The sequence below is a fragment of the Antarctobacter heliothermus genome, assembly GCF_900188425.1.
In the GTDB taxonomy this organism is placed as follows: Bacteria; Pseudomonadota; Alphaproteobacteria; order Rhodobacterales; family Rhodobacteraceae; genus Antarctobacter; species Antarctobacter heliothermus.
On sequence record NZ_FZON01000001.1, the window covers coordinates 1 to 54817 of the forward strand.

58 protein-coding genes, 2 tRNA genes and 1 pseudogene (1 of these 61 cut by a window edge) are annotated in these 54817 nt (G+C 63.7%); 22 read left to right on the plus strand and 39 right to left on the minus strand.

Going from position 1 to position 54817, the window contains the following annotated elements; all coding sequences use genetic code 11:
- The 14 genes and pseudogenes from CHB90_RS00005 to iscR form a co-directional block, all read right to left on the minus strand.
- Window positions 1–232: pseudogene (locus CHB90_RS00005) on the minus strand (IS21 family transposase); the annotation flags it as partial.
- A gap of 382 nt (window positions 233–614) precedes the next feature.
- A complete protein-coding gene (locus tag CHB90_RS00010; protein ID WP_141135776.1) occupies window positions 615–1067 on the minus strand; it encodes a hypothetical protein in 453 nt (150 codons plus the stop codon).
- A gap of 218 nt (window positions 1068–1285) precedes the next feature.
- Window positions 1286–1362: transfer RNA gene (locus CHB90_RS00015), tRNA-Arg, on the minus strand.
- 140 nt (window positions 1363–1502) lie between these two features.
- Window positions 1503–2513 carry a methyltransferase gene (locus CHB90_RS00020; RefSeq protein WP_089275769.1) on the minus strand — a complete coding sequence of 337 codons (1011 nt, stop codon included), beginning with the start codon at window positions 2511–2513 and terminating at the stop codon, window positions 1503–1505.
- Between the two features lie 115 nt (window positions 2514–2628).
- On the minus strand, window positions 2629–3849 hold the full coding sequence (locus CHB90_RS00025; protein ID WP_089275770.1) for a cysteine desulfurase: 1221 nt from the start codon (window positions 3847–3849) through the stop codon (window positions 2629–2631).
- A complete protein-coding gene (locus CHB90_RS00030) occupies window positions 3842–4426 on the minus strand; it encodes a YIP1 family protein (RefSeq protein WP_089275771.1) in 585 nt (194 codons plus the stop codon). The genes CHB90_RS00025 and CHB90_RS00030 overlap by 8 nt, the downstream gene beginning before the upstream one ends.
- Window positions 4423–4932 carry a YIP1 family protein gene (locus CHB90_RS00035; RefSeq protein WP_089275772.1) on the minus strand — a complete coding sequence of 170 codons (510 nt, stop codon included), beginning with the start codon at window positions 4930–4932 and terminating at the stop codon, window positions 4423–4425. The genes CHB90_RS00030 and CHB90_RS00035 overlap by 4 nt, the downstream gene beginning before the upstream one ends.
- A 3-nt stretch (window positions 4933–4935) precedes the next feature.
- Complete coding sequence (gene sufD / locus CHB90_RS00040; protein ID WP_089275773.1) at window positions 4936–6216, minus strand: Fe-S cluster assembly protein SufD; 1281 nt, start codon at window positions 6214–6216, stop codon at window positions 4936–4938.
- Complete coding sequence (gene sufC, locus CHB90_RS00045; RefSeq protein ID WP_089275774.1) at window positions 6216–6971, minus strand: Fe-S cluster assembly ATPase SufC; 756 nt, start codon at window positions 6969–6971, stop codon at window positions 6216–6218. The genes sufD and sufC overlap by 1 nt, the downstream gene beginning before the upstream one ends.
- 83 nt (window positions 6972–7054) lie before the next feature.
- On the minus strand, window positions 7055–7366 hold the full coding sequence (locus CHB90_RS00050; protein ID WP_089275775.1) for a heavy metal-binding domain-containing protein: 312 nt from the start codon (window positions 7364–7366) through the stop codon (window positions 7055–7057).
- 73 nt (window positions 7367–7439) lie between these two features.
- Window positions 7440–7661 carry a hypothetical protein gene (locus CHB90_RS00055; protein WP_089275776.1) on the minus strand — a complete coding sequence of 74 codons (222 nt, stop codon included), beginning with the start codon at window positions 7659–7661 and terminating at the stop codon, window positions 7440–7442.
- Window positions 7661–9193: a Fe-S cluster assembly protein SufB gene (gene sufB / locus CHB90_RS00060; protein WP_089275777.1), complete on the minus strand. Its 1533-nt coding sequence runs from the start codon at window positions 9191–9193 to the stop codon at window positions 7661–7663. The genes CHB90_RS00055 and sufB overlap by 1 nt, the downstream gene beginning before the upstream one ends.
- Before the next feature lie 15 nt (window positions 9194–9208).
- The gene (locus tag CHB90_RS00065; protein ID WP_089275778.1) at window positions 9209–10312 is read right to left on the minus strand and encodes a cysteine desulfurase family protein; all 1104 of its coding nucleotides are present in this window, start codon (window positions 10310–10312) and stop codon (window positions 9209–9211) included.
- 3 nt (window positions 10313–10315) lie between these two features.
- Window positions 10316–10783, minus strand: coding sequence for a Fe-S cluster assembly transcriptional regulator IscR (iscR, locus tag CHB90_RS00070; protein ID WP_089275993.1), 468 nt, complete (start codon window positions 10781–10783; stop codon window positions 10316–10318).
- A gap of 187 nt (window positions 10784–10970) precedes the next feature.
- Here iscR and CHB90_RS00075 point away from each other — a divergent pair, with 187 nt between their 5' ends.
- Together CHB90_RS00075 and CHB90_RS00080 are read left to right on the plus strand one after the other, a co-directional pair.
- Window positions 10971–11624, plus strand: a complete 654-nt coding sequence (locus tag CHB90_RS00075; protein ID WP_089275779.1) for an alpha/beta hydrolase — start codon at window positions 10971–10973, stop codon at window positions 11622–11624.
- Window positions 11625–11633: 9 nt separating this feature from the next.
- On the plus strand, window positions 11634–11915 hold the full coding sequence (locus tag CHB90_RS00080; RefSeq protein WP_089275780.1) for a hypothetical protein: 282 nt from the start codon (window positions 11634–11636) through the stop codon (window positions 11913–11915).
- 88 nt (window positions 11916–12003) lie between these two features.
- Here the strand turns inward: CHB90_RS00080 and CHB90_RS00085 are convergent, their stop codons facing one another.
- From CHB90_RS00085 to CHB90_RS00110, 6 genes are all read right to left on the minus strand, one after another.
- A complete protein-coding gene (locus CHB90_RS00085) occupies window positions 12004–12432 on the minus strand; it encodes a DUF1801 domain-containing protein (protein ID WP_089275781.1) in 429 nt (142 codons plus the stop codon).
- 45 nt (window positions 12433–12477) lie between these two features.
- The gene (lpdA, locus tag CHB90_RS00090) at window positions 12478–13872 is read right to left on the minus strand and encodes a dihydrolipoyl dehydrogenase (RefSeq protein WP_089275782.1); all 1395 of its coding nucleotides are present in this window, start codon (window positions 13870–13872) and stop codon (window positions 12478–12480) included.
- Window positions 13873–13962: 90 nt separating this feature from the next.
- Window positions 13963–14544, minus strand: coding sequence for a DUF924 family protein (locus tag CHB90_RS00095; RefSeq protein WP_089275783.1), 582 nt, complete (start codon window positions 14542–14544; stop codon window positions 13963–13965).
- Window positions 14545–14643: 99 nt separating this feature from the next.
- Entirely contained in the window at window positions 14644–15906 is a 1263-nt protein-coding gene (locus CHB90_RS00100; protein WP_089275784.1) for an MFS transporter, read from the minus strand.
- Window positions 15907–16080: 174 nt separating this feature from the next.
- The gene (queA, locus tag CHB90_RS00105) at window positions 16081–17139 is read right to left on the minus strand and encodes a tRNA preQ1(34) S-adenosylmethionine ribosyltransferase-isomerase QueA (RefSeq protein ID WP_089275785.1); all 1059 of its coding nucleotides are present in this window, start codon (window positions 17137–17139) and stop codon (window positions 16081–16083) included.
- 17 nt (window positions 17140–17156) lie between these two features.
- Window positions 17157–20441, minus strand: a complete 3285-nt coding sequence (locus tag CHB90_RS00110; protein ID WP_089275786.1) for a YhdP family protein — start codon at window positions 20439–20441, stop codon at window positions 17157–17159.
- Window positions 20442–20523: 82 nt separating this feature from the next.
- Here CHB90_RS00110 and CHB90_RS00115 point away from each other — a divergent pair, with 82 nt between their 5' ends.
- The 4 genes from CHB90_RS00115 (at window position 20524) to CHB90_RS00130 (ending at window position 23891) form a co-directional block, all read left to right on the plus strand.
- Window positions 20524–20985, plus strand: a complete 462-nt coding sequence (locus CHB90_RS00115) for a peroxiredoxin (protein ID WP_089275787.1) — start codon at window positions 20524–20526, stop codon at window positions 20983–20985.
- Between the two features lie 93 nt (window positions 20986–21078).
- A complete protein-coding gene (locus CHB90_RS00120) occupies window positions 21079–21906 on the plus strand; it encodes a ferritin-like domain-containing protein (protein WP_089275788.1) in 828 nt (275 codons plus the stop codon).
- Between the two features lie 163 nt (window positions 21907–22069).
- The gene (locus tag CHB90_RS00125; protein ID WP_089275789.1) at window positions 22070–23380 is read left to right on the plus strand and encodes a M23 family metallopeptidase; all 1311 of its coding nucleotides are present in this window, start codon (window positions 22070–22072) and stop codon (window positions 23378–23380) included.
- A complete protein-coding gene (locus CHB90_RS00130) occupies window positions 23370–23891 on the plus strand; it encodes a bactofilin family protein (RefSeq protein ID WP_089275790.1) in 522 nt (173 codons plus the stop codon). Before CHB90_RS00125 ends, CHB90_RS00130 begins: the two co-directional genes overlap by 11 nt.
- 95 nt (window positions 23892–23986) lie before the next feature.
- Here the strand turns inward: CHB90_RS00130 and CHB90_RS00135 are convergent, their stop codons facing one another.
- Window positions 23987–24271, minus strand: a complete 285-nt coding sequence (locus tag CHB90_RS00135; RefSeq protein WP_089275791.1) for a hypothetical protein — start codon at window positions 24269–24271, stop codon at window positions 23987–23989.
- Window positions 24272–24475: 204 nt separating this feature from the next.
- Between CHB90_RS00135 and CHB90_RS00140 the strand changes: the two genes are divergently transcribed.
- Window positions 24476–25858: a COG3904 family protein gene (locus tag CHB90_RS00140; protein ID WP_089275792.1), complete on the plus strand. Its 1383-nt coding sequence runs from the start codon at window positions 24476–24478 to the stop codon at window positions 25856–25858.
- Between the two features lie 108 nt (window positions 25859–25966).
- On the opposite strand, the gene CHB90_RS00145 is transcribed toward CHB90_RS00140, so the two are convergent.
- The 6 genes from CHB90_RS00145 to CHB90_RS00170 form a co-directional block, all read right to left on the minus strand.
- Window positions 25967–26551 carry an HNH endonuclease gene (locus tag CHB90_RS00145; protein ID WP_089275995.1) on the minus strand — a complete coding sequence of 195 codons (585 nt, stop codon included), beginning with the start codon at window positions 26549–26551 and terminating at the stop codon, window positions 25967–25969.
- A gap of 197 nt (window positions 26552–26748) precedes the next feature.
- Complete coding sequence (locus CHB90_RS00150; RefSeq protein WP_089275793.1) at window positions 26749–27045, minus strand: putative quinol monooxygenase; 297 nt, start codon at window positions 27043–27045, stop codon at window positions 26749–26751.
- A 94-nt stretch (window positions 27046–27139) separates the two neighbouring features.
- Window positions 27140–28693, minus strand: coding sequence for a trypsin-like peptidase domain-containing protein (locus CHB90_RS00155; protein WP_089275794.1), 1554 nt, complete (start codon window positions 28691–28693; stop codon window positions 27140–27142).
- A 166-nt stretch (window positions 28694–28859) separates the two neighbouring features.
- Entirely contained in the window at window positions 28860–29525 is a 666-nt protein-coding gene (locus tag CHB90_RS00160) for an alpha/beta hydrolase (RefSeq protein WP_089275795.1), read from the minus strand.
- A complete protein-coding gene (locus CHB90_RS00165; protein ID WP_089275796.1) occupies window positions 29522–30169 on the minus strand; it encodes a DNA-3-methyladenine glycosylase family protein in 648 nt (215 codons plus the stop codon). Before CHB90_RS00165 ends, CHB90_RS00160 begins: the two co-directional genes overlap by 4 nt.
- Window positions 30145–30852, minus strand: coding sequence for a precorrin-6A/cobalt-precorrin-6A reductase (locus CHB90_RS00170; protein WP_089275797.1), 708 nt, complete (start codon window positions 30850–30852; stop codon window positions 30145–30147). Before CHB90_RS00170 ends, CHB90_RS00165 begins: the two co-directional genes overlap by 25 nt.
- 328 nt (window positions 30853–31180) lie before the next feature.
- On the opposite strand from CHB90_RS00170, the gene CHB90_RS00175 reads away from it, so the two are divergent.
- Window positions 31181–32398, plus strand: coding sequence for an MFS transporter (locus CHB90_RS00175; RefSeq protein ID WP_089275798.1), 1218 nt, complete (start codon window positions 31181–31183; stop codon window positions 32396–32398).
- On the opposite strand, the gene CHB90_RS00180 is transcribed toward CHB90_RS00175, so the two are convergent.
- From CHB90_RS00180 to CHB90_RS00200, 5 genes are all read right to left on the minus strand, one after another.
- Window positions 32387–33151 (minus strand): squalene/phytoene synthase family protein, encoded by a 765-nt coding sequence (locus CHB90_RS00180; RefSeq protein WP_089275997.1) that lies wholly within the window; start codon window positions 33149–33151, stop codon window positions 32387–32389. The two genes, CHB90_RS00175 and CHB90_RS00180, sit on opposite strands and share 12 nt — an antisense overlap.
- A 2-nt stretch (window positions 33152–33153) precedes the next feature.
- Window positions 33154–33879: a class I SAM-dependent methyltransferase gene (locus tag CHB90_RS00185; RefSeq protein WP_089275799.1), complete on the minus strand. Its 726-nt coding sequence runs from the start codon at window positions 33877–33879 to the stop codon at window positions 33154–33156.
- Window positions 33879–35504, minus strand: coding sequence for a citramalate synthase (gene cimA / locus CHB90_RS00190; protein ID WP_089275800.1), 1626 nt, complete (start codon window positions 35502–35504; stop codon window positions 33879–33881). The genes CHB90_RS00185 and cimA overlap by 1 nt, the downstream gene beginning before the upstream one ends.
- Window positions 35505–35595: 91 nt before the next feature.
- Window positions 35596–36984, minus strand: coding sequence for a cysteine--tRNA ligase (cysS, locus tag CHB90_RS00195; RefSeq protein WP_089275801.1), 1389 nt, complete (start codon window positions 36982–36984; stop codon window positions 35596–35598).
- A 215-nt stretch (window positions 36985–37199) separates the two neighbouring features.
- Entirely contained in the window at window positions 37200–37577 is a 378-nt protein-coding gene (locus CHB90_RS00200; RefSeq protein WP_089275802.1) for a VOC family protein, read from the minus strand.
- Window positions 37578–37669: 92 nt separating this feature from the next.
- Here CHB90_RS00200 and soxR point away from each other — a divergent pair, with 92 nt between their 5' ends.
- Together soxR and CHB90_RS00210 are read left to right on the plus strand one after the other, a co-directional pair.
- Window positions 37670–38125, plus strand: a complete 456-nt coding sequence (gene soxR, locus CHB90_RS00205; protein WP_089275803.1) for a redox-sensitive transcriptional activator SoxR — start codon at window positions 37670–37672, stop codon at window positions 38123–38125.
- A 24-nt stretch (window positions 38126–38149) separates the two neighbouring features.
- A complete protein-coding gene (locus CHB90_RS00210; RefSeq protein ID WP_089275804.1) occupies window positions 38150–38494 on the plus strand; it encodes an MmcQ/YjbR family DNA-binding protein in 345 nt (114 codons plus the stop codon).
- A gap of 168 nt (window positions 38495–38662) precedes the next feature.
- Here CHB90_RS00210 and mltG read toward each other — a convergent pair whose 3' ends face one another.
- Together mltG and fabF are read right to left on the minus strand one after the other, a co-directional pair.
- Complete coding sequence (gene mltG / locus CHB90_RS00215) at window positions 38663–39820, minus strand: endolytic transglycosylase MltG (RefSeq protein WP_089275805.1); 1158 nt, start codon at window positions 39818–39820, stop codon at window positions 38663–38665.
- 6 nt (window positions 39821–39826) lie between these two features.
- Window positions 39827–41089 (minus strand): beta-ketoacyl-ACP synthase II, encoded by a 1263-nt coding sequence (gene fabF, locus CHB90_RS00220; RefSeq protein ID WP_089275806.1) that lies wholly within the window; start codon window positions 41087–41089, stop codon window positions 39827–39829.
- Window positions 41090–41275: 186 nt separating this feature from the next.
- On the opposite strand from fabF, the gene CHB90_RS00225 reads away from it, so the two are divergent.
- Window positions 41276–42148 (plus strand): hypothetical protein, encoded by an 873-nt coding sequence (locus CHB90_RS00225; RefSeq protein ID WP_089275807.1) that lies wholly within the window; start codon window positions 41276–41278, stop codon window positions 42146–42148.
- Window positions 42149–42182: 34 nt separating this feature from the next.
- Here the strand turns inward: CHB90_RS00225 and CHB90_RS00230 are convergent, their stop codons facing one another.
- Window positions 42183–42980, minus strand: a complete 798-nt coding sequence (locus tag CHB90_RS00230) for a glycosyl transferase (protein WP_089275808.1) — start codon at window positions 42978–42980, stop codon at window positions 42183–42185.
- Between the two features lie 249 nt (window positions 42981–43229).
- Between CHB90_RS00230 and rsgA the strand changes: the two genes are divergently transcribed.
- Window positions 43230–44270, plus strand: coding sequence for a ribosome small subunit-dependent GTPase A (gene rsgA, locus CHB90_RS00235; RefSeq protein WP_089275809.1), 1041 nt, complete (start codon window positions 43230–43232; stop codon window positions 44268–44270).
- A gap of 275 nt (window positions 44271–44545) precedes the next feature.
- On the opposite strand, the gene CHB90_RS00240 is transcribed toward rsgA, so the two are convergent.
- Window positions 44546–44631, minus strand: a tRNA-Leu gene (locus CHB90_RS00240).
- A 229-nt stretch (window positions 44632–44860) separates the two neighbouring features.
- On the opposite strand from CHB90_RS00240, the gene CHB90_RS00245 reads away from it, so the two are divergent.
- The 6 genes from CHB90_RS00245 (at window position 44861) to CHB90_RS26440 (ending at window position 48120) form a co-directional block, all read left to right on the plus strand.
- A complete protein-coding gene (locus CHB90_RS00245) occupies window positions 44861–45475 on the plus strand; it encodes an exopolysaccharide biosynthesis protein (protein WP_089275810.1) in 615 nt (204 codons plus the stop codon).
- Window positions 45476–45568: 93 nt separating this feature from the next.
- Window positions 45569–46027: a disulfide bond formation protein B gene (locus CHB90_RS00250; RefSeq protein ID WP_089275811.1), complete on the plus strand. Its 459-nt coding sequence runs from the start codon at window positions 45569–45571 to the stop codon at window positions 46025–46027.
- A 124-nt stretch (window positions 46028–46151) separates the two neighbouring features.
- Window positions 46152–46409, plus strand: a complete 258-nt coding sequence (locus tag CHB90_RS00255) for a hypothetical protein (protein ID WP_089275812.1) — start codon at window positions 46152–46154, stop codon at window positions 46407–46409.
- A gap of 95 nt (window positions 46410–46504) precedes the next feature.
- Complete coding sequence (locus tag CHB90_RS00260; RefSeq protein ID WP_089275813.1) at window positions 46505–46648, plus strand: glyceraldehyde-3-phosphate dehydrogenase; 144 nt, start codon at window positions 46505–46507, stop codon at window positions 46646–46648.
- Window positions 46649–46755: 107 nt separating this feature from the next.
- Complete coding sequence (gap, locus tag CHB90_RS00265) at window positions 46756–47757, plus strand: type I glyceraldehyde-3-phosphate dehydrogenase (protein ID WP_089275814.1); 1002 nt, start codon at window positions 46756–46758, stop codon at window positions 47755–47757.
- Between the two features lie 204 nt (window positions 47758–47961).
- Window positions 47962–48120: a hypothetical protein gene (locus CHB90_RS26440; RefSeq protein ID WP_170940945.1), complete on the plus strand. Its 159-nt coding sequence runs from the start codon at window positions 47962–47964 to the stop codon at window positions 48118–48120.
- A gap of 245 nt (window positions 48121–48365) precedes the next feature.
- On the opposite strand, the gene coaD is transcribed toward CHB90_RS26440, so the two are convergent.
- From coaD to CHB90_RS00280, 3 genes are all read right to left on the minus strand, one after another.
- The gene (coaD, locus tag CHB90_RS00270) at window positions 48366–48860 is read right to left on the minus strand and encodes a pantetheine-phosphate adenylyltransferase (RefSeq protein WP_089275815.1); all 495 of its coding nucleotides are present in this window, start codon (window positions 48858–48860) and stop codon (window positions 48366–48368) included.
- Between the two features lie 88 nt (window positions 48861–48948).
- Window positions 48949–49386, minus strand: a complete 438-nt coding sequence (locus CHB90_RS00275; protein ID WP_089275816.1) for a CBS domain-containing protein — start codon at window positions 49384–49386, stop codon at window positions 48949–48951.
- Window positions 49387–49505: 119 nt separating this feature from the next.
- Window positions 49506–50423 (minus strand): LysR family transcriptional regulator, encoded by a 918-nt coding sequence (locus CHB90_RS00280; protein WP_089275817.1) that lies wholly within the window; start codon window positions 50421–50423, stop codon window positions 49506–49508.
- A 99-nt stretch (window positions 50424–50522) separates the two neighbouring features.
- Here CHB90_RS00280 and CHB90_RS00285 point away from each other — a divergent pair, with 99 nt between their 5' ends.
- The 4 genes from CHB90_RS00285 to CHB90_RS00300 all read left to right on the plus strand — a co-directional run.
- Entirely contained in the window at window positions 50523–52022 is a 1500-nt protein-coding gene (locus CHB90_RS00285; protein ID WP_089275818.1) for a CoA-acylating methylmalonate-semialdehyde dehydrogenase, read from the plus strand.
- A 299-nt stretch (window positions 52023–52321) separates the two neighbouring features.
- Entirely contained in the window at window positions 52322–52759 is a 438-nt protein-coding gene (locus CHB90_RS00290; RefSeq protein WP_089275819.1) for a hypothetical protein, read from the plus strand.
- 76 nt (window positions 52760–52835) lie between these two features.
- On the plus strand, window positions 52836–53963 hold the full coding sequence (locus tag CHB90_RS00295; RefSeq protein ID WP_089275820.1) for a carboxylate-amine ligase: 1128 nt from the start codon (window positions 52836–52838) through the stop codon (window positions 53961–53963).
- A gap of 199 nt (window positions 53964–54162) precedes the next feature.
- Window positions 54163–54817, plus strand: partial view of a glycosyltransferase gene (locus CHB90_RS00300; RefSeq protein ID WP_089275821.1) — the 5' portion only. Its footprint extends 482 nt past the window's final position; 655 of the gene's 1137 nt are visible here — the first part of the coding sequence; it begins with the start codon at window positions 54163–54165; the stop codon falls past the right edge of the window.

Below are 54817 nucleotides of genomic sequence, written 5' to 3' on the forward strand. Positions count from 1 at the left end.
GCTTGGGCTTCCGCGCGTTTGTCGCCAGCATCTCGTCGAGTTCGTCCTTCCAAGGACCGATCTTCGGCTGCGGCTGGACGGTCCGCTCGTAGGTGTGCTCGGTCGCACCGGACCGGATCACCTTGCGCACCGTGTTCCGTGAAATCCGCAGTTCCCGGCAGATCTGCTTGATCGGCTTCTTGTCCTGAAAATACGCCCGACGGATCTTCGCAATCGTCTCCACAACCAACATCCCACACTGTGCTCCCCGATAGCCTCGGGAGCATCATCCACATCAGTGTAAGGGGGTCATTGTTGGACGCCGATCACCCCGTTACGGGGTCAAAATTGCATGCCTGTTCACAATCGCGGACAGCGGGCCGTTTCTGCGCCTTGAAATAGCCAGCTGTCGAGATTCCAGCCGCGTCACATGCGGCGCTGATTGTCATGCCGCGACGGATGCGCAGTCCGATCGCCTTACGCAACTTCGCGGAGATCCGGGGGGACGGGGCGGGGAGTGCTGCAAGGTGTGTCATACAGCAGAGTTTACTGCAGGAAGTGGCTCGGCTGCATGCACCCATCTTGGCATCGGTTTCTGCGGCCTTGGCCTCCACGATCCCGGCGGCACAGGAACGCTAGTCCTCAAAATGAAAAAATGAAAAATCCCGTGGGCACAAGTGGACTAGAGGTTTCGCGCGCCCGAATTTTACCCCCGCCCCCTTCGGTTTCCGTGTGTAAGAGATCGAAGGGGGGGTGTTTCCTTTGTCAGGTTTCGGGCGCAGGCCACTCATTCCGGCTGCGGATTGCCATAGCCGCAGAACAAGCCGCAAACCGGGATCGCACATGGCAGCCTCAAACTCCGGCGATCCTTCGGGCATACTCGGCTTGAAGTACTCCCAAGCGACGTGCGCCAATCCTTGCGCATCGTGGAGGGTTTGCGGTCGGCACGCCAGCATGGTTTCCAGCGCCGCCGCCTTACGCCTTTGCGCCGCCTTGGTTTCGGGCAGACCAAAGTCACCGCCGCCGGGCAATTCAATCGAGGCCCGCAGATCACGCCGGGCAGCCCGCCACTTGTCGTAGGCTTCCATGTTCGGCTCTGGGCAAATCGTGTCATGGTTCATCGCGCTGCCTAGCGGCAGGGTTTGTCTCGGTTCGGATGGGTCGCGGGTGTTTGCCTTCGTCATGTCGATTCCTTTCCGATATCGAACTCGGAAGAATGCGCCAGTTTACAGGTCAGCCATCTTCCCTCCGGCTTCCCCATCGCAAAAGCAGTCAACACTTCATACGCGTAAGTTATTGGAATGATTGGCGCACCCAAGAGGATTCGAACCTCTGGCCTCTGCCTTCGGAGGGCAGCGCTCTATCCAGCTGAGCTATGGGTGCGTGCTGGCGGCTGTATAGACCCAAGGGGCCGACCTCTGCAACGCCTTACTGACAGCCTGAAAATCAGAAGCTGACATTTTTGCGCGGCGCGGGCAACCGTGCAGCCTCTCGACACCCTGCCCCTCTGCGCCCGCGCCTTGTCAGGGCTTGTGCGCCTGCGCCAGCATGGTCATTTCCGGGATCAGCGGCGCGACGGTTATTCCGGCGAATCCGGCCCCCGCCAGTGCCCCGTCCAGCCACCCCGCATCCAGCGAGCGGGCCTCGGGCGTGAATGCGGTATGTTGCAACTGCCAGAGCGCGGCCAGGGACGGGCCGGTCCGGTCCTCGTGGACCACAAAATCATGGATCAACACGATCCCGCCCGGATTGAGCACCTCGAACGCCTGCCGGATCAGCCGCGCATGGGTGTCGCCCGGAACGCCCGACAGCAGATAGGACATCATCACCACATCCTGCCCCTGCGGCCAGGGTGTTTCCAGCGCGTTGCCCTCCAGATAGGTGATCCGGTCGGTCAGGCCCGCCTTGTCCACATATGTGCGCCCCAGCGCAGCGACATTGGGAAACTCCAGTATCGTCGAGGTCAGTTCCGGGTTCGCCTTGCACAGGGTGATGTCAAAGGCCGCCGTGCCGCCGCCCAGATCCAGCATCTTGTGCTTGCCGGACAGATCCAGCGCCCTGACCAGTTGCCGCGCCGGGCCCAGTGACCCGGAATGCTGGCTTTCGGAATACAGCCGCGCCTGCTCGGGGTCGGAAAACCAGTCGGCATAGGACGCGGTTGCATCCTCGGCCATGGTACCGGCCAGCGCATCGCCCAGTTGATCCATCAGCGGATACATCTGCCGCCCCACCTGCAGGCGCAGATAGTCGGAAAAATCGTACTTGGCCCCCTGCACCAGAAACGCCTGCGCGGCAGGGGCGTTGGAAAACCGGTCCTCATCAACCGCGACCAACCCCATACCCGCCAGCGCCGTCAGCAAGGTCGTCACCCGGTCTTCATGTATCTTTGACACCTGCGCCAACTCGGTCGCCGTCATCGCCCCCTCTGCCAGATGGGTGAAGATCCCGAGTTCGAGCGCCGCGAACAGCGCCTTCGACCCCATGAATCCAAATGCGATTTGCGAAATTTCGTCAGCGTCGGTCAAAAGCGACATGCGGCTCTCCGTGGCAGTTGCGGTGCCGCCAACCTGCCAAGACGCCGCCCGGAATTGAACCCCCGTTCAGAAAAAGACCTGAACGAGGGCGCACCATGTCTAGAAAACCGGCAGTCTAGCCGAAAAGGTCGTGTGCCAGCTCCAGCGCATCCACCAGCGCGTCCACCTCTGCCGTGGTGTTATAGAGGCCAAAGCTGGCCCGGCAGGTTGCGGTGACGCCCAGGAAATCCATCAGCGGCCCGGCACAGTGATGCCCCGCCCGCACCGCGACCCCCTTTTTGTCGAGGATGGTCGAGATGTCATGCGCATGGCCTGCCCCCTGCATCGTAAAGGAGAAAATCGCCGCCTTGTCAGGCGTCGCCCCCTGCACGCTGAGCCAGTTCAACCCGTCCAGACGGGTCCGCGCGTAGTCGCGCAGCGCAGTCTCATGGGCGGCGATGTTGTCCATCCCCAGCCCCATCATGTACTCCAGCGCGACGCCAAGACCGATCTGCTGGACAATGCCGGGCGTTCCTGCCTCAAACTTCATCGGCGGATCGTTCCAGGTGATCTCATCCTTGTGGACCTCACGGATCATGTCGCCGCCGCCCATGAAGGGGCGCATTTCATCCATCCGGGCGCGACGCATCCAGATCGCGCCAGACGCCGACGGGCCATACAGTTTATGCCCGGTGATGGCGTAGAAATCACAGCCGATGTCCTCGACATTGACCGGCATGTGGACCGTCGCCTGTGAGCCGTCCACCAGCACCGGCACGCCCTTGGCCCGCGCACCGGCGCAGATGGTCTTGACGTCCACCACCGTACCCAGAACGTTGGACAGATGGGTGACGGCCACCAGCTTGGTCTTGGGGCCAATGGCGTCGATGATTTTTTGCGGGTCAAGATAGCCGGTCGAATCCACGTCGACCCATTTGATCACCACCCCCTGCCGTTCGCGCAGGAAATGCCAGGGCACGATATTGGCGTGATGTTCCATCACCGACAGCACGATCTCATCGCCCGGCTGCAGGTTGGGCATCGCCCAGCCATAGGCCACCATGTTGATGCCCATCGTGGTGCCAGTGGTATAGACGATCTCTTCGGGGTCTTTGGCGCCCAGAAAGCGCGCGATGATCTCTCGGACGCCTTCATATTTCTCGGTCGCAAGGTTCGACAGATAGTGCAGGCCCCGGTGGACGTTGGCGTATTCCTCGGCATAGCCGCGTGTCACCGCGTCAATCACCACCTGAGGTTTTTGCGCCGATGCGCCATTGTCCAGATAAACCAGCGGCTTGCCATTCACCTCACGCGAGAGGATCGGAAAATCGGCGCGAACCGTGTCGACGTCATACATAGTCTGTCATCCCTTCGGGTGTGACCCCGGCGAGGGTCAAAAGCAGCGAGATGGCAAAAGCCATTGCAAACATGCCCAATACCAACACGGCCAAGGCGCGCAAGGGGCCGCCCAGCTCATGCGCCTCATCCAGAAAATTCACCGCGATCCAGACGCCAAGCGCCGTGGCCGCCATTGTCACCAGTCCGGCCAACATCAGCGAGATCGGGATAACCAGCAGCAATGCGCCCTGAACCAGAATGCGCAGCCCCTGCATCCAAATCATCAGCAGGGCGATTTCCTCAACCCGCGCCTTGCCTCCGAATAGCCGCCCGGTCCAGGTCAAGGCAAGGATACTGCACGCCAAGGCGCCGCCTTGCAGAACAAGCAGGATCGCCGGGTTGGACAACAGGGTCGGCGCACTGGTCGGGTCCAACAGCAAGGAACCCGAAAAGATCATCGCATTCAGCACGACAACCAGCGCAAACGCCGTCCACAGGGCCTCGCGCCCCGGACGGATCGACAACAGCAAAGCGGCGACCTCACGCGGGTTCGTCACACTTTGCAGCGCCAGTTTCAGGTAGCCGTCCAGGGTCACACCGCGCCCTCTTCGCCACCCGGTCCCGCCAGTCTGCGCGCCTCGCGCAGGCCCGTGGTCCAGAACCAGAGGAACACCCCCAGCCAAGCCGCGCCGACCAGCGTCAAGGCGCCCCCGGCCCCGATGAACCCACCGACCAGCCCATAGAGCAATGCCAGAGGCGCGGCCGCCAGCAGCGCCCAGAACAGCGACAGACGGGTTTCATATCCCCCAATCGGGCGCATCACAGCCGTCGCCACCAATTGGCTGAACCCGGCCACGACATAAAAGATCAACGGCAGAAAGATCACCGTCGCCAGCAGCGCCCCGCCAAGCGCCGGTTCCAGTTCGGTGCCTTGCAGATGCGCCTCCCGCGCCAGCCGGGGCCATTGCGCGACAAACATCACGCCGCAGGCCCCCATCAGATAGGCCAGCGCGCGTGGTTCGCTGACCCCGCGCGCCAGAATCGCGCGCAGGGTCTTGCCCGGCCTGCGATAGGTGGCGGCAATATCACGGGTGACAGGCACCGCTCAGCTGCGCCGACGGGCCAGCCAGGCCGCCACGCGTTCGACCAGTTCTTCTTGCAGGCTCTCGTCTTCGATCTCCTGCACCGCTTCGGCGATAAAGGCGATGGTCAGCAGATCCTCGGCAGTGCCGCGCGGCACGCCACGGGCCCGCAGGTAGAACAGCCCCTCCTCGTCAATCGCGCCAGAGGTCGAGCCATGCGAACAGGCTACGTCATCGGCGTAGATTTCCAATTCGGGCTTGGCAAGGAACTGACTGTCGCCGTCCAGCAACAGCGCCTGGCTGATCTGATAGCCATCGGTCTTCTGCGCGCCCGGTTTGACCAGGATCTTGCCCTGAAACACACCCGTCGCGCCATTGCGCAGCACCTTCTTGAACACCTGACGGCTTTCACAATTCACCGCGTCATGGGTGACAAAGATGGTGTCGTCATGGTGGAACGCGCCGTCCCCCATGCAGGCCCCGGCAACATGCGCCACCGCGTCGTCGCCGGTGATGTCGATCATCACCTCGTTGCGGGTCAGCATGCCGTTCACGGTCAACGTAAAGCTCTTGAACGTGCTTTCCTGCCCCAGACGGGCAAAGATATGCGTAGCGGCGCGGCGTTCATGGTCACGGCCCTGCGCGCGGATATGGTGCAGCGTGGCGCTGTCAGCCACATCGACCTCGATACACTGGTTGAACCGTGCGGCGGCGGGTCCGTTTTCAAGGATCGTCGCCTCGGCTCCGGCGTCCAGCTTGATCACATGATGCAGGATCGCGTCCGAGGTTGAATCCTCATGGCGATAAATCAGGTTGATCGGCTTTGAGACCTTGCCGGTGACGTGGATCAGCACGCCGTCGCTGGCAAAGGCAGTGTTCAACGCCGCCAGCGGACGGGCCACCGGTGTTTGACCCTGCGCCTCAAGAACGCCGTACAAGTCCTTGGCCCAATGGATATCCTTGGCCTCGGCCAGACGGTCGACAGACACGCCCTCAAGGCTCAGATCGTCGGAGTCGGCGGCGGAAAACACGCCGTCCACAAAGACGATCTTCAACCGGTCGCGCGCGGCAAACAGCGGCGTCTCATCGTCCTGATCCAGAACGGCAGCGGCAGGCGCATCCGCCGTGACCAGCGTATCAGGCCGGGTGTATTTCCAGTATTCATCGCGCGCGGTGGGCAGACCCATGGCGCGCAGACGCGCCAGCGCGTCCTGCCGCGCCGGATCGCTCCAGCCGCCTTCCGGCAGGGCCAGCGCGGACAGCCGCGCCTCGGTTGCGTCCAGTTTTGCTTGTGGCAGTGCCATTACGCGACCTCCGCAAGAATGTCGGCATAGCCGTTCTTTTCGACCTCAAGCGCCAGTTCGGGCCCGCCGGTCTTGATGATGCGGCCATCGGCCATGATGTGCACAACGTCCGGTTTGATGTGGTCCAGCAGGCGCTGGTAGTGCGTGATGACTAGAAACCCGCGCCCGGAGTCGCGCAGCGCGTTCACTCCGTCCGCCACCAGCTTCATCGCGTCCACGTCAAGACCCGAGTCGGTCTCATCCAGGATGCACATCCGGGGTTCCAGCATCGCCATCTGCAGGATCTCGTTGCGCTTTTTCTCACCGCCCGAAAAGCCGACATTGACCGGGCGCTTGAGCATCTCGGCGTCGATCTTCAGCGACTTGGCCTTTTCGCGGATCACCTTGAGGAACTCGGCAGAGGACATTTCTTCCTCACCGCGCGCCTTGCGCTGTGCGTTCACAGCCGTGCGCAGGAAGGTCATGTTGCCGACGCCGGGGATCTCGACCGGGTACTGGAACGCCAGGAACAGACCGGCGGCGGCGCGTTCTTCGACGTCCATGTCCAGCAGGTCTTTGCCTTCCAGCGCGGCAGATCCCTCAGTGACCTCATAGCCATCCTTGCCGGACAGGACATAGGACAGGGTCGATTTGCCAGAGCCGTTCGGCCCCATGATCGCATGCACCTTGCCCGCCTCGACGGTCAGGTCGACGCCCTTGAGGATCTGCTTGTCCTCTTCTTCAAGTTTGACGTGCAGGTTCTTGATTTCCAGCATTTTTTGTCCTTCTCAAGTCAGGTCCGTCGCGCACCTTTGCCAATGGGCGGGCGCGATCGTGTTCCATGGGTTGGGGTGGTGGATCAGTCGATCACCACCGCTGTGCCGCTGGCAGAAACCATCAGCATGTTGTTGATCACTTCATAATCTAGGTCGACGCCCACCACGGCCGTGCCACCAAGGGCGGCGGCCCGGTCTTCCAACTCGCGAAGTGCGGTTTCGCGGGCTTCTTGCAGGCTGGCCTCATAGGCACCCGACCGGCCACCGATGATGTCGGTGATCCCGGCAAAGATATCGCGGAACACGTTTGCCCCAAGAATGGCCTCACCCACCACAATGCCCTTGTAGGCGGTGATGCGGCGGCCTTCTATGGCTGGGGTCGTGGTGACAATCATCTTTCAACTCCAAGATCTTGCGACGCGCTTCTCAGGCAAGAGATACCGGTCAAAAGGCCCATCCGCGCTGTCGCTACAGCGGCCGCCAATGGCCCCAAAGATTGCAGTGCCGCGTGGCAAACAGGCTGGGTTCACAGTCACGGACCTGCATGGCCATTTCCACGTCAATGCCGTGAATCAAGGTCGGGTCGTACAGCGGACCGGCGGCCAGCGCCGGTTCCTGCAAGCCAACGCCGCCGACCAGCATCATGATGCCCGCCAGCGCAAGCAGCCCCATACCCAGCCCGCGCCGCATCAGCCCACGGACCCTTCAAGCGAGATTGCCACCAGTTGCTGCGCCTCCATGGCGAATTCCATCGGCAGCGCCTGCAACACGTCGCGGCAGAACCCGTTGACCACAAGGGCCACGGCCTCTTCCTCGTCCATGCCGCGCTGGCGGCAATAGAACAACTGGTCGTCGTCCACCTTGGAGGTGGTCGCCTCATGCTCGACCCGCGAAGAGTTGTTCTTGACCTCGATGTACGGCACCGTGTGCGCCCCGCATTTGTCGCCGATCAGCAAAGAGTCGCACTGGGTATAGTTGCGCGAATTTTTCGCCTTGGGGTGCATCGACACCAGACCGCGATAGGTGTTCTGCGCCACGCCCGCGCTGATGCCCTTGGACACGATGCGTGACCGGGTATCCTTGCCCAGATGGATCATCTTGGTGCCGGTATCGGCCTGCTGGTGGTTGTTGGTGATGGCGATGGAATAGAACTCACCCTGGCTTTCGTTGCCGCGCAGGATGCAGGACGGGTATTTCCACGTCACCGCAGAGCCGGTTTCCACCTGTGTCCACATCACCTTGGCCCGGTCGCCCCGGCAATCGGCGCGCTTGGTGACAAAGTTGTAGATGCCGCCCTTGCCCTCTTCGTTGCCGGGATACCAGTTCTGCACCGTGGAGTATTTCACCTCGGCGTCTTCCTCGACGATGATTTCCACCACAGCTGCGTGCAGCTGGGCCACGTCGCGCTGCGGCGCGGTACACCCTTCGAGGTAGGACACATAGCTGCCCTTGTCGGCAATGATCAGCGTGCGCTCGAACTGGCCGGTGTTTTCCGCGTTGATGCGGAAATAGGTCGACAGCTCCATCGGGCAGCGCACACCCGGCGGCACGTAAACAAACGACCCGTCAGAAAAGACGGCCGAGTTCAGCGTGGCGTAAAAGTTGTCCGACACCGGCACGACCGAGCCAAGGTATTTCTTGACCAGTTCGGGATGCTCGCGGATCGCCTCTGAGATCGAGCAAAAGATCACGCCCGCCTTTTTCAGTTCCGCCTGAAAGGTGGTGCCAACGGACACGGAATCGAACACCGCATCCACCGCCACGCGGCGCTCGCCTTCCTTGGCCTCGGCCGGGGTAGCCTCCGCGCCCTCGACGCCCGCAAGGATCATCTGCTCTTTCAGCGGAATGCCCAGTTTCGCGTAGGTTTCCAACAGCTTGGGGTCGACCTCATCCAGCGACTTGGGCTTTTCGGTCATCGACTTGGGCCGGGCGTAGTAATACTGGTTCTGAAAGTCGATTTCCGGGTATTCAACCATCGCCCAGTCCGGCTCTTTCTTCTGCAACCAGCGCTCATAGGCTTGCAGTCGCCAGTCAGTCATCCACTGGGGTTCTTCGTTCTTTTCCGAGATCAGACGCACGATGTCCGGCGTCAGCCCCTTGGGGGCGTATTCCATCTCGATGTCGGTTTCCCAGCCGTGTTTGTAGGTGCTGACCGATTTGACGGCATCGACCGTCTCCTGGTCGACACCTTCCTTGACTGTCACTTCATCGAAAGCCGCCATCGGGTTTCCTCTCTTTCATGCGGCCCGCGCGCGGTGCCGCTGGTATTTGCTGATCCAGGCGTCGCAAAAGCGCGCCACGTCGTCTTCTGTTGTCTCCAGACCCAGGCTCACCCGGATGGCGCTGCCCGAAATCTGGTCGTCGTATCCCATCGCCTCCAGCACGCGGCTCCGGCGGACCTTGCCGCTGGAACAGGCGGACCCGGCGCTGACCGCAAAGCCTGCAAGGTCCATCTGCATGACCTGCGTCTCACCCTTCCAGCCGGGGGTCGCAAGGCACGCGGTGTTTGGCAAACGGACCGAGTCTTTCCCGACAGAAATAGTCACCTCAGAGGCAGCCTCAAGAGATTCTTCTAGAATGTTTCTAAGTTTTTCGACTCCGCGCCATCTTTCTGCCGCGACGTCACCCTGCGCCGCCTCAGCCGCCGCGCCGAATCCGGCGATGCCGATGACGTTTTCCGTGCCGCTGCGCCGCCCCATCTCCTGCCCGCCGCCCCTGAGGATGGCCTGCGGGTCGTCACGGGTGAAATTGATGAAGGCGCCGACACCCTTGGGGCCGCCGATCTTGTGCGCCGACAGGATCATGTAGGCCGGTTTGCGCCCCTCGGGGTAAAGCACCGGCACCTTGCCCGCCATCTGGGTGATGTCGCAGACAACGGCCCTGTCCCCATCACTGGCCACGACACAGCGGTCCGGCATCATGATCCCGGTCTCGCTGTTCGCCGCAGACATGGCCACCAGAGCCGCCTGCCCGTCCAGCAGTTCCAGCCCGCCAACCGTACCGTCCGCGTGGTGCAGCGCGGGCAAATCGAGCTCGGACCAGACATTCAGGCAGTCGTGTTCCGTCGGCAAGGCCGCAAAGACCCCGCCATGTCGGTCCTTTTGCGCCACCGCCAGGGCCGCCGCCTCTGTCGCCGATCCGGTAAAGATCACCTGCGACGTCAGGCAGCCCACCAGTGCCGCGACCTGCGCGCGCGCCGTCTCGACCACACCCTTGGCGGCGCGCCCCTCGGCATGGACTGATGAGGGGTTGCCCGTCACATCCATCGCCGCGATCATTGCCGCGCGCGCCTCGGCGCGCAGCGGCGTGGTCGCATTGTGATCAAGATAGACGCGCGCCATGTCCTACTTGTCCTCTTCGTCGACCACCGCAAAGATGGACGGAACCGCCGGACAGGGCGCCAGCGAGTTTTCGACCACGTCCGACAACCGTGTCTGATGCAAAAAAACGTAGACATGCGCCGACAGGCTTTGCCACAGGCGGTTGGTCATGGATTGCGCGCGGCTGCCCGACAGCCCGCCAGAGGCGCCCGCACCCACATGCATCGCGTCCACCGTCTCATCTACGGCGGCCAACACCTCGACCACCCGGATCTCTGCCGGGGGTCGCGCCAGACGATACCCGCCACCCGGCCCGCGCACGGATTCCACCAGTCCTGCCCGCCGCAGCTTGACGAACAATTGCTCCAGATAGGGCAACGACACGTCCTGCCGCCGGGAAATATCACCCAAGGTGACAAGCCCGTCAGAGGGCTGCATCGCGATATCTGTCAGCGCGACCATGGCGTAGCGACCTTTGGTACTCAACTTCACGGCAGTTTCGCCCCTCATCGCGGCGGCAATTGACCTTGTCCGTTCAATTGCCTATCTGCTTCCCAGCCCGGAACACGCCGGAGCCAATTTAGAAACCTTCTAAAGTAGCCGCGTGTTTTGGTCAAGAATGCCAAGGCGTCCAGTTGGGCCGCCCTTCAAATAGATGTGTAAGGAGCTGCGCCGCCCCATGCCCGAGGTGATATTTCCCGGACCCGAAGGCCGTCTCGAAGGCCGCTATCATCCGCAAAAAGACCGCGATGCCCCCATCGCGATCGTTCTGCATCCGCACCCGCAGTTCGGCGGGACGATGAACAACAAGGTGGTCTACAACCTCCACTATGCGTTCTACAACATGGGCTTTACCGTGCTGCGGTTCAATTTCCGTGGCGTCGGTCGCAGCCAGGGCGAATACGATCAGGGCGTCGGCGAATTGTCCGATGCGGCCTCGGCGCTCGATTACCTGCAGTCGATGAACCAGAACTCCAAGCATTGCTGGGTGGCCGGGTTCTCGTTCGGGGCATGGATCGGGATGCAACTGCTGATGCGGCGGCCCGAAATCACCGGGTTTGTCTCTGTGTCTCCGCCGGCCAACATGTATGACTTCAGCTTCCTTGCGCCCTGCCCGTCGTCCGGTCTGGTCATCAACGGCACCGCCGACCGCGTGGCGCCACCTGCCGACACCCGGTCACTGGTTTCCAAGTTGCATGAGCAGAAGGGGATCAAGATCACCCATCAGGAGGTCGAGGGGTCCGGGCACTTCTTTGAAGAGCCGCACATGGACACGCTGATGGAATCGGTATCCACCTATGTAAAGCGGCGCCTGACCGAAAACACCCGCTGAGGAGCGCCCATGTCCGTCGTCGATGAACTGGCAGACAAGCTCGCCCGCGACACGATCAAGGCGATGGACGTGCTTGGGGACGAAAACCTGCCCGATCAGGTGGCGGCGGTGTTGGGGGCGTCCTCGCCCTCGTCCGAGGAAATATTTCGCGCCGCCGTTCGCATCCGTCTGGCCGAACGGCGCGCCCGCAACTTTCTGAACGACCACGTCCAAAAGGCGCTGGACGCCAAAAAGCGCGGCGAGTCCGTGCCACAGGCGCTGGCTCCGGGGTCGGACAACGAAAACCTCTGATCTGACAGACGCGGCAGCGACAAGCCGTAAGGCCGCCGTCAAGGCAATAAGATACGCGTCAATCGTGATGCGCTGCCCGAGAGATGTTTCAGCTTGCCTCGACCGGCCAATAGCCAGCCAAATCCTTTAGTCCCGCCCGGATCAATTCGGCCAAAACGTCCAGATCCACCTTCGACAATGCGCCAAGATACAGGCAGGATTTGCCCAGTTTATGCGGCCCAAGCCGGGACAGGATCGTGCTGTAATCCGCGTATCCGGGCATGATGTAGACCACCATTTTCGCCTTTCGCGGCGCGAACCCGGTGGCCAGACTCTGCCCCGAATGGCCGCTGGCATAGGTGTAGGCATAGCGCCCATAGCCCACCATGGACGTGCCCCAAATGACCGGCTGCCACCCCGTGACCTTGCGAAACACCGCGTCCAGAATCAGCGCATCCTCGCGCCGCCGCGCCGGTTCAACCTGGCTCAGAAACTCCGCAACCGGAGCATCCGAGGGCACTGTCATCCGATCCGCCATTCTGTCGATCTCCCAAACAACGGTCCCCGCCGTGCCGCACCCCGGTCAGAAATGGATGGCGCGCCCCCAGGCATCCAGCACGGATTCGTGCATCATCTCGCTCAGTGTCGGGTGCGGGAACACGGTCTGCATCAGGTCCGCCTCTGTCGTTTCCAACTGGCGGCCCACAACATAGCCCTGGATCAGTTCCGTCACCTCGGCCCCGACCATATGCGCGCCCAACAGCGCCCCGCTGGCCGCGTCAAAGACGGTTTTGACCATGCCTTCGGGTTCTCCCAGCGCGATGGCCTTGCCGTTGCCGATGAACGGGAACCGCCCCACCTTGATGTCAAAGCCCTGCGCCCGTGCCTGCGCCTCAGTCAGACCGACAGAAGCGATCTGCGGCTGGCAATAGGTGCACCCGGCGATGCTGTCCGGGTCCACTGCGTGCGCGTCCTGCCCGGCGATCAGTTCGGCCACCATGACCCCCTCATGGCTGGCCTTGTGCGCCAGCCAGGGCGCGCCCGCGATGTCGCCGATGGCATAAATGCCGTCGACCCCGGTGCGGCACATCGGGTCGGTCACGACATGGGACCGCTCCACCCGGACGCCCATGTCCTCCAGCCCTAGACCTTCTACATTTCCAACAATACCCACAGCCGAAATCACTGTATCCACGGTGATCTTTGACTTATCCCCATTTTCATCCACATGCGCGACAACCGCATCCTTGCCGCGATCCAACTGGGTGACCATGGCCCGCTCAAGGATCGTCATGCCCTGTTTCACAAACTGCTTTTTCGCAAATGCGGCGATCTCTTCGTCCTCGACCGGCAGGATGCGATCCATGACCTCGATCACCGTGACCTCGGCCCCCAGGGTGCGGTAGAAACTGGCAAACTCGATGCCGATGGCCCCGGACCCGATCACCAGCAGTTTCGACGGCATCCGCGACGGCACAAGCGCGTGTTTGTAGGTCCAGACCCGGTCGCCATCCGCCTCCAGCCCGGGCAGTTCGCGCGCCCGCGCGCCGGTGGCCAGCACCACATTGGCGGCCTCCAACACCTGTTCACCCTTGTCCGTGGTAACATGCACCCGCCCCGGCCCGTCCAGCCGCGCGGTGCCCATGAGCGTTGTCACCTTGTTCTTTTTCAGCAGGTGCCCGACGCCCGAAGACAGCTGTTTCGCCACCCCGCGAGAGCGTTGGACCACCGCGTCCAGATCATAGCCCAGGCCCTCGGCCGACAGGCCAAATTCCTTGGCGCGCTGCATCAGGTGGAAAACCTCGGCCGACCGCAACATCGCCTTGGTCGGAATACAGCCCCAGTTGAGACAGATGCCGCCCATATGCTCACGTTCGACCACCGCCACGCGCAAGCCCAGTTGCGCGCCCCGGATGGCCGCGACATAGCCGCCGGGGCCCGCCCCGATCACCACCATGTCAAAGCGTTGCTCGCTCATGCCGTTCCTCCCTGCCCACATCGCAGCAAAGGCTAGCTTAGCGTGGCACGCGGGGCAATCACCCCGCGCGCGCCAGATCAGGCGTCAAATTCAGGCGGCGACGTCAGCCTGCAGGTCGCGCAGGATCTCTGCATATCCGCCATTGTCCAGAAACCCTTGTTCCGGCTGCGTGGTACGGCGCGACAGGGCCGCGTTGCGATAGGGGAAACGGCCAAAACTGCGGATCACTTCGCGGTGGACACGCGCGTGCAACAGATTGCTGTCCGACTCTGGCATCCGTTCCTTGAACAAACGCACGCAGCGGTCCTGATCACACAGGTTTTCCGCGTGCATCAGCGGCATGTAAAAGAACTGCCGCGCCGGGGTGTCGATCTTGAGATCCCAGCCGCGATGGATTGCCTGTTTCGCCGCCGCGCGCGCCACCTCGTCCGAGGCAAAGGCGCGGCGATCGTCGCGGAACATGTTGCGCGGAAACTGGTCGGCCAGAATGATATAGGCCAGCGCACCTGACGGATAGGTCAGCCACAGGCCAAAACGCCCGTCCATCAGCCCCTGCAAAGCATCGCCAAACCGCGTGCGGATCGTCTCATCCAGCGTGTCATCCTTGGCGTACCAGCCCTGCGGACCCACCTCATCCAGCCAAAAGGCCAGTATATCGTCGGGCGTGATCATCTGTTTCTCCTTTGTCACCCGTTACTCATCCCACCACGAAAGATCATTGCGCAAACCGTGGCAGGCACCCAAATCACGAATTCTGTCAGGTTCTGACACTCAGGGCTTTGGCGCGTCTGCATCGTCGTCCTGCTGGTCGATGAAATATTCCTGCGCCACCTCGACGGCAACCTGCGTCGACGACGGCATGACCGGCGCATAGGCGCCGGTGTCCCCGACAGAAGGCGCGGCCCGCTGCGTCATCCGGTACAGCGCGTAGACCGCGATGATCGTCAGCAGCGCCAGGATCAGCACGAAGAACCCGCTCGGTCCGGCAACCCCCATGACCCAGCCAATCACCAGCGGACCGGCGATGGCGCCCATGCCGTTGACAAACAGCAGCCCGGCAGAGGCGCTGGCCATGTCCTCGGGTTCCAGAAAGTCGTTGGTATAGGCAATCAACAACGAATACAGCGGGTTGGAACAGCCGCCGATCACAAAGGCCGAGGCCACCAAGACGGTGAACGACCCGCCAAGCGCCGCCGCGACCGCCGCCGCCACGGCCCCGACCGCCGCCACCAGCATGACCAGCCGCCGCCGGTCGACCCGGTCGGAAATCCAGCCCAGCGGGTATTGCAGCACCAGCGCGCCGACATAGAAAGACGCGACAAAGATCGAGATCTGGCTGAGTTTCAGGCCCACCTCAGTGGCGTAGACGGCGGCCATGCCGAACTGCGCCGAAAACACGCCGCCCAGAAAGAACATCCCCACCATGCCCAGCGGCGACACGCCATACAGCTCCCGCAGGGTCATCGGTTTGGAGGATTCAAACGCCGGTGTCGGCTGGATCGACAGCAGGATCGGCGCAAAAGAGATCGAAACCAGCACCGAGGGGATGACAAACAGCAGGAAGCCGGAGGCATCCGGCACCACCAGCAACCCCTGGCTGATGATGATGCCGCCCATCTGCACGATCATGTAGGCTGACAGGGTCTGCCCGCGCGTTTCATTGTCGGCGGCATTGTTCAGCCAGCTTTCGGCGGTCACATAAACCCCGCAAAAGCAGTAGCCCAGAATCAGCCGTCCCAGCGTCCAGGCAATCGGGTCTTGCAAGGCCGGAAACAGGATCAGCGCCGCCGAGATCAGCGACCCCAGCGCGGCAAAGACCCGGACGTGGCCGACCCGCCGGATCATCCCCGGCACCGTCCGCGAGGCGAACAGGAACCCGGCGAAATAGCCCGACATCACAATCGACATGGTGCCCGCAGAGAACCCCGCCTCTGCCCCGCGCACGCCCAGCAAAGAGCCCTGTAACCCATTGCCGATCATCAGGAGCAACATGCCGAGCAAGAGCGCCCAGGAGTTTTTCATCACATGCAACAACGGTTTATTCCTTCTTTCGCCCAGACTGCCGGGCACGGCTGATCATTTCCAGACCACAGGCGACGCCCTGCACGATTCGATGTCGCAGGGAAACCATTCCCGACGACCGGGCGGCGGAAAGCCGCGTTTGCATAGGTTTTGGACAGTGTGGAAACCTTGGCGGTGCCGGGGCCGTCAGCCGCGCTGCGGCGGCAGCAACAGCGAAGCATCTCCGTAAGAGAAGAACCGATAGTCCCCGGCGACCGCATGGTCATAGATGGCGCGAATGCGCTCGGGGCCCATCAGGGCCGAGACCAGCATCATCAGCGTCGATTTCGGCAGGTGGAAATTGGTCATCAGCGCGTCGGTCACGTTAAATGTGAAACCGGGGTAGATAAAGATATCCGTCACCCCCCGGAACGGCGCGATCTGGCCGCTGCGCGCCGCTGTTTCGATCAACCGCAGCGCGGTGGTGCCAACAGGGATAATCCGCCCCCCGGCGGCGCGGGTGGCGGCGATCTCTGTCGCGGCGGTCTCTGTGACCTCGCCCCATTCGCCGTGCATCTTGTGGCTGGTCACGTCCTCGACCTTGACCGGCAGAAAGGTGCCCGCGCCCACATGCAGGGTGACATGGGTAAAAGTGACGCCCTTGGACGCCAGCGCCGCCAGCAGCGCATCGTCGAAATGCAAGGAGGCCGTGGGCGCGGCAACTGCGCCCGTATTGCGCGCCCAGACCGTCTGGTAATCCTCACGGTCGCGATCATCGGCAGCGCGTTTGGCGGCGATATAGGGTGGCAAGGGCATGGCCCCGGCAGCATTCAGCGCCGCGTCGAAATCCTCTCCCGACAGGTTGAACCGCAGCTTGCCCTGCCCCGCTTCGCGTGCCTCAAGAATGGCGCTCAAGTCATTGGAAAACCTAATATCCTCACCATCCCGCACCTTTTTCAGCGGTTTGATCAGCGCCGCCCATGTGCCGTCTGCCTGCGGCTCCAGCAGGGTAACCTCGATCCGGGCCTCGGTCTCACCGGCGTCGGACACCCGCTTGCGAATCCCTTGAAGTCGGGCCGGTATCACCTTGGTATCGTTCAGGATAAGTCGATCCCCGGGGCGCAGCCACTCCGCGATGTCAAACACATGTGCATCCGTTATCGCGTCCCCCTCGGCCACCAGCAACCGGGCAGAGGAGCGCGGGCGCGCGGGCCGCGTGGCAATCAGCCGATCCGGCAGGTCAAAGTCGAAATCGCTCAGTTTCATGGGTCAACCCGTTGGGATCATTGTGACAGCTTGGGCGGCGGCCGCCGAAAGATGTCACGGAACATACCCGGAGTGAAGGCCGAAAGCGGGTTGACCAGAACACGCGGCTTTTCGACCGTGCCGCGCAGGTTGAAGTTGAAGCCAATCAGCCCCTCACCCTGCCGCGAGATCAGCCGCCCGATGCCGTTCACCAGATAGATCGGCGACAGCACGCCCTGCAAATCCATGCGCCCGCTTGCCAGATCGTAATAGCCGTCCAGCGAGATCCCCATCGACGGCCCCACGGCGCTGGACCGGCTGATCACCACGCGGCTGGGCGTCAGGCGAAACCGCGCCTCGACGTCCGAGAAAAAGATCCCCGGACCGTTCAGCTGGTCCAGCATCCCCACGATGCTGACCGCATCCAGCAGGGCGGCAATGGCGGGCGCTTTGCGCAGCCGCGTGCCCTTGATCGTCATCATGCCGTCATAGGTGCCGGGCTTGCCCCGCACCGGCGCCAGATCCAGCCGGAACGCGCCGTCGCGCACGGTCTTGAGCATATCCGCCGCACGCAGCACCTCGCCCGCGTCCTCGGCGGTGATGCGAAAGGCGGTGCCGCCGTTTTGCGGTACGGCCACGCCTTTGACCGGCGCACGCCCGCCCAGCTTGGCGGTAAAGGCGCCGTTCAGCCCCCGCGTGGTATCAAAATCGGCGCGGAACTCTTCAAACACGATGCTGTCGGTCAGCCGCAGTGTGTCCAGCGTCAGCGCCAGAGGTGCGCCCCCGCCGCCCGGACCGGCCCCGCCATCGGTGCCGGAACTGGAGGTGAACGGCGCGCTGCGCATGTCGATCCGGCCCTTGTCCACCTCGATCCCCGGAATGCCGCCCGCGCGCGCCACCAGCCGCCCGCTGACATCCAGCCAGTCGCCGACCGTGATCCGCGACAGCTCCAGCCGGTCGAACCCGCCGGAGCGATCCAGCAGAACCCGCCCCTGTGCATCCAGTCCCGCCCCCGACAGCGCCAGGCGTTCGATGGTCGGCACCTCGCCCAACAGGCCCGCGACGCTGAAATTGCCCCGCGCGGCGGGGGTCAGATCCCAGCCGATCTGCGGCAACGACAGGCCCAGCCCGTCCAGATTGCTGGTCAGCTCAAACCGGGCTGGCGCGCCGCGCGGCATATCGATGCGCAACCGCCCCATGCCGCGCCCGCGCACGCTGTCCGGCGGCAGCCCGATGCCAAGCGCGGCGATGCTCTGCGCGGTCAGCGTCACCTCTGCGTCAACCTCGCCGCCGCTGCCTTGCAAGGGGCGCGCCCAGCGGCCCTTGGCCGGGACACCGTCCACCAGCACCGCGCCCTCCAGCGCCACGGCGGCATTGGTGACGCTCAACTCCAGCCGGTCGGCGGTCAGCGGCTTGCCGGGGATCGCGGTGGGCGCATCAATGTCGCGCAGCGTGCCGGACAGGTCCAGCACCACCTGATCCAGCGTCAGCCCCTCCTTCAGCGGCAGCGCGATGCGCCCCGACACCTGCGCCCGACCGCTGGCCATGTCGACGGTCCGGTCGGCCTTGTCGATCAGCCGCCAGGCCTCGTTGTTGAGATAGGCCAGCGCGGCGGTGACACCGCCAGCGGCCTGCAGACGGACCTCTCCGACCGGCGGTTGTGCGCGCAGGTCGGCGATGACAAATTCGCTCCCTGTGATGTCGATCGGTCCGCGCCCGGCATCGGTGGTCCCCGCCTCCAGCCGCAGGCCAAGCCGGTTGTCATGCAGCGTCAGCCGCCCCGCCGCCCCGGTCAGGCCGGGCAGGCGCGGGTTGAAGGTGGCAGTGCCGTCGGAAAAGCCCAGATCAAGGTAGGTTTGCGGCATCGCCTCATCCGGCGCGGCGCGCAACGCAAAATGCACATCCTCGATCTGGCCGCTTTTGACGTTGTTGGTGATCCAGCGCCGCACCCCCGGAAAACGGTCGGCGGGCCAAAAACTCAGCACCTGTTCCGGGGTCGTTTGGGCGGCATGGGCGTCCAGCGCCAGTTGCCAGCCTGCGCGTTCCGCCGACAACCGCCCCGAGGCCCGCAACGGGTAGGCCGGGTCGGTCACCCGCAGCTCTCCCAGGGTCATCTGGAACGGTTCCAGCCGGATCTTGAAGGCCATCTCGGCCCCTGACAGTGCAATCGGGCGCTCCAGCAGCGCCCCCTCGGCCAGTGACATGTCGGTCAACAGAAACTGCCCGGTCAGCCCGCGCGGCCAGCCGGTCTCGATCCCGTTCAGACGAGCGGTTCCGGCGGCGGTCACGGTGCCCAGCGGAGAGGTCAGTTGAATGCGCTGAAACCGCAGAACCCCCTCGTCGGGGCGATAGGTAAAGGCGGTCTCTGCCGCGTCAAACGGCAGCGCGCGGGTGGCGGCGGTGGGTTGCAGCGCCCCCGCGCCGATCTGTAATGACGCCTCCAGCGGCTGCAACATGCCGTTTTCGTCCAGGGCCGAGCGCAGCGCGCCCGAAATCGGCGCATCCAACTCCTTGAGCCAGGCCAGCGCCGGGCTTTGCGTGGCAATGTCGCGCGACGCCAGCCCGTGTAGGAGGATACTGAAATCAAGGCTCTGCGCCCCGATCGGGCTGTGCGCCTCGACCTCGACCGTGGCGACCCCGTCGCCGCCCGACAGCAGCGCCACATCGCCGGTTGCCCGCAAGATGCCGTCCTCCCGCGCCAGCCGCAGCCGCCCGCCATCGGCGGTCCAGCCGCGCCGCGCGCGCTGATCCTCATAGCGCAGGGTCAGGGCGTCCGCCTCGAACACCTCCAGCTGCGCCAGCTTGGGGTCGGCCATGATGGTGTCGATCTGCCCGATGATCTGGGCAATGTCCGGCATGTCGGCGCCTTCGGCAAAGGCATCGCCAAGCGCCAGACCCAACCGCCCGTCGCGGTCGCGCCGCAGGGTGACAAACGCGCCAGAGACCTGCGCCTCGCGCAGCACGACCTTGCCGCTCAGCAGCGCCCGTGGCGAGATCCCGGCCTCGATGTCCGACAACTGCGCCACCGGCGCGCCGTTCTGATTGCGGATGTCCACGTCCCACAGGATGATCCGCGCCAGCCCGGACCGTTGCACCAGCAGGCTCATGCGGCCAAAATCGACCCGGATGCCCGGCAGGCACTGGGCGATGCGCGCCTCGATCCGCTCCCGGACCCAGGCAGGCGCGTCCACCGGGCGCCCGATCATCATGTACCCCGAAATGCCAATCGCAGCGATCAGCGCCAGAAGAATGACCAGAACGGCACGACCGCGCCGCCGACGTCGCCGGGGCGTCGGGGTCGGAGTTTTTGCATCACCGCTCACTGGAAGCCCGCATCTTCTGTCTTACTCTCTCTTGGCGTAGCTCTATGACACATCTTAGCGCACCGAAACAAAGGAGATATCCATGTCCGACACCGCCGCGACCGCCGCACCGGAATTTACCCTGCCCTCGACCGCCGGTGACGTCTCATCCGCCGCCCTCAAGGGGACGCCGTTTGTGCTGTTCTTCTACCCGCGCGATGACACCTCTGGCTGCACCAAGGAGAATGAGGCCTTCACCGCCCTCCTGCCACAGTTCGAGGCGCTGGGGGTCAAGGTCTACGGCATCTCCAAGGATTCGATTGCCAGCCATGAAAAGTTCATGGCCAAGAAGAACCTGACCGTGCCGCTGATCTCTGACGAGGGGTCCGACCTGTCCGAAAATCTGGGCGTGTGGAAGGAAAAATCCATGTACGGCAAGACCTTCTGGGGCATCGAGCGGTCCACTTTCCTGATCGGTGCCGACGGCCGGATCGCGCAGGAGTGGCGCAAGGTCAAGGTGCCAGGCCATGCCGAAGCAGTGCTGGAGGCGGCGCGCGCCCTGTGATCGTTGGCGGCGTGCGGGGCCTTGCGCCCTGCGGCCCCGGCCCTCATACCCCCGGGGACATTTGACAGCCCGACCAAACAAGAGGGACGCCGCATGACCATGAGCCTTTGCGAGATGGCGGTGGACGTTCTGACCACCGCCGATGGCCGGCAGAAAACCGCCAAGTCACGGGCCTACGCGGCGCAATGGTTTGCCGCACGCGACGCGGGCACGCCGATTCCCGTCGGGCGGGCCGACCCGCCGCTCCGCCCCGCGCGGCCCGAACAACCGGAGCTGCTGAACCCGCGCGACGTGCCCAAACGCAAACCCGGCAGCCCGCAGGGCCGCATCGCCCTGCTGCATGCCGTCGCGCATATCGAACTGAACGCCGTCGATCTGCATTGGGACATCATCCCGCGCTTTGCCGCGACGCCGATGCCCGCCGGGTTCTATGACGACTGGGTCAGAGCGGCGGATGATGAGAGCAAACACTTCAACCTGATGTGTGATTGTCTGGAAGAGATGGACAGTTTCTACGGCGCCCTGCCCGCCCACGCGGGCATGTGGCGTGCCGCAGAAGACACAGTTGATGATTTGATGGGCAGGCTCGCCGTGGTCCCGATGGTGCTCGAGGCGCGCGGTCTGGACGTCACTCCCGGCATGATCGGGATCTTTCGCAAGGCAGGTGTCACAAGCGCGGTAACAGCCCTTGAAACGATCTATGCCGAAGAGGTCAGCCATGTGGCCTATGGGTCAAAATGGTTCCACTTCTTGTGTGGCAGGCACGACACGGACCCAATTGTTGTGTTTCACGATCTTGTCAGACGCTACTTCAAAGGCGCGCTCAAACCCCCATTCAACGATGAAAAACGCGCCGAAGCGGGGCTGCCACCGGACTTCTATTGGCCGCTCGCGGATCAGACCCCGCCTAGAACCCGTTGAATAGGCGGTTTTTTGCCATTTCGGCCCCTTCCCGCCGGTGCGACCGAATCGCATGGCTAAAATTCTTGCGGAGTGACGAATGGCTGGGGTAAGCCCGTCGACAGGGTGCCGTTCTGTGGGGACAGCGAGCACCTTGTATGGGACGGGACTAGGGGACAGTCGGGTGAGATCACGTCTGACGATCAGATTACATGCGCTTGTTGAGCGCTTTTTTCCAGAACGCCGGCTCTTTTTGAGATCCGACACCGATACGCGGTTCATCCGCCTTCGGTCCGAAACGCAGGCCGTGGCTTTCACCGGCCTCACCGTGCTGATGGGCTGGACCATCGTGGCCACCGCGATCCTGCTGATGGATTCGATCGGGGCCGGAAATTTCCGCGAACAGGCCAAACGGGAACAGCTGACGTATCAACAGCGCCTCAACGCGCTGTCGGCCGAACGCGACGCCCGCACCGCAGAGGCACTGGCCGCGCAGGACCGCTTTTCCGCAGCCCTTCGTCAGGTCTCGGTCATGCAGACCGAACTGCTCGACTCCGAGGCGCACCGCCGCGAGCTGGAAACCGGGATCGACGTGATCCAGGCCACGCTGCGCGACGTCATGAAATCCCGTGAGGATGCCACCAAGCGGCTGGTCGAACTGGAATCCGACCTCAAGGGTGAGGTTGCCGTGGCCCGCGCCAGCGGCGATGACGCCACCGTGAACCTGCTGACCGACGCCCTGTCCCGCGTCGCAGAGGAACGCGATCAGGTCATCGCCGACGCCCAGCTGTCGCTGATCCGCGCCGCAGAGATGCAGGCCGCCATCGAAACACTCGAAGACAAGAACGACCGCATCTTCCGCCAGCTCGAAGAGGCGATGACCGTCTCCGTGCTGCCGCTGGACAAGATGTTCGAAAAGGCCGGGATGAACCCGGACCGCATTCTGGACGAGGTCCGCAAGGGTTACTCCGGTCAGGGCGGCCCGCTGACACCGCTGTCCTTCTCGACCAAGGGCGATGATGCCCCCTCCCCCGACACGCTGCGCGCCAACCGCATTCTCAACCAGATGGACCGGCTGAACCTGTACCGGATCGCCGCGCAAAAGGCGCCGTTCGCCTCGCCGCTCAAGGATGCGTTCCGCTTTACCTCGGGGTTCGGCTATCGCTGGGGCCGTCTGCACGCAGGCACCGATTTTGCCGCCCCGCACGGCACGCCGATCTATTCCACAGCCGATGGCGTCGTGATCCACGCCGACTGGCAGTCGGGGTATGGGCGGCTGGTCAAGATCCAGCATGAATTCGGCATCGAGACACGTTATGCGCATATGTCCAAAATCCGCGTGAAAGTCGGGGATAGGGTCTCGCGCGGGCAGCGGATCGGTGATATGGGAAACACTGGTCGATCGACCGGGACCCATCTCCATTACGAAGTCCGAGTCGGTGGCAAACCCGTCAATCCGATGATCTATATCAAGGCTGCGAACGATGTTTTCTAAGAGCAAGATCAATGAGCCCGGCCACAAGGCCGACGACGTGTCGAAACCGGCCATGCCTGAGCCTTCGAAAGCCTCCGCAGGGGATTACAAGCCCGCCGCGACGCCAAAGGCGAAGCCGCCGGCCTCTGTCCTGTCCGCTGACCTGCATGTGACCGGCAATCTCAAGACGACCGGCGACATTCAGGTCGAGGGCACGGTAGAGGGCGACATTCGCGCCCACCTGCTGACCATCGGCGAAAGCGCCACCATCAAAGGCGAAGTTGTCGCTGACGATGTGGTTGTAAACGGTCGTATCGTGGGCCGCGTCCGTGGCCTGAAGGTCCGCCTGACCGCCACCGCGCGCGTCGAGGGTGACATCATCCACAAGACCATCGCCATCGAATCCGGTGCGCATTTCGAGGGTTCTGTGCAGCGTCAGGACGATCCGCTCAACGGCGGCAAACGTCCGGTGCAACAACCCGGTGCGCAGCAGGCCGCGCCCGCCGCCGCCGCGACCAGCAACAACGACTGATTTCCAAGCGCAGTCTCTGGAACGTAAAAGGCCCCGCACATGCGGGGCCTTTTACGTTTTGCCAAGGGTGCCCCGGCACGATGCCGGGACCGGCGTCAGTTGCCGCGTCTTTGCTGCTGGGTCTGTTGTTGGTCCTGCACCTGTTGCTGGGCCTGTGTCAGGTCACGCGTCTGGGTGCGGTTGGCCGCTGCCACGTCCGGGCTGACCGGGCCCGCAATGGTTCCGTCCGCCAGGACAAAATTGTCGCCAATGATCGCCCCGTTCACCACGTTGCCGAACTTGTCGAATTCCGGCTGTACATAAACTTCGGTCTCTTCGGTCTGCGCGCAGGCCGCTGCAAGTGCCGCACAGGCGCAGGCCGCAATCCAAGTCTGGCGCATTTTCTGTCCCTCATTTGATTGTTTCCCCGCGTTCATTCTGCGCTGTGGCCGCCCCCTGTGCAAGACGACATCTGCGGGGATTGGAATGCCTCGCAAGATCCCAGGACGTCTGCAACCGGATCCGGTCCAGCCCCAGCCGGAAAAGGCTCGCGTTGCGGGGGCGCATTTGCTTTGATGTTGCCACCCATCCCGGAAGGACACGTCATGCGCCGCCCGCTCATACTTGCGCTTTGCACATTGCTGATGCCCGTCGCCGCCAGTGCGGCGCGTATTGGCCTGACCGACGACCCGGCCTACGGATGCCTTGTCGAATTGAGCGGCAGGATAGAGCCGGGGGATGCCACCCGACTGCGCGCGGCCATCGAAGAGGCGGCCAGCCTGCCGCGGTACGACGGCACGATCTACGTCAATGCGGATCTCGACGACGGCAGACCGAACTTCGGCATCTACCAACCCTTGCATCTTTGCCTCGACAGCCCGGGCGGGTCCCTGAGCGAGGCAATGGACCTGATCGACGTTGTACACGGCCACCTTGGCACGGTGGTCCGGGACGGCGCGCGCTGCGAGAGCGCCTGCGCGCTGGTCTTCATGGCGGGCAGCCATTCGACCGAGACCGATTTTGGCCTGTCGGTGAACCGCTTCTTGCATGTCGGCGGAAAGCTGGGGTTTCACGCCCCCAGTCTGACCGTGGCAGAGGGCCGCTATGACGCCGATACCGTCGAACGCGCCTACAGGGTTTCGGTGTCGGTGACGGAACTGATCTTTCGCAACCTCGTCCGCTTTCGCTTTTCTCCCTCGCTGGCGGCGCGGATGCACGCCACCCCGGCCGAAGACATGTTCTACGTCACAACGGTCGAACAGGCCGCGCGTTGGGGCATTGCCGTACTGGGCGTCGACAGCCCGTCCAGTGTGACTGACGCGGTCATCCGCACCGCCTGCGGCAATCTCTACCTGTCGGCATTGGACCGCATGACCAGCGATCCAGAAGTCTGGCCAAACGCCCTGAGCGGCATGAACGAGCCTGTGGAACGCCTTGGCGACCAAGGCTATAGCTATCGTGCCTTCGGGCAGGAGGCGGCGGGGGCCTGTGTCGTAAGGGCGGAGAATCCGAACAACAACGACGGCATTGCCGGCAGCTTTTGGGGCACCGCCCCCTTGGTCCGCACCTCTGTCTGGGCCACGGCAAACGTGCGCGACGCGGAACCGCCTGTCTCTTTCGGGTTCCTGCAGAATTTCATGGCATGGCCCGGAGTACTGCCGCTGGACGCCCTGCCCCGCGATGGACAGGCCCGCGTCCTGAACACCTCTGGCACATGCACCGTCTTCGATAGTGCGGACCGGCTCACCGACAGCGATCCCTGCACGCGCGCGCGACAGGCCACGGGCGATGGCGGCATGACCGACACCCATTTCTGGCCATCCGGCGCGCGGACCTTGCTGGAGTACCAGGGCGGCACGATTCGGGTGAATGGCAATTCCGGCGGGATCAGCTACTGGCCCGGACAGCCGGTTCAGGGCGCACCGCGCCCCACCTGCACGCTCAACAGCGGCTCTGGCAATCGGTTCTGCTTTCAGGCGCTGGACTGACGCGGCATTCGACCGCCGCGCCCCCGGCGCGCTCGCGGCTCGCCAAGGCGCGATAGCCCCGGTCGGACCGGCACTGCGTCCCCGGCATCGCCCATGCGACGGACCAGATCACGCCTCCAGCACGGCATCCCAATACAGAAAGTCCAGCCAGCTGTCGTGCAGGTGGTTGGGCGGGAATCGCCGCCCCATGTTCAACAGCTCCCCGGCAGAGGGCTGGCGCGGCGGTTTGCGCAGCGCCATTCCCACCTGCCGCAGGCTTTTGGAGCCTTTGCGCAAGTTGCACGGCGCACAGGCCGCCACCACGTTTTCCCAGCTGGTGATGCCCCCCGCCGCGCGCGGAATCACATGGTCAAAGGTCAGTTCGGCCTTGGCCCCGCAGTACTGACAGTGAAATTCGTCCCGCAGAAAAAGATTGAAGCGCGTGAAGGCCACGCGCTTCTGAGGTTTGACGAAATCTTTCAGCACCACCACGCTGGGTATCCTCAGCGTCATGCTGGGGCTGCGCACCACCTCGTCATATTCGGCGACAATATCGACCCGGTCCAGAAAGGCCGCCTTGATGGCGTCCTGCCAGGTCCACAGGCTGAGCGGATAGTAGGACAGCGGACGATAGTCCGCGTTCAGCACCAACGCAGGGTGATGCTTGAGCGCGCCCGGTTCGCGCACGAAATTGGTTCTGAACTCGCTATTCATGAGAGACTCGCCCTCTGCCCGGTCTGCCTGTTCATCAAGCGCCAGAGCGGGGAACCCGCCCCAGCTTGAAAACACTATATCTCGCGTTTGCGCTCTGGCAAGTCCCGCAAGATGAAGTGGTCAGACAGAGGCTTAGCCTGCCTAGGTAAAGGGCATGTGACAAACGGGATTACGGTATCCACAAGCAGAGCAGGTGATCAGCCCGGCACCAGATCGTAATGCCGGATCAGCCGGTGTTCGACGAGCGCCTCCTCGGCGGGGTCGACATGCGGCGTGGTGTAATCCTCACCGACAAAGGACTTGAGCGCATCCAGATCACGCCAGATCATCACAAAGGCAAACGCGCGCGGACTCTCGGGCCGCGCGGCGCCGGGAAACACATCGACGATTCCCTCTGTCCTCTTCATCAGGGGAATCGCCACCTCGTGAAAGAACTTGCTGAATTCCGCCTCTTTGCCGGGGCGCGTTACAACCTGAAAGATACGCATGATCATGGCAGGGCCTCCCGCGTGACGGGCCGGAACACCCCGGCCCCTGCCCCATCATAGCACATCGCCCGCACGCAGGCCCGCAGCAAGGCGGCTGGAGCTACGGGACTTCGGGCCGTTTGGTCAGGACCAGCGTCAGCACCTTTTCCGCCCCGCCGCGCGAAATCCTGACCGCGATCCGCTCGCCCGGCCTGCGGTCGCTCATGATCCGGACCATACCCCGCGTGTCCTCAAACGGGTCCCCGTCCAGCGAAAGGATAACATCGCCAGCTTTCAATCCAGCTGTCCTTGACGGTCCTTCGGGCACGTCGGACACCAATACGCCCTGTTGCCCGGCCAGATCCAGCGCTTCGGCCATCTCTTCGGTCAAGTCCTGAACACGAAGGCCCATATAGCCCGATTCAGCCGGGGGCAGCTCAACAGGCTTTGGGTCTTCTGCCTTGGGCTCCGCAAGGCGTTCTTCGTATTCCCTAAAAAAGTCCTCAAACGGGCTGCCTGTCGGAGGGACCGGCTCGTCCGCGTCTTTGCCATCTGCAGGACCATCCTCTTTCGGATCGGCGGTCTGCTCTTGCTCTGCGGCGATCCGGGCGCGCTCGGCCTCTTCAATGGCCTTGGCCCGGGCCAAAACGGCTTTGTCCTCTGCCAGCTTGGTTTCAGCACGGGATGCCGCCCGAGTTCCCGGGAAATCACGCAAAAGGTCTTCCAGCATGGCAATGCGCGCCTCCGCGTCATTGTTCAGGATCGCGTCGCTCAGCGCCAACGCCGCATCCAATTCGCTGGAATCGGGCGCGGCCACCGGGCTGGCTGGTTTGTCGGCCACCAGAACCTTTGACTGGGCCAGAATATCGGCCATGGGCACCGCATAGTTCTTTTCGCCCGCCCGGCTGCCCGCATGATGCAGGGCCACAACTGCCTTGCTGTCCGCATCAATCACCGGAGATCCCGAATTTCCCGGCAAGGTGTCACAGAGGTGATGCAGTCGGTTGCCAACGACGGCGGGGCTGTCGGCCTGGCATTTCTCACGGCTGATGCGCTGCGCCTCGCCCATCGGATGGCCGATCACCCAAAAGGGCGTATGATCCAGCGGCATTGCAGAGGTCAGTTTCAGCGCGCCGAATTCCGCATTTGCATCGCCCAGCACCTGCAACACCGTGTAGTCCAGCTCTTTGCTGGTCTCAAGCGGCACCGGGTTGACGTGAAATGTTGTCACCCCATCGGAGAATCCGTCGCGCAGGAACCCGGCGTGGAACTGCACCGCCGCGATGAATGTGGCCCCCCGCGCGCGCATCTTGGGATTTTCAAGGATGCCCGGGACGCAATGGTTGTTGGTCACCAGTTTGTTGCCATCGACCAGAAAGGCCGTGCAGGGCGCATGGCCGACATTGGTCAGTACCTGCAACAGCCCCACGGCGCGCCCGGTGCGGGCAAACACGGAGTCCGGGCCGTAACTGGCGACAAACTCGTTGTTGTAGGCCCCCACCTGCGCCTCCAGCTGAATATCCCCCAACAGGGACTCCGTCTGCGGCACGACGATCTGGCCAAAGGTCTCTGGCGGGAAAAGCATCAGATCCTGCGCCTGCACCTCTGCCGATATCGACAGGGCAAGGACGCAGGCGGCAAGGGTCAGGCGGGCGCTGGACGTGAAAAAGGACATGAAAAGGCGACTCCGGACAAACGAATATGCCGGTCAGTCTATCAAGGAATTGTCCTGCGCCCAGTGCGGAATCCCCGCACGCAAACCTTGCCAAACGGTAAATTCGCCTCTGCAAGCCTTTGAAGACGCTACGTCACCTTTCCCGCCACATGTGGACAGCTTTGGGTCAGAACCCGCATTTGTCCCGCAAAAAGGCCAGCGCCACACCCAGACCATCAGGGGCAATCCCATGGGCGGTGCCCTCCATGATGTGGGCAAAAACTTCCTTGAAGCCCGCCTCCTGCAAGGCCTCCGCCGCCTGCGGCAGCGATTGCACCGGCACCACATCGTCCTGATCGCCATGGATCAGCAGGACCGGCGGGCGGCTGACCACCTCATCCGCCAACAGCTCGGGTGCCAGCAGCCGCCCCGAAAACCCGACGATCCCCGCCAGTTCCTCTTCGCGGCGCGGCCCCACATGCAGGCTCATCATCGTCCCCTGCGAAAAGCCCAGCAAGGCGACCTGTTCGGGCAACAGATCCTCATCCACCATCAGCGCGTCCAGAAAGGCATTCAGATCATCCACCGACCGCGCCATTCCCGCCATGGATTCCTCTTCGGACGATCCATCAATCCAGGGAATCGGAAACCACTGAAATCCCATGGGGGCCCCGGAACAGGCCTCGGGCGCATCAGGCGAGACAAACAACGTATCGGGCAGGTGTTCGCCCAAAGGGTCTGCCAACCCCAACAGGTCCGCCCCGTTCGCGCCATACCCGTGCAGGAAGACCACGCAGGACCGCAATTCCCCTGAAACCGGCTCTTTCCGGCCTGTCTGCAATACCCGTGTCACGCAATACCCTCCCGGCTTTTTTCAACGTGGTAGTAGGCCCAGAGCGCCCGCGCCGCAACCGATCTCCACGGGCTCCACGCCTCGGCCATCTGTCGCAGCGCCTTTTCCTTGGGCCGCTCAGGCAGATCGAACAACAGCCGCGCCGCCTCTTGCAGCGCCAGATCGCCGGGGGCAAAGACATCCGCCCGGCCAAGGCTGAACATGGCATAGATCTCGGCAGTCCAGACGCCGATGCCCTTGACCGCCACCAGCGTCTTGATGACCTCATCGGTGGGCATCTCGCGCAGCCCGTCAAAATCGATCCCTGCCTCGGCCAGGGCCTGAGCATAGGTCGCCTTCTGACGGCTCAGACCAAGCGCGCGCAAGCCGTCGTGATCGGCGGCCCGGATCGCCTCTGGCGTGACCATTCCGGCGACCTCCAGCTTGGCCCAGATCGCGCGCGCCGAGGCAACGCTGACCTGCTGGCTGACGATGGCACTGAACAATTGGCCGAAACCGTCCTCCCGCAAACGCAGCGGCAGTGGGCCGGTCTGCGCCAAGGCCAAACCAAAGCGCGGCTCACTTCGGACCAACCAGCCCGCGCCCTCGGCCACGCAGGCATCCCCGCGGATGACCCGCCCTATACGGGATGGGCACTCAGCCATGTCAGGGCCTCCTTGACGGTTTGGACACGCGGTCCGCCGGGGCGGCGGGGGCGGTCGATCATGGCAACAGGCAGGCGCAGGGTCCGCGCGGCGGCCAGCTTGGGCCAGCCGCCGGTCCCGCCTGCATTGCTGACCAGCAGCCAGTCAATCCGTTCCTTGCGCAACAGTCGCATCTCGTCATGAATCGTGAACGGTCCCTGCCCGGCCAGAAACCGCCCCCTGCGCAGCGGCAACGGGCCCGACACCTCACCGATCCGGCGCATCAACACCTCTGCCCGCATCGCGCGCAGCCCCGACAGGGCTTCGCCGCCGGTGGCAACCAATACGCGCGCCCCGTCGGGGATCACCTCGGCAGCCTGCCGCACCTCGCGCAACGGCACCCAAAGGTCACGGCGCGTCGCGCGCCACGGCGGACGCACCAGTTGCAGATGCGGCAGATCCAACGCATGTGCGGCGCGATGGGTGGCAAAAGCGGTCTGCGTGTCACAGGGATGCGCCGCCTCGACCACCACGCCGGCACCCGCGCCCCGCAACACATCGGCGCTCACAGGCCCTATGTCGACAGGACAAGGCCAACGCCGCGTCACGCGCTCTGCTGCGGGCAAGATCACCCGCGCGCCCGGCACCGCCCTGGCCAGCAAAAACGCCTCGATCGAGCCGCCGATGATCACGATCCCATTCATCCCGAACCCTTAGAACAGCGCCGATCAAAGCGAAACCTCCCCCGACGCGCCCAAGATTCTTCTGGCCAACAATATCCCGGGGGAGTCGACCGAAGGGAGACGGGGGCAGCGCCCCCTGTTCCCTGTCGAACCGGGCCAACATCTGGATAGACATCCAGCGACCTTCCCGTCAGCCTGATCTCGAAAAGCGGCGCGGCTCCCACCGACAAGGTCCTCCCTCCCCCCAACTGTTCCCAACCATCCCCAACCTTCCCCCTAGCCGCCTTCGATCCACGGCGCGACACAAACGCTCTTGCACCGACCCGCGCCGCCACATACCCATCACATCATGACATCCGCACATGACGCCCCCGCCCGCCGCAACGTAGTGGTTCTTGTTCTCGCGCAGGCGATCCTGGGCGCACAGATGCCGATGATCTTTACCATCGGCGGGCTGGCCGGACAGTCGCTTGCCTCCAACATCTGTTTCGCAACCCTGCCGATCTCTCTGATCGTGCTGGGGTCGATGCTGTCGGCAACGCCGGTGTCCTGGCTGATGCAGCAATACGGGCGGCGCGCCGGGTTCTTTGTCGGCGCGGGTGCGGGCGCGCTTGGCGGCGCTGTCGGGGCCTACGGACTTTACATGGCCTCCTTCCCGATCTTCCTGCTGGGGTCGTTGATCACCGGCACCTACATGTCGGCACAGGGTTTCTACCGATTCGCCGCCGCCGACACCGCGTCGGATGAATTCCGCCCCAAGGCGATTTCCTACGTCATGGCGGGCGGGCTGGCCTCGGCCATCATCGGTCCGCAACTGGTCAAGGCAACCTCGGACGCCTTTGTGGTGCCCTTTCTTGGCACCTATGCGGCGGTAATCGCGCTCAACCTTCTGGGCGCGCTGCTGTTCCTGTTCCTCCAGATTCCGCGCCCGCCACGCCCGGCCGAGGACGCGCCCAAGGGCCGGACCCGGATGCAGCTGCTGGCCACCCCGCGCATCGCCGTCGCGGTGATCTGTGCCACCGTTTCCTACGCGCTGATGAACCTTGTGATGACCTCGACGCCGCTGGCCGTGGTGGGCTGCGGGTTTGAGACGAACGACGCTGCCAATGTGGTCACCGCCCACGTTCTGGCGATGTTCGCACCCAGTTTCTTCACCGGCCACCTGATCGCCCGCTTCGGCGTTGAAAAGATCATGGCCACAGGACTGGTGATCCTAGCGGGCGCCGGTGTTGTCGGCCTGTCGGGCGTCGCGCTGGAACAGTTCTTTGTGGCGCTGGTGCTGCTGGGGCTGGGCTGGAACTTTGGCTTTATCGGCGCCACTACCATGCTGGCCGGCGCGCATGAGCCGCATGAGCGTGGCCGCATGCAGGGTCTGAACGACCTGATCGTCTTTGGCGGCGTGACCTTTGCCTCGCTGGCTTCGGGCGGATTGATGAACTGCTCGGGCGGGTCGGCGCAGCAGGGCTGGACGGCGGTGAACCTTGCCATGGCGCCCTTCCTCGTGCTGGCGGGCGGTGCACTGATCTGGCTGGTGCTGCGGCCTCGGGACGAGGCCTCAGCCCAGTAACAGCCGCCAGCGCCGCTGGAACTCGCTGAGTTGCAATCGCCCTTCGGCAACAACTGCCGGATCGCGTGCGACCACCTCCAGCAAGGGCCGCGCCAGCGCAAACTCGCGCAGCGCCGGACCCGCCGCGCCCAAGGACCGGCGCTGCGCCCGCAGGCCGCGCGGCATGTCGTCCAACTGCCGCCGCGCCAACTGTGCCAGCGCCTCGGGCCGCCCGTCCGGCAAGGGCAGCTTGCCGCGCGCCTCCAGTTCCGGCACCGCCTGAAGATACCGCGCCAACGCCGCGCCGCGCGCAATCGGCAAGGCGGCGCTCGCCCGCTCGCGCGGAGCACCCAACGCGATCAGCGCCACCACGGCAATCCCGCCCGATGTCTTTTCAAGATAGTCCAGCAAGGCAGCCTCATCGGCAAAGGGCGCCCGGTCCAGATCGGCTTCACGCGCATCTATCGCCGCCATCAACGGGGCCGGATCAACGCCCGCCAGCGCCTGCGCCAACGGGGTCACCACCTCATGACGCCGCACAAACCCACCCGCTGCGATCTCTTCCAGCGCGTCGTGCCACCATTGCAGCCGCATCCGGGCGATCATCGGTTCCTGCGTCACCCATGGGGCGCGGGACACCTCGACGTTGAACGCGTAGAGCGGAAACAACACCGCGCGGGCGGACACCGGCGACGCCATCGCCGCGGCAAACCGCTCCGGGTCGCCGCGCTCGACGATCTGCGCACAAGCGTACAGGTCACTGCCCGGTTCAATAGTCACGACACCCTCCGCGCCACGGTCAGCAGATAGCCGGTTTCCGAACGCACCGCGCGCCAGTCCTCTGCCTCTTTGGCGCAAAGATCCAGCATGTCGGTCAGCCGCGCGTCCCCCTGCGCGCGCAACGTCTCGATGCGCGCCTCCATCGGCTGATAATAGGCCTCCCAGCCCGCGTCGGACACATCCCGCGTGCCAAGGATTTCATATCCTGCCGCTGTCACAGCCGCCACGATGCCCAGGCGGTTGCGTGTCGGATATCCCTCCCAAAAGGCACAAGCCTCGGGGCCGGGCGTGTCGGTAAAATGACAGGGCTCTGAAAACGCAAGCACGGCGCCGGGTTTCAACGCGCCGCGCATGACCTCCAGCCCGTGTTCCAGACCCAAAAAATACAGCGCTCCGGCGCACCAGATCATGTCAAACGGGACCCGCGGCAGATCGGCAGTCTCTGCCAGATCGGCCCTTTGAACGGACACATCGGGCGTGTCCAAAAACCGCGCCCGCATTTGCGCGACAAACCCTTCCTGCTTGTCAAACGCCAACACCCGCGCGCCCGGCACGGCCTGCGCCAGCACCTCCACATCCGCGCCCGGACCTGCTGCGGCGTCACAGATCACCGCGCCCTCGGGCAACCCGGCCAGACCCGTGGCCCAAACCACATCCTCTGCGGTGCCCGGCCCCTCGCGCGGCAGATCCTTGTGAACCTCGAAAAAGGTGCTCCAGTCCATCAGGCCGCCCCTGTTTCGCCGTCGCGCACCAGCTTCCACCGCACCGCATCCAACAGCGCCTCGAACGAGGCATCCACGATGTTCGCACTGACGCCCACGGTGGCCCACCGCCGCCCCTGACGATCTTCACTGTCGATGATGACGCGGGTCACCGCCTCTGTGCCACCCTGGGTGATGCGCACCTTGAAGTCGACCAGCCGCATGTCGTCAATCGCCTCCTGATAGCGGCCCAGATCCTTGGCCAGCGCCTTGGACAGCGCGTTGACAGGTCCACGGTCATTGCCCGCCTCGTCCATCGATTCCGACACCGACAGCTTTTTCTCGCCGTCCACCTTCACAACCACAACCGCCTCGGACAGCGACACCATCTTGTTGTACTTGTTCTTACGCCGCTCCACCGTCACCCGGTAGCGTTTGACCTCAAAGAACTCGGGCAGCAGCCCCAATTCGTCCCGCGCCAGCAACTCAAAACTGGCCTGCGCGGTGTCGTAGGAATAACCCTCGCTTTCCTGCTCCTTGACGCGATCCAGAATGCGCGCCAGCGCCGGATTGCTCTTGTCGACCTCCAGCCCCATCTCCCCCAACCGTCTGCGCAGGTTGGACTGGCCCGCCTGATTGGACATCGGCACCACGCGACGGTTGCCAACCATCGTGGGGTCGATGTGCTCATAGGTGGTCGGGTCCTTGAGGATCGCGCTGGCGTGCAATCCGGCCTTATGGGCAAAGGCCGAGGCGCCAACATAGGCCACTTGTTTCTGTGGCACCCGGTTCAGGATGTCGTCCAGCATCCGGCTGGTACGGGTCAGTCCTGCCAGCGCCTCGGTGCTGACGCCAATGTCGAACATGTCCTTGTAGGGCGCCTTCAACATCAGTGTCGGGATCAGCGCCGTCAGGTTGGCGTTGCCACAGCGTTCACCCAACCCGTTCAGAGTCCCCTGTACCTGACGCGCCCCCGCCATGATCGCCGCCAAAGACCCGGCCACAGCGGTTTCCGTGTCATTGTGCGTGTGGATGCCCAATCGGTCGCCCGGCACCGCGTTTTCGATCACATCGCGCACGATCTGCCCAATTTCATGCGGCAAAGTCCCGCCATTGGTGTCACACAGCACAATCCACCGCGCGCCCGCCTCCAACGCCGCGCGCAGGCAATCCAGCGCATAAGGCGCGTTTGCCTTGTAGCCGTCAAAGAAATGCTCGGCATCAAACAGCGCCTCGCGCCCCTGCCCCACAAGATGGGACACAGAGGCCGCGATGTTGGCAATGTTCTCGTCCAACGTGATCCCCAGCGCCGTGGTGACGTGGAAATCATGTGTCTTGCCCACCAGACAGACGGCGGGCGTGCCCGCGTTCAGGACCGCGGCCAACACCTCATCATTGGCGGCTGACCGACCCGCGCGTTTGGTCATGCCAAAGGCGGTCATGGTGGCGCGGGTCTTGTGCACCTCCTCGAAAAAGGCGCTGTCAGTCGGATTCGCCCCCGGCCAACCGCCTTCAATGTAATCGACCCCCAGCGCATCCAGCGCCGCCGCGATGCGCAGCTTTTCAGCGGTCGAGAACTGCACCCCTTGCGTCTGCTGCCCATCGCGCAGCGTGGTGTCGTAAAGCGAAAGACGTTCTTTAACCATCACCACGCCCCTGCCTTCTTCTGGCCAAAAATATCCCGGGGAGCGCGAGGGGCTGGCCCCTCGCTTCCGTCCTTTGCCGCGAACGGATCCCTCATCCCAAAGCCTCCAACTTCACCGCGTCAAAGCCCGCGCCCGGCACCAGCTCCACACCCGCCTTGGACATGCGCACCTCGACCCCCGCCGCGATCAGCGCCGCCTTCAGCCTGTCGACCTCGGAAAAATCCTTGCTCTGCATGGCCTCGGCGCGCACCCCGGCCAGACGGTCCGCCAATGCCGACAGATCCACTGAAACGGTGTCCCATCCGGCCAGATCCGGCGTCAGCAACCCGAGCAACCCCGCCCCGGCCTTCAGCGCTGGGGCCTCCCCCGCCGCGGCCAGACGGTGCAGCTCGGAAATCGCACCGGCGGTGTTCAGATCGTCGGCCAATGCGGCAACCACAGGCTCGGGGATTTCGCCCGGCTCAACCCCTTCAACCATACCGCGCCACTTGCGCAGGGTGGTCTCCGCCTCACGCGCTTTCTCCGCCGTCCAGTCCATCGGCTTGCGGTAATGCGTCGACAGCATCACAAAACGGATCACTTCGCCCGGAACGCCCTGCTCCAGCAGATCCCGCACGGTAAAGAAGTTGCCAAGGCTCTTGGACATCTTCTTGCCCTCGACCTGCAACATCTCGTTGTGCAGCCAGACGCGGGCAAAATCCCCCTCAGGATGGGCGCATTTCGACTGGGCGATCTCGTTCTCATGATGCGGAAAAGTCAAATCATTGCCGCCGCCGTGGATGTCAAACGTCTCACCCAACAGCGCATGGCTCATGGCCGAGCATTCGATATGCCACCCCGGCCGCCCACGGCCCCAGGGGCTGTCCCATCCCGGCAACTCGTCCGTGGACGGCTTCCACAGGACAAAATCCATCGGGTTCTTCTTGTACGGTGCCACCTCTACCCGCGCGCCCGCGATCATGTCATCAACTGACCGGCCCGACAGCGCGCCATAGCCATCGTAGCTTTCGACCGAGAACAGCACATGGCCCTCCGCCGCATAGGCGTGACCCCGCGCGATCAGGGTTTCGATCATGGCGACCATCTCGCCGATATAGCCGGTGGCACGCGGTTCGTGATCCGGTCGTAACGCGCCCAAGGCATCCATGTCCGCGTGATACCAGCCTATCGTCTCATCGGACCGTTCGCGCACCAGATCCTCCAACGACCCAGCCGCCCCCGCCTCCTTGCGTTTCAGCGCGGTGGCGTTGATCTTGTCGTCCACGTCGGTGAAATTGCGCACATAGGTGACGTGATCGACATCGTAAACATGGCGCAGCAGCCGGTAGAGCACGTCAAACACCAGCACGGGCCGCGCGTTGCCCAGATGGGCCCGGTCATAGACCGTGGGACCGCAGAGATACATCCGCACATTTGTCGGGTCGATCGGGACAAAGATGTCCTTCTTCCGGGTCGCAGAGTTGGTAAAGCGAATGTCCATGGCCTCGTCCTTCGCAAATGTTGCGGCGGGCCTAGCAACTCTCATGATGGATTGGAATAGAGGACCGTCCCGCCGTTGGCCGGGGGGACCCGACCGATGTCAGCAGATAATGCAGCAGGGGATATGTGCGGCGGTCGTCATGGCGCCGTGATAGCAGACCGGAGGCAGGACGCCAAGTCCCGCCTCACAGCCCAACTTCTCAGCCATATCCGGGGTCAGTCGTAGCAGACCATCTCATATTCCACCGCATCCGGTCCGTCGAAATAGAACCGGCGCCCCGGCTCATAGTCCGCATGGTTATGGGTCTCGAACCCCAGATCACGCACCCGCGCCTCTACCGCGTCCAGATCGTCGACCACGATACCCACATGGTTCAACCCGGCGCTGTTGGCATAGCGCGGCACAGCAGACGCGACCGAGGATTTGGGCGAATACAGCGCCAGATAGCTGTCTGTTTCGCCCACATGCACCGAATAGCCGCCGTTCAGGGAATTACCCTCCCACCGGACATGCCAGTCCAGCAACCGGGTCAGAAATGCCGCCGTCGCCTGGGCGTCGGGGACGGTGATGTTGACGTGTTCCAATCGTGCCATCGTTCGCTCTTTCGTTCTGTTCAAGGTGGCGACAAGATCGCACTTCAAGTATACTTTAACTCAAGAACAATCTTCTCAGGTTTTTCAACGGCATGAACAAATCGGGACTGACAATCGGCGAAATCTCGACCCGCACCGGCCTCGCCGCGTCAGCCATTCGCCACTACGAATCCGAATCCCTCGTCTTTCCCGATCGCAACGCGGGCGGGCAACGGCGCTATCAGCGGGCCGATGTCCGGCGATTGTCCTTTGTGATGATCGCGCAGCAACTGGGCTTTACCCTTGCCGAAATCAGAACCGAGCTGTCGACCCTGCCGCAGGACCGCGCCCCGACCAAGGCTGACTGGACGCGCATTTCCCGCCGCTTCGGGCAGGTGCTGGACGCCCGCATCGACCGGATGACCGCCCTTCGGCAACGTCTGGACAGTTGCATCGGTTGCGGCTGCCTGTCGTTGCAAAGCTGCAAGCTCTACAACCCCGAGGATCGCGCCGCGCGCGCTGGGGCCGGCCCGCGCTACCTGATGGGGGATCGGCCGCTGGACGAATAGCCCCGCGCAGGCCATGCTGGCGGCATGAGCCGCGATATCGTCAATGATATCTGCCGCGCCCAACCCGGCGCGGAGTGGTCCGACCCTTGGGGCGGTGGCCACGACGCATGGAAGGTGGGCGGCAAGATGTTCGCCTGCATCGGCAGCATGGGGGACGGCGTTTCGGTCAAGACCCCCTCTGTCGAAGATGCACAGCTCCTGATCGACCTGCAGCGCGCCACCCGCGCGCCCTATTTCCATCGCTCCTGGGTTTTGCTGGACTGGGACGCCATCCCGCCAGTGGAACTGCGCGACCGGATCGAAACGTCATATCGGATCGTCTTTTCAAAACTCACCAAGAAAGCGCAGCGCGCCATCACCGGGAATTGACCTCGACGGCCCGCCTCCCCGAGTGTCTGTTTGCTGGTGAGCCTTGATGCGCAATACCTCACCGACATGGCACTCCAACCGCCCGACCGGAGGCCGCAGGCCGCCGGACGGGTCAAACAGCGCGCGCGCCAGCGCGCTCCGCCGGATCACACCGCCGCCAGCACGTCCCTACTGGTCGCGCGCCGCCTCCAACGCGCGATAGGTGGCGACGTTGCGGTTGTGTTCATCCAGCGTCACCGCAAAGTTATGACCGTCTGACGGATTCAACGTCTTGGCCACGAAATAGATGTAATCCGTGTTCGCCGGGTCCAGCGCCGCCTCGATGCTGGCACGGCCAGGATTGGCGATGGGCGTCGGAGGCAGACCATTGATCACATAGGTGTTCCATGGCGTTTCCTTGCGCAACTCTGACTGGCGCAGCCCCCGGCCCAACACGCCCTGCCCCTCTGTGACACCATAGATCACCGTCGGGTCGGTTTGCAGGCGCATGCCCTTTTCCAGCCGGTTCACAAAGACGCTGGCGACCTCGCGCCGCTCTTGCGGGCCGCCGGTTTCCTTTTCGATGATCGAGGCCAGGATCAGCGCCTCTTCGGGGCTTTCCAGCGGCAGGCCCGATGCGCGGTTCGACCAGGCCTGTGCAAGGATCACTTCCTGCGCCTGCTGCATGCGCGTGATCACCTCGGCGCGGGTGTCCCCGACCCCGATTTCATAGCTGTCGGGGGCCAGACTGCCTTCTGGCGGCACGTCTACCGCGCCCTCAAGCACGTCGATCTGTTTCAGCTCCTCGACCACCTGCCAGCTGGTCACGCCCTCGGCCAGCGCCACGCGGTAACGGGTGTCTCCGGCCTCTTTGACACGGGTGTAGACCTCGGGGATGTCGCCCTCACCGGGGTCAAAGCTGGCGCGCTCTTCATAGCGCCCCGTCACCGGGTCGATCTCGCGCACCTGCACCGTGGCGCGGGTGATCCCGATCCGGTACACCACCTCTGTCCCGCAGGTCGAGGCACCGCCACGGGTGACAATATCGGTGATCTCTGTCATCGAGGCGTGTTCCGGCACCAGATAGCTGCCCGCCTTCAGGGCCTGCGCCCGGTCGGTGTAATCCGCGCCAAGGCGAAAGATCATCGCGCTGGACACCGCGCCCTGATCCGACAGATCCTCAGACACCGCGCGCATGTTGGTGCCGCGCGGCACCTCCAGGCAGATCGGCGCGTCAAGCGGCCCTTCGGCCGAATACTCGGACTGGCCCCAGATCAGGACGCCGCCGAAAAGGAACAGCGCGACAACCAGAAAGGTCAGCGCGTTCGAGGCGATACTGCGCCACATGGGGGATTACTCCGGTTTGCCGAAGATCACGCTGGCGTTGGTGCCGCCAAAGCCGAAAGAGTTCGACAGCGCATAGGTGATCTTGCGTTCGCGTTTGGCGTTGGGCGCAAGGTCGATCGGGGTTTCGACCGCCGGATTGTCAAGATTGATGGTCGGCGGGACCACCTGATCGCGGATCGCAAGGATCGAAAAGATCGCCTCGATCGCGCCAGCGGCGCCCAGCAGGTGCCCGGTTGCCGACTTGGTCGACGACATGGTCGCATTGGACACGGCATCGCCCAACATACGCTCCACCGCGCCCAGTTCGATGGTGTCCGCCATGGTCGAGGTGCCGTGCGCGTTGATATAGTCCAGCGCGTCGGGCGTCAGGCCCGCGTCCTTCAACGCCGCCCGCATCGACCGTTCGCCGCCATCGCCGTCCGAGGCAGGCGCGGTGATGTGATAGGCGTCGCCCGACAGGCCGTAGCCGCAAACCTCGGCATAGATCTTGGCGCCGCGCGCCTTGGCGTGTTCGTATTCCTCCAGCACCACAACGCCCGCGCCTTCGCCCATGACAAACCCGTCACGGTCGGCGTCGTAAGGGCGGCTGGCCTTTTGCGGATCGTCGCCGCGCTTGGTCGACAGCGCCTTGCAAGCGTTGAACCCGGCGATGCCGATTTCCGAAATGGCCGCCTCTGCGCCGCCCGCGATCATCACGTCGGCGTCGCCGTATTTGATCAACCGCGCCGCATCGCCGATGGCATGCGCGCCGGTGGAACAGGCGGTCACAACCGCATGGTTCGGGCCCTTGAAGCCATAGCGGATCGACACGTTGCCGGAAATCAGGTTGATCAGCGCGCCGGGGATAAAGAACGGCGACACCCGGCGTGGACCCTTGTCCCGGATCAGCAGCGCGGTTTCCGCGATGGAGTTCAGCCCGCCGATGCCAGAGCCGATCATGACGCCGGTGCGCAGGCGGTCCTCTTCATCCTCGGGCGTCCAGCCGGCATCCCGCACCGCCTGATCGGCAGCGGCAATGCCAAAGCGGATGAATTCATCCACCTTGCGCTGTTCCTTTTTGTCCATGTAGTCGTCGACATTAAAGGTGCCGTCCGTGCCGTCACCATACGGAACTTCGCAGGCATAGGTCGTGGCCAGATGGCTGGCGTCAAACTTGGTGATGGTGCCCGCGCCGGACTGTCCGTCCAGCAGGCGTGACCATGTTTCTTCCACTCCGGACGCCAGTGGCGTGACAAGCCCCAGCCCGGTGACAACTACGCGACGTGCCATGCGCCTGCCCTTCTGTTCGTTCGCTCTTGGTCCGGTCATAACGCGCGAAGCCGTGCAGGGGCAAGAGGATGCCGCCGCGATCGGCAGATCGACGTCGATGCGTGTATGGCGGGGCCAGCAACGAAACCCGGACAATTGCGGCCAATTCGGGTATGGTGGCCAGACCTGCTGCCCGGGGATGATCAAATGCTGTATCGACTGGCCCTAGCCACCGTCTGCCTGTTGTCCCTTGGCGCGGCCCCCGTCCGCGCGGACGGGTTCATCAACCCCGATCCGGGGCCGGTCACGGGCTGTTTCAACACAGACGCCCGTCGCGCGTCGCAGTTTGACAAGGGGCATTCGCCTAGCGCACGGTCGCTGACGCGGGCGGACGCCAAGTTGACGGCATTGGCGCAGGGCGCCGGTTTGGTGGAAACCTGTCTCACTACGCCGAACGGTCAGCAAACCTATATCGCCTACGGTGATATTCTCTATCGATATGAGCACTTGCAACAAAGCCATTGCATGGCGCTTCGGCTGCGGGACAACAAGATGCTGGCCGTGGGAACCTGCTTTCCCGACCGGGTGATGCGGGACGCCGGGATCCGCACCGGCCATATGCGTGTGCACCTTGGCCCTGCCGCATCGCAGCAGACCTTTGAGGTGGTGCCCGTCGCCGCTGCACTCCTTCCGACCGGGCCGGCAGCTGTGCTGCAAGTGGTCGGGGGCGACAGAAAAGTGCCCACGGCCCCGATCCTGAAACACGCCACGGCAGACCCGATGCCCGGGCAACGGGCCATTCTGGTGTTCCATACGTCGGATGGCGTGCTGTCGATCATCGACACAGAGTGTCAGGTCGCCGCTCCGACGCCTCGGTCAAATCTGTCTCCGGGCAGTTTCCTGAACACCTGCCGCGGCAGCGTTCCCACCGGAGGCGGGTTGCTGCTGGACGCCGAAACCTACGAATTGCTGGGGATCCAGACCGGCTGGCGCGGTGATGGCCTGATGAAGGCCACCCGCCCCACTGCCCTGCTGGACGCATTGGGCATCGGCGATGACGCCCTTTTGTCCAAAGACTGACCTGGGGTAACTGTCCGGTCCAGTTCGTTTCGTGTCAGGCCCAGTCGCTGCCCAGATCGGCGCGCGCCCGCGTGACCCAGTGGTCCTGCAACCAGCCGGATGGCTTGGCATAGCGGATCACTGACCCGCTGTATCCGGCGATGGCCTCTGGCATCTTGGGTCGTCCGTGAAAACAGACCACGCGGGCATCCTGTGGCAGGCGCGGCGCGCGGAAATAGTTGCCCGGAAACGGGTTGCAATCATATTTGAACGACACCACCCAAGGGTCGGGAATATAGGTGAACACCTCCCGCCCCATCGCCTTGTGCGAGGTATAGCGCTGTTCCGAGCCGCGCGCCTCTTCGACCTCGGCATAGGGGTTGGCGGCGAGATCGTCGTACAGGAACCCGTGCAAGGCCGGATCAAAGCGAAAGACCGATCCGTGCCCAGTGGGCCGCCCCTTGCGCTTTTCGGTCCAATCGTGGCGCATCGCCACCATGCCGGGGGCCAGGTCGTGGATCTCATCCAGCGACCCGGTGATCACCACGTCCAAATCGAACCCCAAAACAGGCCCCGCCAGATCCGGCACCAATCCGGGCCGAAACAGCGAGGTCTTGCGCATCGCCCCTTGCCGGTTCGCCACCGCAAGCGCCGCGTTCATCGGTTCGGCAAAGGGTTCCACCGGCAGGCCCAGCACCTCGATATCCGGATGCAGCCCCTCGCCGTGTTCGGTCATGCAGAAAAACCGCACCGGGCGCGACAGGTTGCGCCGCACGCCCGAGTATAGCCGGTTGACGTATTCGGGACCAAACAGCGTCCCCCACTTGATGCACATGACGTTGATCGGTGACATCGCGCGTCCCTGCCTTTGCTGTTGCGCGGCAGATAGCAACGCGGGCCCCAGAATACCAGCGGTTGATACCAGCGCTTGCAGCGGCGGCCCGCCGGGTCTAGACAAGATGCAGACCCAACAGGACGGAGGACAAGATGGAGATTGCATCCCCCCTCCGGGCCGCGCGCTGAACACCAGCCCGCCGCCCGTGCACGCACACCGGGCCGCCTCCGGCGGACCCAATTGCATGTCTGAACGGGACTTATCGCATTGACAGATGACACACTGACCGGCCTTGGATGGTCGGACCATTTTGCACGCCAACTGACGCCAGAGGATGCTGGCCTGACCCCTGCCCGCATCGCCGAGGTTCACCGCGACCGTCTGCGCGCCGTCACTCTTGCGGGTCAGGTTGACCTCTTGCCCACGGAATCCACAGGCACCTATGTCGTGGGCGACTGGGTTCTGAGCAACAGCACCCATGCGGTGCGGCGCCTGACCCCGACCGGCGAGATCACCCGACGCGCCGCCGGGCGTGACGTCAGGATGCAGCGCATCGCAGCCAACGTCGACACGCTGGGCATCGTCACCAGCTGCAACGCCGATTTCAATGTTGCACGGCTGGAACGCTATCTGGCGCTGGCGCATTCCGGCGGCTGCCTGCCGCTGATCGTGCTGACCAAACCCGACATGGCCGTGGATGCGGATGACTACCTGAGGCAGGCGCAACGCCTGTCTCCGCTGGTGACCGCGATCAGCCTGAACGCCCGCGATCCCGAGGAGGTGGCTCGCCTGACCCCGTGGTGCAAGAACGGCCAGACACTGGCGCTTGTCGGGTCATCGGGTGTGGGCAAGACAACGCTGCGCAATGCGCTGACCGGAGAGGACGCCGCAACACGCGGCATCCGCGAGGATGACGCCAGGGGCCGCCACACCACCACTAACCGCAGCCTTGCGCCAACGCTTGCGGGCGGCTGGCTGATCGACACGCCGGGGATGCGCGAATTGCAATTGGCAGATGTGGGCGACGGCATCAGCGCGGTCTTTGACGACATCGAGGAACTGGCGCTGACCTGTCGGTTCCGCAATTGCGCGCATGAGGGCGAACCGGGCTGCGCCGTGCAGGCCGCCATTGCCGCCGGAGATCTCGACGCGGACCGCCTGGCCCGCTGGGGCAAACTGCGGCGCGAGGATCGCCACAACTCTGAAACGGTGGCGGAATCGCGCGCGCGCGGCAAAGCCTTCAACCGTGTGGTCAAAGAGGCCATGTCCAAGAACAAGCGCAAGCGGCCCCCCGGCGACACCGCCTAACACGCCCACTTGCGGACAGGCCCCCCTGTCCGCATCGGCGGTATGGTTCCTAACCGGCGGACACGTCATGCTGGCGATAATGGGCTGATCTGTAGCGGCAGGCATCGAAGACCGCCCGTCTGTCGAGACACGCAAGCACCCGGTCCGGTTTGCCAACCGCGATCCCGACGATTGCTGATCGGCCTTTCAGCCTGATGGTCGCTTGCAAATCCAGCCGGCCCGCTCGTTTTGTCCCGAGACAAAGCGACGGCAGTCCAGAATGATGGTCTGATATGTGGTGCCCAAGGTGGGATTCGAACCCACACACCCGCAAAGGCGGGGGATTTTGAATCCCCTGCGTCTACCGTTCCGCCACTTGGGCACGGACCACGTCTTTAGCCGCCCGCATTTGTCTGGACAAGGGCGATTTGCAACAGCGATGACAAAACCCGCCATAGCGGCAACCACACATACATGCCTACGTCATGTGCAACGCCACACCCGGCGTCAAAGGTGCGGCGGTCAATGGCTGGCGCCCACGCAGCCGATTTGCTAACCGGAGGCAAATCACGGACGCCCTCTTGCGCGCCAAAAGGCCAGGAAACTCCTTTATGACGACCTCTGACGCCAGCATCCTGGCCATATCGGACCGCCTTGACAGTCTGGTCGCGGAGGCGCCGGGCGACTCTGTGTCGCTCGACTGGATCCTTTCGCAATTGCACGAACGGGCCTTTGGTCTCTTTCTGCTGATCCTCGCGCTGCCCTGCTGCATCCCCTTCCTGTACGGGATTCCGCAGATCGTCTCGTTGCCATTGATGTTCGTGTCCGTGCAAATCCTGCTGGGCCGCCGGATGCCCTGGCTGCCCCGCAAACTGGGCGCGCGCACGGTCTCGACGGCTGGACTGGCCAGTCTCGCCCGCCGCGCCGGACCCTGGCTGCGCCGAATCGAGGCCGTCAGCCGCCCCAGGCTGGGCGCACTGACTCGCCGCCCTGTCGACCAGCTTGTCGGGCTTGGCCTTGTGGTGTTCAGCGCCTCGATCATGGTGCCGCTGCCGGGCACCAACACGGTGCCCGGTTTTGCGGTCGTGGTGGTGGCCATGGGCCTGTTGCAGCGCGATGGCGTGCTGGTCCTGGTTGGGGCGATTCTGGGGACAACCTGGATTGCCACCCTCATATTTGCGGGTGCGACGCTGGCCAGCCTGATCAAGGCATGGATCGGTCTCTGAGCGCACCAAACATGCCCCCAAGGGGCCGCAATGACTTGAACCGCCCCCCGTCCTGCGCCACCACTGCAGTGGCCAAGCCATCATGAGGACCCTATGACCCGTCGCACTTATACTCTTCTGGCCCTCGTCGGATCAGCCGGACTCTTGCTTGGCGCGTTGTACTTTCAGTATTTTCGCGGGTTGCCGCCTTGTCAGTTGTGCTACTGGCAACGCTACGGCCATTTCGGCGCATTGGGGTTTGGCGCCATCGCGCTGGTGGTTCCGGCGCGCATCCTGCTGGGTCTGGGCGCACTGGCGGCGCTGTCCAGTTCATTGGTCGGGATCTTTCACAGCGGTGTAGAGCGCAAGTGGTGGGACGGGCTGAAAAGCTGCACGGCGCCGTCGATTGAGGGGCTGACCCCGCAAGAGGCGCTGGACGCGATCATGAACGCGCCGATGGTGCCCTGCGACCAGATCCCGTGGGAGCTGTTCGGCCTGTCGATGGCCAACTACAACGTCTTTGCCTCTGCGGCGATTGCGGCGCTGTTTGTGCTGGCGGCCAAGGCGCGCTGAGACGCGAGAAACCCGCCGAAACCGAAGTCATAGGCCGCAAACCCCCGGCTTTCGGCCAATACCGCATCGGCCCGGTGCAGTGCATCTTTTGTCCACGGCCCGCAGTCCCGCAGGTCGCCGAAACATGGACCTTGCCGCCGGGGCCTTTCATGACATCGTCACGCAGCAATTCGAAAACTGGCGCATGCCCCTGTCGGAACAGGATGTGGCGATGCTGACGCTCAAGGGGCTTACCATCCCCGAGGTTGCGCAGATGCGCGGCAATACCGACGATACGGACAAGGCGCATCTGGGCGCATCTGGGCGCATCTGGGCGCGATCTACAGCAACCCCGGGATCAGCGGGCGCGGCGCGTTTCTTGCCCTGTTCATCGAGGAGCTGATAACTGCGCCCCCAACGCATCACAGCCCGACGTGACATGGCCTGCCCGCTCTGGCATGACTGGGCGCAACAACCCGCAGCAAAGGCCCGCGCCCCATGACCAACCGGCTTGCCATCATCCTTGGGCTTATCCTTGTCGGCGCGGTTGTCGCGGACATGTCCTTGACCGATGGGGCGAACCTGCTGTTCCTTGGGCGCAAGGTCTTTGTCCTGATCGACTGGCTGGCCTTCTGGCGCTAAGCTGACAGCAGTTGCCCGGGTTGACTTTTTCGCGCCTGGATGATTGTTAGCGGTAACAAGATCATTTTCTTCCGTATCCGCCCCACGACACAAAAGGGACCCTCCCAATGACCGTCAAAGTCGCCATCAATGGCTTCGGCCGCATCGGACGCAATGTCCTGCGCGCCATCATCGAATCCGGCCGCACCGACATCGAAGTGATCGCAATCAACGATCTTGGCCCGGTGGAAACCAATGCCCACCTGCTGCAATACGACAGCGTACATGGCCGGTTCCCGGTCGAGGTGACGCATGGCGACGACAGCATCGACGTGGGCCGTGGCCCGATCCGCGTGACCGCCATCCGCAACCCCGCCGACCTGCCGTGGTCGGACGTGGACGTGGTGCTGGAATGTACCGGGATCTTTACCTCGAAAGAGGCCTGTCAGGCGCATCTGGACAACGGGTCCAGCCGCGTTCTGATCTCGGCCCCCGGCAAGGACGCGGACAAGACCATCGTCTACGGCGTCAACGACAGCGTGCTGACGGCAGAGGATCTGGTGGTCTCCAACGCCTCCTGCACCACCAACTGCCTGGCCCCGGTGGTCAAGGTGCTGAACGACGAAATCGGCATCGTCAAAGGCTTCATGACCACGATCCACAGCTATACCGGCGACCAGCCGACGCTGGACACCATGCACAAGGATCTGTACCGCGCCCGCGCGGCGGCCCTGTCGATGATCCCCACCTCGACCGGCGCGGCCAAGGCCGTGGGTCTGGTGCTGCCGGAACTGAACGGCAAGCTGGACGGCGTTGCGATCCGCGTGCCCACGCCCAATGTCTCGGTCGTTGACCTTACGTTCGAGGCCTCGCGCGACACCACCGTCGAAGAGATCAACGCCCTGATCCGCACCGCAGCCGATGGTCCGCTCAAGGGCGTGCTGGGGTATACGGACAAAAAGCTGGTCTCGACCGATTTCAACCATGACCCGCATTCGTCGATCTTTCACACCGACCAGACCAAGGTCATGGAGGGCACCATGTGCCGCATCCTGACGTGGTATGACAACGAATGGGGCTTTTCCAACCGCATGGCCGACACCGCTGTCGCCATGGGCAAACTGATCTGACATCACCCCGCAGGGTGACAGACAAAGGCCGCTTTCGGGCGGCCTTTTTGCATGGATGGGACGCGGGCCTCCCGATACCCGCGTTTTCTTTCCCCAAGGGAAGACCTGCAAAAAACGCAAGGCGACTATCCGTTTCCGGCAATTGTGCTGCACTGCAGCGCACCTATGTTTGCGGTAACATAAACGCAAACAGGAGACTTTGATATGACCCTCTTTTCCGACATCCGCATCCGCATGAACAAGCACGCCCAATTCCGCGCCACCGTCCGCGAGCTGGAATCGCTCGACGCCGTGACGGCCCGCGACCTTGACATTGCACCGTCCGAAATCCGTCGCATCGCGCGTCAGGCCGTCTACGGTTAAGGCCATCGCGCCAACAGTTTGCGACACGGCGCCGCGCCCGGAACATCGGGGCGGCGCCGGGGCCTACACCCTCGTCAAGGCAGATCGGTCGAACCGCAGGATGGCCAGCGAGACAATCCAGAACGGGCCTTACGTCACGCGCCGCAGCTATCCCGCGCAGGACATCGCCATGCAGTTCATCTGCAAGGCCTGATCGCTGACCGCCTCGCGGCGGACAGTCCGATACGTCATTTCTGTCTGGTGGCTCAGGTGCCCAACCGATGCTTGAGCGCGGCATTCACGGCAGGGGGGACAAATTTTGACACGTCCCCGCCCAGCCGCGCGATTTCCTTGACCAGTTTGGAGGCAATGGCCTGATGCCGCGCCTCCGCCATCAGGAACACCGTCTCGACGCTGTCATCCAGCGCGCGGTTCATGCCGACCATCTGATACTCATACTCGAAATCCGCCACCGCGCGCAGGCCGCGAATGATGATCTGTGCGCCAACGTCATTGGCGCAGTCGATCAGCAGGTTCTCGAACGGATGCGCCACGATCTCCGTGCCCGTCTGTTCGGACAATTCGCGGCACTCGGCCTCGATCATGGCCACACGCTCTTCGAGCTTGAACAAGGGCCCCTTGTCGCGGTTGATGGCCACGCCGATCACCAGCCGGTCCACCAGGGAGGCGCCGCGCCGGATAATATCGATATGCCCCAGCGTTAAGGGGTCAAAGGTTCCGGGATAAAGACCGACGCGCATCGCAGCTTCCCTTCTGGTTTGCCTTTGAGACGCAACAATATTGCGCCGTGAAATGCAACCATGATCCGCCGCGATGCGGCAAATCCACTTACCAGGGGTTTGAAATCATGCCTTCCAGCGCGTCCTTTTCGGCGGCCAGTTCTGTCAGACGCGCCTTGACCACGTCCCCCAATGTCACCAGCCCGACCATCTTGCCGTCCTCGACCACGGGCATGTGGCGGAACCGGCCTTCGGTCATCCGGGTCAGAATGCCGTCGGCGGAATCCTCGCGGGCGCAGGTAAAGGGGTCCGACGTCATGTATGTATCAACCGACGCATCAAGGCAGGCGGCACCCTTGGACGCCAATTCGCGCACGATGTCGCGTTCCGACAGGATGCCAAGGGCAATCTCACCGTCTTCGGAGACGACCACCGTCCCGATGCGTTTCTCCGTGAGGATCCTCGCGGCCTCTGAAACCGTGGTTCCCGGCGTGACGGTGTAAACCCCGTCGGTGCCCTTACTCTTGAGGATCTGGTGAACCTGCATCGCGTGACCTCCCTGCAACATGGCCATGACAGTAGCGTGGCGCGGGTCGATACAGACTGTCAAGTGGTTGAAAGTCTCATGGACCTCTCCATCGGCCCCCGCGCACGGACTTGCGCCGCTCAGCCGGGCGGCCCGCCCTGCTCTGCCAACAGTTCCAGCCGGGTCAGTTCCTCACGCATTCCCGCCACCAGCGCCTCGGCGAAACGGGTCTGGCGTTCCAGCCGCCGGTCGTCGGCGTGGCGCACAAGGTAGAAACTGCGGGTCAGCGAAATCTGTTCGCGCAGGACAAACCGCAGGCCCGGCGCGGTCGGCATGGCAAAGTCATGCACGATTCCCAGCCCCGCGCCCTGCCGCAGCCAATGAAACTGCACCGCAACGGAATTGGACGCCAGCGGCACCCGCTCGACCCCCAGTTCGCCAAGGTAGTCCAGTTCCTTGTCAAAGATCATGTCGGGGATATAGCCGACCGCCCGATGCCCCTTCAGGTCTTCAGGCACCGCTATGGGGGCATGTGCGGCCAGATAGGCGTCACTTGCGGCCAGATGCAGCCGGTAGTCGGTCACTTTCTGCACAACCAGCCGCCCGGCAGAGGGCGGCGAGACGGCGATGGCCATATCCGCCTCCCGCCGACTGAGATTGACCACCCGCGGCAGCGCCACGATCTGCACGTCCAGATCCGGGTTGCGGTCGGCGATCCGCGCGCAGACCTGCGGCAGCAGGAAGCTGGCGCAGCCATCCGGCGCGCCGATCCGGATCTGCCCCGACAGACCCTCGGTCCGGCCCACCAGCGCCTCGGACGCCTGGCTGGTGGCCTGTTCCGCCTCTTCGGCAAAGCGCACAAGGCGCGATCCCGCCTCGGTCAGCGCATAGCCCTGCGGCGACTTGGCGAACAAGGGCGCGCCAAGGCTTTCCTCCAGCCGCGCCACCCGCCGTCCCACCGTGGCCGCATCCATCCGCAGCCGCCGCCCCGCCGCCGACAGGCTTTCGTCGCGCGCCACGGCAAGGAAAATCCGCAGGTCGTCCCAGTTGTCCACCATGCCTCCTTTGCAAAAACGCAAAACGCCTTTGCCGCATTCTGTCTGTTCACAGCATTTTTGCAAGAGTACGATCCGCGCCAAGCATAGCAGGAGGATTCCATGACCGAACTCACAAACTGGATCAACGGCCAGCACGTCAAAAGCGGCTCGGGCCGGTTTTCGGACGTCTTCAACCCCGCCACCGGCGAAGTGCAGGCCAAGACGCCGCTGTCGTCGGTCGAGGAACTGAACGAGGCCGTCGCCAAGGCGAAAGAGGCGCAGGTCGCATGGGGCAACACCAATCCGCAGCGCCGCGCCCGCGTGATGATGGCATTCGGTGCCTTGATCAACAAACACATGGACGAACTGGCCGAGCTGGTCGCCCGTGAACACGGCAAGACCCTGCCCGACGCCAAGGGCGACGTGCAGCGCGGTCTTGAGGTCGTTGAGGTCTGCATGGGCGCGCCCAGCCTGCTGAAAGGTGAGTTCACCGATGATGGCGGCCCCGGCATCGACCTCTATTCCATGCGCCAGCCGCTGGGTGTGGTTGCGGGCATCACGCCGTTCAACTTTCCCGCCATGATCCCGCTGTGGAAGATGGCCCCGGCGCTGTCCTGCGGCAACGCCATGATCCTCAAACCGTCCGAGCGTGTGCCCTCCACCGCGCTGCGTCTGGCGGAACTGCTGCAAGAGGCCGGTCTGCCCGATGGCGTGTTGCAGGTCGTGAACGGTGACAAATCCGTGGTCGATGCAATCCTCGACAACGAGGACGTCGCCGCCGTCGGCTTTGTCGGCTCGACGCCCATCGCGCAGTACATCTATGGCCGCGCCGCCAACAACGGCAAACGCGCCCAATGCTTTGGCGGTGCCAAGAACCACATGATCATCATGCCCGACGCCGATCTGGACAAGGCCGCCGACGCGTTGGTCGGCGCCGGCTACGGTGCCGCCGGTGAACGCTGCATGGCGATCTCCGTCGCTGTGCCGGTGGGCAAGGAAACCGCTGACGGCTTGATCGAACGGCTGATCCCGCGCGTCGAAAAACTCAAGGTCGGTCCTTACACCTCGGGCGACGACGTGGACTATGGCCCGGTGATCACCGCCGCCGCCAAGTCGCGCATCGAAGGTCTGGTCGACAGCGGCGTGAATCAAGGCGCCAAGCTGGTCATCGACGGGCGTGGGTTCGAAATGCAGGGCTATGAGAACGGCTTTTTCGTCGGCCCCTCGCTGTTCGACAACGTGACCCCGGACATGGACATCTACAAAGAGGAAATCTTTGGCCCGGTCCTGTCCACCGTTCGCGCTGACACCTATGAGGACGCGCTGAACCTTGTGATCGACAACCCCTACGGCAATGGCACCGCGATCTACACCGCCGACGGCGACACCGCGCGTGACTTTGCCCACCGGGTCAACGTCGGCATGGTTGGCATCAACTTCCCGATCCCGGTGCCGCTGTCGTACCATACCTTTGGCGGCTGGAAGAAATCGGCCTTTGGCGACCTCAACCAATACGGCCCCGACGCCTTCCGATTCTATACCAAGACCAAGACCGTCACCGCGCGCTGGTTCTCTGGCATCAAGGAAGGCGGAGAGTTCAACTTCAAGGCGATGGACTAAGCTGATCTTTCGGGGGCGTCGCTTGTCGGCGCCCCTGTCGTTCCGAGTTGACGTGGCGCAGTTGACGTGGCGTAAAAGCTGCTCCAGGCACGCACCGGACGAAAAAGGAAAAGCACCATACAACCGTCGTCTCCCCCCTCACGCTGCGCGCCGGACTGGCGATCAAGGCGCTCTGCCATGTTCCGGTCGCTGTCATTGGACGCGGGCCAAACCGCGACGGGTCAAATCGCCTGTCAGTTGCGCCGGGGAAAGCGGTCCGGTCAGGACTGCCCGGAACCGGGCGCGCAAGACCATCCACCATGCCGATAGACCTTTCCGTCCACCCGGACCGACGGCTTGCGCTGTTCCGCATGAACGGCGTCATCGACGTACCCGACGCGATTGGCGCGTTTCGCTCTTACGTCGACCATCCGCTGTTCGACCCGACATTCGTGATGCTGACCGATACCGTCGCGGTCACCGAGGTCGATGCAAATTTTCGTGGCGTCGTGGGCGGTGTGCACCGGTCGCTGTCGCTGATACGCAAGTTCCCCCAAGAGGCGCACAGCGTCATCTTTGCGCCGCAGGACGTCACCTTTGGCATGGCCTGTGTGCTGCAGCAGGTGGTCGAACCGCTCTCGCATCTTCGGTTCGACATCCTGCGCGACGAAGCTGACGCCCTTGCGAAGGCAGGACAGGCAGAGCACAGCTTTGACGCGCTGCAAGCGGCATTGCTGCGCGCGCCTCTGTCCGACTGACCGCGCGGGCGGCGCGAATTGCGGTCTTCCCTTTCGGGAAAGCCTCTGCTTTTCTTGGTCAAAAGCGGGGGACATCATGGCCGAACCACCCTTCAGCATTGGCATCGAAGAGGAATACCTGCTCGTCGATCGCGACACCTGTGCGCTGGTCGAGGCGCCGGACGGCCTGATGGAGGCCTGTGCCGCGGAACTCGAAGGGCAGGTCAGCCCCGAGTTCCTGCAATGCCAGATCGAGATCGGCACCCGCCCCTGCGCCGGGGTGGCAGAGGCCCGCGACGACCTGCGCCGCCTGCGCGCGTCCGTGTCGCGCCACGCGGAAAAACACGGCCTGTCGCCCATCGCCGCCTCCTGTCACCCGCTGGCGGACTGGAAGAACCAGCACCACACCGACAAGCAGCGCTACAACGACCTCAGCCGCGATCTGGGCGGGGTTGTGCGCCGCATGCTGATCTGCGGGATGCATGTGCATGTGGGGCTGGACGACGACCCGCTGCGCGCCGACCTGCTGGCGCAGACCAGTTACTTTCTGCCGCATCTGCTGGCGCTGTCCACCTCCTCGCCCTTCTGGCAGGGGCGCGACACCGGGCTGGCCAGTTATCGCATTTCGGTCTTCGACAACCTGCCCCGCACCGGCCTGCCGCCACAATTCGACAGCTGGCAGGATTTTGAGCGGTCGACCCAGATCCTTGTCGATACCGGCGCGATCGAGGACACCACCCGCATCTGGTGGGATCTGCGCCCCTCGGCGCGCTATCCCACGCTGGAGGCGCGCATCATGGACGTGCAACCGCGTCTGGAACACGCCCTGACGCTGGCCGCCCTGATCCAATGCATCATGCGGATGCTGTGGCGTCTGCGCGTGCGCAACCAGCGCTGGCGCCTCTATGACCGGTTCCTGATCGGCGAAAACCGCTGGCGCGCGCAACGCTACGGCGTCAGCGCAGGGCTGATCGATTTCGGCGCTGCTCAGGTGGTGGCCTTTGACCAACTGGCCGAAGACCTGCTGGACCTGATCGAAGAGGACGCCGTGGCGCTGAAATGCCTGACAGAGGTCGCCCGCGTGCGCGAGATTGTCGAACAGGGCACCTCTGCCGATCGCCAGCGCGCGGTCTACGCCAAGGCCGAGGCAGACGGCGCCGACCATGAGGGCCGAATGCGCGCCATCGTCCACCACCTGATCGACGAATACCACGCCGATCTGTGATCCGTCGCAGGGGGGCGTCATGCCAAAGGCATGCTTTCAGCATGACCCCCGTCTCCCTGAGGTCGCCCCCGGGATGTTTTGGCCAGAAAAAGGCGGGGCAAGGCGGCCCGTTGCCATTGGCGGCGCATCCGTCCCGCTTGCCCTTGGCAGCACGCCCGCGCCACGATAGGACGCCCGCACCAGCCCGGAGACGCGTCCCATGAAAACCGCCATCGCCACGTCGGACTATTTTGTCATGGGCGAGACCTTTATCAACCGCCATATCCAGCACCTCTTTGGCGGCGAGACCTGCGTGGTCTGCGGGCGGTTCAATGGTGAGGATCCGCTGGGCAAGCCTCTGTTCACCCGCCGGGGGCCGCTCTCGGCGATGGACAAGTTCCGCGCGCCCTTTGCCGCCGCTGGGGGGGCGCTGCTGCACGGCACCTCGCGCCTGCCCTTTGGCGACAACCGCCGCCAGCTTGCCGCGTTTTTGCGCGATGAGGGGGTCGATGTCATCCTGGCAGAGTTCGGCACCCAGGCGCTGGTGATGGCGCAGCTGGGCAATGCCATGAACATCCCGGTCTTCACCTACTGGCGCGGCACCGATGCCTCCAAGATGCTGCGCTCACGCCAGCGGGTCCGCTCTTACCGGCTGATGATGCCGCGTCTTGCGGGCATGTTTTCCGTCAGCCAGTTCCTGCTCGACAACCTCGCCGCACACGGCATCCGCCACGACAACGCCCATGTGGTGCCCTCGGGCGTCGACATCCGCCGCTTTGCCCCCGGCCCCAAACGCCCCGGCAGCTTTCTGGCCGTCGGGCGCATGGTCGAGAAAAAGGCCCCCCACATCACCCTGCGCGCCTTCGCCACAGCCG

What these genes read in the sequence shown, in the direction of transcription:
- lpdA (WP_089275782.1), bottom strand. Translation starts at nt 13,872, where the DNA reads ATGAGCGAGCAACGCTTTGACATGGTGGTGATCGGGGCGGGCCCCGGC.
- CHB90_RS00085 (WP_089275781.1), bottom strand. Translation starts at nt 12,432, where the DNA reads ATGGCGGATCGGATGACAGTGCCCTCGGATGCTCCGGTTGCGGAGTTT.
- CHB90_RS00130 (WP_089275790.1), top strand. Translation starts at nt 23,370, where the DNA reads ATGTTTTCTAAGAGCAAGATCAATGAGCCCGGCCACAAGGCCGACGAC.
- CHB90_RS00290 (WP_089275819.1), top strand. Translation starts at nt 52,322, where the DNA reads ATGCCGATAGACCTTTCCGTCCACCCGGACCGACGGCTTGCGCTGTTC.
- CHB90_RS00275 (WP_089275816.1), bottom strand. Translation starts at nt 49,386, where the DNA reads ATGCAGGTTCACCAGATCCTCAAGAGTAAGGGCACCGACGGGGTTTAC.
- CHB90_RS00200 (WP_089275802.1), bottom strand. Translation starts at nt 37,577, where the DNA reads ATGGCACGATTGGAACACGTCAACATCACCGTCCCCGACGCCCAGGCG.
- gap (WP_089275814.1), top strand. Translation starts at nt 46,756, where the DNA reads ATGACCGTCAAAGTCGCCATCAATGGCTTCGGCCGCATCGGACGCAAT.
- CHB90_RS00145 (WP_089275995.1), bottom strand. Translation starts at nt 26,551, where the DNA reads ATGAATAGCGAGTTCAGAACCAATTTCGTGCGCGAACCGGGCGCGCTC.
- CHB90_RS00095 (WP_089275783.1), bottom strand. Translation starts at nt 14,544, where the DNA reads ATGATCACGCCCGACGATATACTGGCCTTTTGGCTGGATGAGGTGGGT.
- CHB90_RS00165 (WP_089275796.1), bottom strand. Translation starts at nt 30,169, where the DNA reads ATGGCTGAGTGCCCATCCCGTATAGGGCGGGTCATCCGCGGGGATGCC.
- CHB90_RS00250 (WP_089275811.1), top strand. Translation starts at nt 45,569, where the DNA reads ATGACCCGTCGCACTTATACTCTTCTGGCCCTCGTCGGATCAGCCGGA.
- CHB90_RS00010 (WP_141135776.1), bottom strand. Translation starts at nt 1,067, where the DNA reads ATGGAAGCCTACGACAAGTGGCGGGCTGCCCGGCGTGATCTGCGGGCC.
- soxR (WP_089275803.1), top strand. Translation starts at nt 37,670, where the DNA reads ATGAACAAATCGGGACTGACAATCGGCGAAATCTCGACCCGCACCGGC.
- CHB90_RS00065 (WP_089275778.1), bottom strand. Translation starts at nt 10,312, where the DNA reads ATGGCGCGCGTCTATCTTGATCACAATGCGACCACGCCGCTGCGCGCC.
- CHB90_RS00225 (WP_089275807.1), top strand. Translation starts at nt 41,276, where the DNA reads ATGCTGTATCGACTGGCCCTAGCCACCGTCTGCCTGTTGTCCCTTGGC.
- CHB90_RS00255 (WP_089275812.1), top strand. Translation starts at nt 46,152, where the DNA reads ATGGACCTTGCCGCCGGGGCCTTTCATGACATCGTCACGCAGCAATTC.
- sufD (WP_089275773.1), bottom strand. Translation starts at nt 6,216, where the DNA reads ATGGCACTGCCACAAGCAAAACTGGACGCAACCGAGGCGCGGCTGTCC.
- CHB90_RS00050 (WP_089275775.1), bottom strand. Translation starts at nt 7,366, where the DNA reads ATGATTGTCACCACGACCCCAGCCATAGAAGGCCGCCGCATCACCGCC.
- CHB90_RS26440 (WP_170940945.1), top strand. Translation starts at nt 47,962, where the DNA reads ATGACCCTCTTTTCCGACATCCGCATCCGCATGAACAAGCACGCCCAA.
- CHB90_RS00080 (WP_089275780.1), top strand. Translation starts at nt 11,634, where the DNA reads ATGTCCGTCGTCGATGAACTGGCAGACAAGCTCGCCCGCGACACGATC.
- fabF (WP_089275806.1), bottom strand. Translation starts at nt 41,089, where the DNA reads ATGGCACGTCGCGTAGTTGTCACCGGGCTGGGGCTTGTCACGCCACTG.
- CHB90_RS00055 (WP_089275776.1), bottom strand. Translation starts at nt 7,661, where the DNA reads ATGCGGCGCGGGCTGGGTATGGGGCTGCTTGCGCTGGCGGGCATCATG.
- CHB90_RS00115 (WP_089275787.1), top strand. Translation starts at nt 20,524, where the DNA reads ATGTCCGACACCGCCGCGACCGCCGCACCGGAATTTACCCTGCCCTCG.
- CHB90_RS00150 (WP_089275793.1), bottom strand. Translation starts at nt 27,045, where the DNA reads ATGATCATGCGTATCTTTCAGGTTGTAACGCGCCCCGGCAAAGAGGCG.
- CHB90_RS00120 (WP_089275788.1), top strand. Translation starts at nt 21,079, where the DNA reads ATGACCATGAGCCTTTGCGAGATGGCGGTGGACGTTCTGACCACCGCC.
- cysS (WP_089275801.1), bottom strand. Translation starts at nt 36,984, where the DNA reads ATGGACATTCGCTTTACCAACTCTGCGACCCGGAAGAAGGACATCTTT.
- CHB90_RS00295 (WP_089275820.1), top strand. Translation starts at nt 52,836, where the DNA reads ATGGCCGAACCACCCTTCAGCATTGGCATCGAAGAGGAATACCTGCTC.
- CHB90_RS00140 (WP_089275792.1), top strand. Translation starts at nt 24,476, where the DNA reads ATGCGCCGCCCGCTCATACTTGCGCTTTGCACATTGCTGATGCCCGTC.
- CHB90_RS00170 (WP_089275797.1), bottom strand. Translation starts at nt 30,852, where the DNA reads ATGAATGGGATCGTGATCATCGGCGGCTCGATCGAGGCGTTTTTGCTG.
- CHB90_RS00280 (WP_089275817.1), bottom strand. Translation starts at nt 50,423, where the DNA reads ATGGTGGACAACTGGGACGACCTGCGGATTTTCCTTGCCGTGGCGCGC.
- sufB (WP_089275777.1), bottom strand. Translation starts at nt 9,193, where the DNA reads ATGGCGGCTTTCGATGAAGTGACAGTCAAGGAAGGTGTCGACCAGGAG.
- queA (WP_089275785.1), bottom strand. Translation starts at nt 17,139, where the DNA reads ATGAAACTGAGCGATTTCGACTTTGACCTGCCGGATCGGCTGATTGCC.
- CHB90_RS00245 (WP_089275810.1), top strand. Translation starts at nt 44,861, where the DNA reads ATGACGACCTCTGACGCCAGCATCCTGGCCATATCGGACCGCCTTGAC.
- CHB90_RS00260 (WP_089275813.1), top strand. Translation starts at nt 46,505, where the DNA reads ATGACCAACCGGCTTGCCATCATCCTTGGGCTTATCCTTGTCGGCGCG.
- CHB90_RS00175 (WP_089275798.1), top strand. Translation starts at nt 31,181, where the DNA reads ATGACATCCGCACATGACGCCCCCGCCCGCCGCAACGTAGTGGTTCTT.
- CHB90_RS00020 (WP_089275769.1), bottom strand. Translation starts at nt 2,513, where the DNA reads ATGTCGCTTTTGACCGACGCTGACGAAATTTCGCAAATCGCATTTGGA.
- CHB90_RS00210 (WP_089275804.1), top strand. Translation starts at nt 38,150, where the DNA reads ATGAGCCGCGATATCGTCAATGATATCTGCCGCGCCCAACCCGGCGCG.
- mltG (WP_089275805.1), bottom strand. Translation starts at nt 39,820, where the DNA reads ATGTGGCGCAGTATCGCCTCGAACGCGCTGACCTTTCTGGTTGTCGCG.
- CHB90_RS00230 (WP_089275808.1), bottom strand. Translation starts at nt 42,980, where the DNA reads ATGTCACCGATCAACGTCATGTGCATCAAGTGGGGGACGCTGTTTGGT.
- sufC (WP_089275774.1), bottom strand. Translation starts at nt 6,971, where the DNA reads ATGCTGGAAATCAAGAACCTGCACGTCAAACTTGAAGAAGAGGACAAG.
- CHB90_RS00285 (WP_089275818.1), top strand. Translation starts at nt 50,523, where the DNA reads ATGACCGAACTCACAAACTGGATCAACGGCCAGCACGTCAAAAGCGGC.
- CHB90_RS00185 (WP_089275799.1), bottom strand. Translation starts at nt 33,879, where the DNA reads ATGGACTGGAGCACCTTTTTCGAGGTTCACAAGGATCTGCCGCGCGAG.
- coaD (WP_089275815.1), bottom strand. Translation starts at nt 48,860, where the DNA reads ATGCGCGTCGGTCTTTATCCCGGAACCTTTGACCCCTTAACGCTGGGG.
- CHB90_RS00155 (WP_089275794.1), bottom strand. Translation starts at nt 28,693, where the DNA reads ATGTCCTTTTTCACGTCCAGCGCCCGCCTGACCCTTGCCGCCTGCGTC.
- CHB90_RS00025 (WP_089275770.1), bottom strand. Translation starts at nt 3,849, where the DNA reads ATGTATGACGTCGACACGGTTCGCGCCGATTTTCCGATCCTCTCGCGT.
- cimA (WP_089275800.1), bottom strand. Translation starts at nt 35,504, where the DNA reads ATGGTTAAAGAACGTCTTTCGCTTTACGACACCACGCTGCGCGATGGG.
- CHB90_RS00135 (WP_089275791.1), bottom strand. Translation starts at nt 24,271, where the DNA reads ATGCGCCAGACTTGGATTGCGGCCTGCGCCTGTGCGGCACTTGCAGCG.
- CHB90_RS00075 (WP_089275779.1), top strand. Translation starts at nt 10,971, where the DNA reads ATGCCCGAGGTGATATTTCCCGGACCCGAAGGCCGTCTCGAAGGCCGC.